This window comes from Phenylobacterium sp. RIFCSPHIGHO2_01_FULL_69_31, from assembly GCF_001824475.1.
In the GTDB taxonomy this organism is placed as follows: domain Bacteria; phylum Pseudomonadota; class Alphaproteobacteria; order Caulobacterales; family Caulobacteraceae; genus Phenylobacterium.
In genome coordinates, this window is the sequence record NZ_MHXN01000006.1 from 138,026 (window position 1) to 193,171 (window position 55,146).

The 55,146-nt window shown below is 70.0% G+C and carries 57 protein-coding genes and 3 pseudogenes; 30 read left to right on the forward strand and 30 right to left on the reverse strand.

Translation table 11 applies throughout. The features are described 5' to 3' along the window. The first annotated feature begins 522 nt into the window (after positions 1-522). Positions 523-753, forward strand: a complete 231-nt coding sequence (locus A2790_RS03475; RefSeq protein ID WP_293387624.1) for a hypothetical protein — start codon at positions 523-525, stop codon at positions 751-753. 183 nt (positions 754-936) lie between these two features. Here A2790_RS03475 and A2790_RS03480 read toward each other — a convergent pair whose 3' ends face one another. The 3 genes from A2790_RS03480 to A2790_RS03490 form a co-directional block, all read right to left on the reverse strand. Next, complete coding sequence (locus tag A2790_RS03480) at positions 937-1,467, reverse strand: GNAT family N-acetyltransferase (RefSeq protein WP_293387626.1); 531 nt, start codon at positions 1,465-1,467, stop codon at positions 937-939. A gap of 62 nt (positions 1,468-1,529) precedes the next feature. After that, positions 1,530-3,152 (reverse strand): calcium-binding protein, encoded by a 1,623-nt coding sequence (locus tag A2790_RS03485; RefSeq protein WP_293387628.1) that lies wholly within the window; start codon positions 3,150-3,152, stop codon positions 1,530-1,532. 112 nt (positions 3,153-3,264) lie between these two features. Then, on the reverse strand, positions 3,265-4,560 hold the full coding sequence (locus A2790_RS03490; protein WP_293387630.1) for a calcium-binding protein: 1,296 nt from the start codon (positions 4,558-4,560) through the stop codon (positions 3,265-3,267). Positions 4,561-4,702: 142 nt separating this feature from the next. On the opposite strand from A2790_RS03490, the gene A2790_RS03495 reads away from it, so the two are divergent. From A2790_RS03495 to A2790_RS03505, 3 genes are all read left to right on the forward strand, one after another. Then, positions 4,703-5,410 carry a TVP38/TMEM64 family protein gene (locus A2790_RS03495; RefSeq protein ID WP_293387632.1) on the forward strand — a complete coding sequence of 236 codons (708 nt, stop codon included), beginning with the start codon at positions 4,703-4,705 and terminating at the stop codon, positions 5,408-5,410. A 243-nt stretch (positions 5,411-5,653) separates the two neighbouring features. Continuing rightward, entirely contained in the window at positions 5,654-7,234 is a 1,581-nt protein-coding gene (locus A2790_RS03500; protein ID WP_068875078.1) for a 2-isopropylmalate synthase, read from the forward strand. 151 nt (positions 7,235-7,385) lie between these two features. Continuing rightward, positions 7,386-8,267, forward strand: coding sequence for an EamA family transporter (locus tag A2790_RS03505; RefSeq protein ID WP_293387635.1), 882 nt, complete (start codon positions 7,386-7,388; stop codon positions 8,265-8,267). Here the strand turns inward: A2790_RS03505 and A2790_RS03510 are convergent. Then, on the reverse strand, positions 8,264-8,482 hold the full coding sequence (locus A2790_RS03510; RefSeq protein WP_293387725.1) for an alkylphosphonate utilization protein: 219 nt from the start codon (positions 8,480-8,482) through the stop codon (positions 8,264-8,266). The two genes, A2790_RS03505 and A2790_RS03510, sit on opposite strands and share 4 nt — an antisense overlap. A gap of 205 nt (positions 8,483-8,687) precedes the next feature. On the opposite strand from A2790_RS03510, the gene modA reads away from it, so the two are divergent. From modA to rodA, 7 genes and pseudogenes are all read left to right on the forward strand, one after another. After that, positions 8,688-9,434, forward strand: a complete 747-nt coding sequence (modA, locus tag A2790_RS03515; RefSeq protein ID WP_293387637.1) for a molybdate ABC transporter substrate-binding protein — start codon at positions 8,688-8,690, stop codon at positions 9,432-9,434. A 5-nt stretch (positions 9,435-9,439) separates the two neighbouring features. Beyond that, on the forward strand, positions 9,440-10,114 hold the full coding sequence (modB, locus tag A2790_RS03520) for a molybdate ABC transporter permease subunit (RefSeq protein WP_293387727.1): 675 nt from the start codon (positions 9,440-9,442) through the stop codon (positions 10,112-10,114). Positions 10,115-10,362: 248 nt separating this feature from the next. Next, on the forward strand, positions 10,363-11,406 hold the full coding sequence (locus tag A2790_RS03525; protein ID WP_012522835.1) for a rod shape-determining protein: 1,044 nt from the start codon (positions 10,363-10,365) through the stop codon (positions 11,404-11,406). 33 nt (positions 11,407-11,439) lie between these two features. Continuing rightward, positions 11,440-12,516, forward strand: a pseudogene (mreC, locus tag A2790_RS03530) (rod shape-determining protein MreC); the annotation flags it as partial. Between the two features lie 176 nt (positions 12,517-12,692). Next, positions 12,693-13,205, forward strand: coding sequence for a hypothetical protein (locus A2790_RS03535; protein WP_293387639.1), 513 nt, complete (start codon positions 12,693-12,695; stop codon positions 13,203-13,205). Between the two features lie 74 nt (positions 13,206-13,279). Beyond that, a complete protein-coding gene (mrdA, locus tag A2790_RS03540) occupies positions 13,280-15,238 on the forward strand; it encodes a penicillin-binding protein 2 (RefSeq protein ID WP_293387641.1) in 1,959 nt (652 codons plus the stop codon). Continuing rightward, positions 15,235-16,389, forward strand: coding sequence for a rod shape-determining protein RodA (gene rodA / locus A2790_RS03545; RefSeq protein ID WP_293387642.1), 1,155 nt, complete (start codon positions 15,235-15,237; stop codon positions 16,387-16,389). Before mrdA ends, rodA begins: the two co-directional genes overlap by 4 nt. A gap of 13 nt (positions 16,390-16,402) precedes the next feature. Here the strand turns inward: rodA and A2790_RS03550 are convergent, their stop codons facing one another. The 3 genes from A2790_RS03550 to A2790_RS03560 are packed head-to-tail and all read right to left on the reverse strand — an operon-like array spanning position 16,403 to position 18,791. Beyond that, positions 16,403-16,786, reverse strand: coding sequence for a nuclear transport factor 2 family protein (locus A2790_RS03550; protein WP_293387644.1), 384 nt, complete (start codon positions 16,784-16,786; stop codon positions 16,403-16,405). Positions 16,787-16,800: 14 nt separating this feature from the next. Then, positions 16,801-17,793: a prolyl aminopeptidase gene (gene pip / locus A2790_RS03555; protein ID WP_293387646.1), complete on the reverse strand. Its 993-nt coding sequence runs from the start codon at positions 17,791-17,793 to the stop codon at positions 16,801-16,803. 8 nt (positions 17,794-17,801) lie between these two features. Then, complete coding sequence (locus A2790_RS03560) at positions 17,802-18,791, reverse strand: alpha/beta hydrolase (RefSeq protein WP_293387648.1); 990 nt, start codon at positions 18,789-18,791, stop codon at positions 17,802-17,804. 84 nt (positions 18,792-18,875) lie between these two features. Between A2790_RS03560 and A2790_RS03565 the strand changes: the two genes are divergently transcribed. Continuing rightward, positions 18,876-20,087 (forward strand): multidrug effflux MFS transporter, encoded by a 1,212-nt coding sequence (locus A2790_RS03565; RefSeq protein WP_293387650.1) that lies wholly within the window; start codon positions 18,876-18,878, stop codon positions 20,085-20,087. A 15-nt stretch (positions 20,088-20,102) separates the two neighbouring features. Here A2790_RS03565 and A2790_RS03570 read toward each other — a convergent pair whose 3' ends face one another. From A2790_RS03570 to A2790_RS03585, 4 genes and pseudogenes are all read right to left on the reverse strand, one after another. Further along, positions 20,103-20,477: a DUF423 domain-containing protein gene (locus A2790_RS03570; protein ID WP_293387652.1), complete on the reverse strand. Its 375-nt coding sequence runs from the start codon at positions 20,475-20,477 to the stop codon at positions 20,103-20,105. Between the two features lie 22 nt (positions 20,478-20,499). Further along, positions 20,500-21,924, reverse strand: coding sequence for an amidase family protein (locus A2790_RS03575; RefSeq protein ID WP_293387729.1), 1,425 nt, complete (start codon positions 21,922-21,924; stop codon positions 20,500-20,502). Then, positions 21,924-22,655, reverse strand: a complete 732-nt coding sequence (locus tag A2790_RS03580) for an aminotransferase class III-fold pyridoxal phosphate-dependent enzyme (protein ID WP_293387731.1) — start codon at positions 22,653-22,655, stop codon at positions 21,924-21,926. The genes A2790_RS03575 and A2790_RS03580 overlap by 1 nt, the downstream gene beginning before the upstream one ends. A gap of 160 nt (positions 22,656-22,815) precedes the next feature. Then, positions 22,816-23,202 (reverse strand): annotated as a pseudogene (locus tag A2790_RS03585) (aminotransferase class III-fold pyridoxal phosphate-dependent enzyme); the annotation flags it as partial. A 90-nt stretch (positions 23,203-23,292) separates the two neighbouring features. Here A2790_RS03585 and A2790_RS03590 point away from each other — a divergent pair. From A2790_RS03590 to A2790_RS03600, 3 genes are all read left to right on the forward strand, one after another. Further along, positions 23,293-24,456 carry an MFS transporter gene (locus tag A2790_RS03590; protein WP_293387654.1) on the forward strand — a complete coding sequence of 388 codons (1,164 nt, stop codon included), beginning with the start codon at positions 23,293-23,295 and terminating at the stop codon, positions 24,454-24,456. 10 nt (positions 24,457-24,466) lie between these two features. After that, complete coding sequence (locus A2790_RS03595) at positions 24,467-25,225, forward strand: N-acyl homoserine lactonase family protein (RefSeq protein ID WP_293387655.1); 759 nt, start codon at positions 24,467-24,469, stop codon at positions 25,223-25,225. A 78-nt stretch (positions 25,226-25,303) separates the two neighbouring features. Beyond that, entirely contained in the window at positions 25,304-26,323 is a 1,020-nt protein-coding gene (locus tag A2790_RS03600) for an NAD(P)-dependent alcohol dehydrogenase (RefSeq protein ID WP_293387657.1), read from the forward strand. 85 nt (positions 26,324-26,408) lie between these two features. On the opposite strand, the gene A2790_RS03605 is transcribed toward A2790_RS03600, so the two are convergent. From A2790_RS03605 to A2790_RS03615, 3 genes are read right to left on the reverse strand one after another with little or no spacing between them, the layout of a single operon-like run. Then, a complete protein-coding gene (locus A2790_RS03605; RefSeq protein ID WP_293387659.1) occupies positions 26,409-27,209 on the reverse strand; it encodes a class III extradiol ring-cleavage dioxygenase in 801 nt (266 codons plus the stop codon). Positions 27,210-27,235: 26 nt separating this feature from the next. Further along, positions 27,236-27,811: an NAD(P)H-dependent oxidoreductase gene (locus A2790_RS03610; protein ID WP_293387661.1), complete on the reverse strand. Its 576-nt coding sequence runs from the start codon at positions 27,809-27,811 to the stop codon at positions 27,236-27,238. A 37-nt stretch (positions 27,812-27,848) separates the two neighbouring features. Continuing rightward, on the reverse strand, positions 27,849-28,268 hold the full coding sequence (locus A2790_RS03615) for a DoxX family protein (RefSeq protein ID WP_293387663.1): 420 nt from the start codon (positions 28,266-28,268) through the stop codon (positions 27,849-27,851). 127 nt (positions 28,269-28,395) lie between these two features. On the opposite strand from A2790_RS03615, the gene A2790_RS03620 reads away from it, so the two are divergent. After that, positions 28,396-29,331, forward strand: a complete 936-nt coding sequence (locus tag A2790_RS03620) for a LysR family transcriptional regulator (RefSeq protein WP_293387665.1) — start codon at positions 28,396-28,398, stop codon at positions 29,329-29,331. Between the two features lie 12 nt (positions 29,332-29,343). On the opposite strand, the gene A2790_RS03625 is transcribed toward A2790_RS03620, so the two are convergent. The 6 genes from A2790_RS03625 to A2790_RS03650 form a co-directional block, all read right to left on the reverse strand. Then, the gene (locus tag A2790_RS03625) at positions 29,344-29,925 is read right to left on the reverse strand and encodes an SRPBCC domain-containing protein (RefSeq protein ID WP_293387667.1); all 582 of its coding nucleotides are present in this window, start codon (positions 29,923-29,925) and stop codon (positions 29,344-29,346) included. Next, positions 29,922-30,272, reverse strand: a complete 351-nt coding sequence (locus A2790_RS03630) for a metalloregulator ArsR/SmtB family transcription factor (protein ID WP_293387669.1) — start codon at positions 30,270-30,272, stop codon at positions 29,922-29,924. Before A2790_RS03630 ends, A2790_RS03625 begins: the two co-directional genes overlap by 4 nt. 108 nt (positions 30,273-30,380) lie before the next feature. Continuing rightward, on the reverse strand, positions 30,381-31,211 hold the full coding sequence (locus A2790_RS03635; protein WP_293387671.1) for a DUF6644 family protein: 831 nt from the start codon (positions 31,209-31,211) through the stop codon (positions 30,381-30,383). Then, positions 31,208-31,822 carry a DUF6644 family protein gene (locus A2790_RS03640; RefSeq protein ID WP_293387673.1) on the reverse strand — a complete coding sequence of 205 codons (615 nt, stop codon included), beginning with the start codon at positions 31,820-31,822 and terminating at the stop codon, positions 31,208-31,210. The genes A2790_RS03635 and A2790_RS03640 overlap by 4 nt, the downstream gene beginning before the upstream one ends. Positions 31,823-31,960: 138 nt before the next feature. Next, positions 31,961-32,482: a CinA family protein gene (locus A2790_RS03645; RefSeq protein ID WP_293387675.1), complete on the reverse strand. Its 522-nt coding sequence runs from the start codon at positions 32,480-32,482 to the stop codon at positions 31,961-31,963. 7 nt (positions 32,483-32,489) lie between these two features. Further along, a complete protein-coding gene (locus tag A2790_RS03650) occupies positions 32,490-33,008 on the reverse strand; it encodes a hemerythrin domain-containing protein (protein ID WP_293387677.1) in 519 nt (172 codons plus the stop codon). Between the two features lie 96 nt (positions 33,009-33,104). Between A2790_RS03650 and A2790_RS03655 the strand changes: the two genes are divergently transcribed. After that, positions 33,105-34,121 (forward strand): FAD-dependent oxidoreductase, encoded by a 1,017-nt coding sequence (locus A2790_RS03655; protein ID WP_293387679.1) that lies wholly within the window; start codon positions 33,105-33,107, stop codon positions 34,119-34,121. A gap of 2 nt (positions 34,122-34,123) precedes the next feature. Continuing rightward, complete coding sequence (locus A2790_RS03660) at positions 34,124-35,293, forward strand: acyl-CoA dehydrogenase family protein (protein ID WP_293387681.1); 1,170 nt, start codon at positions 34,124-34,126, stop codon at positions 35,291-35,293. Between the two features lie 18 nt (positions 35,294-35,311). On the opposite strand, the gene A2790_RS03665 is transcribed toward A2790_RS03660, so the two are convergent. After that, the gene (locus tag A2790_RS03665; RefSeq protein ID WP_293387683.1) at positions 35,312-35,998 is read right to left on the reverse strand and encodes a TonB family protein; all 687 of its coding nucleotides are present in this window, start codon (positions 35,996-35,998) and stop codon (positions 35,312-35,314) included. Between the two features lie 114 nt (positions 35,999-36,112). Between A2790_RS03665 and A2790_RS03670 the strand changes: the two genes are divergently transcribed. Next, positions 36,113-36,964 carry a transglycosylase SLT domain-containing protein gene (locus A2790_RS03670; protein ID WP_293387685.1) on the forward strand — a complete coding sequence of 284 codons (852 nt, stop codon included), beginning with the start codon at positions 36,113-36,115 and terminating at the stop codon, positions 36,962-36,964. A gap of 8 nt (positions 36,965-36,972) precedes the next feature. Here the strand turns inward: A2790_RS03670 and A2790_RS03675 are convergent, their stop codons facing one another. The 4 genes from A2790_RS03675 to A2790_RS03690 all read right to left on the reverse strand — a co-directional run bounded on the left by A2790_RS03675 (position 36,973) and on the right by A2790_RS03690 (position 41,838). Beyond that, positions 36,973-37,365, reverse strand: a complete 393-nt coding sequence (locus A2790_RS03675; protein WP_293387687.1) for a response regulator — start codon at positions 37,363-37,365, stop codon at positions 36,973-36,975. After that, positions 37,362-38,762 (reverse strand): HWE histidine kinase domain-containing protein, encoded by a 1,401-nt coding sequence (locus A2790_RS03680; RefSeq protein WP_293387689.1) that lies wholly within the window; start codon positions 38,760-38,762, stop codon positions 37,362-37,364. The genes A2790_RS03675 and A2790_RS03680 overlap by 4 nt, the downstream gene beginning before the upstream one ends. A 69-nt stretch (positions 38,763-38,831) precedes the next feature. Next, the gene (locus A2790_RS03685) at positions 38,832-40,028 is read right to left on the reverse strand and encodes a CaiB/BaiF CoA-transferase family protein (protein ID WP_293387691.1); all 1,197 of its coding nucleotides are present in this window, start codon (positions 40,026-40,028) and stop codon (positions 38,832-38,834) included. 49 nt (positions 40,029-40,077) lie between these two features. Continuing rightward, positions 40,078-41,838 (reverse strand): hybrid sensor histidine kinase/response regulator, encoded by a 1,761-nt coding sequence (locus A2790_RS03690; protein WP_363080324.1) that lies wholly within the window; start codon positions 41,836-41,838, stop codon positions 40,078-40,080. 172 nt (positions 41,839-42,010) lie between these two features. Between A2790_RS03690 and A2790_RS03695 the strand changes: the two genes are divergently transcribed. Both A2790_RS03695 and A2790_RS03700 read left to right on the forward strand, forming a co-directional pair. Beyond that, entirely contained in the window at positions 42,011-43,171 is a 1,161-nt protein-coding gene (locus A2790_RS03695) for a DUF2336 domain-containing protein (protein WP_293387693.1), read from the forward strand. Between the two features lie 55 nt (positions 43,172-43,226). After that, on the forward strand, positions 43,227-44,030 hold the full coding sequence (locus A2790_RS03700; protein WP_293387695.1) for an NUDIX domain-containing protein: 804 nt from the start codon (positions 43,227-43,229) through the stop codon (positions 44,028-44,030). Between the two features lie 7 nt (positions 44,031-44,037). Here the strand turns inward: A2790_RS03700 and A2790_RS03705 are convergent, their stop codons facing one another. The 3 genes from A2790_RS03705 to A2790_RS03715 form a co-directional block, all read right to left on the reverse strand. Next, positions 44,038-44,523 carry an Hpt domain-containing protein gene (locus tag A2790_RS03705; RefSeq protein WP_293387697.1) on the reverse strand — a complete coding sequence of 162 codons (486 nt, stop codon included), beginning with the start codon at positions 44,521-44,523 and terminating at the stop codon, positions 44,038-44,040. Positions 44,524-44,593: 70 nt separating this feature from the next. Beyond that, a complete protein-coding gene (locus A2790_RS03710) occupies positions 44,594-45,370 on the reverse strand; it encodes an NAD kinase (protein WP_293387699.1) in 777 nt (258 codons plus the stop codon). A gap of 50 nt (positions 45,371-45,420) precedes the next feature. Continuing rightward, complete coding sequence (locus tag A2790_RS03715; protein ID WP_293387701.1) at positions 45,421-46,533, reverse strand: DUF2336 domain-containing protein; 1,113 nt, start codon at positions 46,531-46,533, stop codon at positions 45,421-45,423. Positions 46,534-46,651: 118 nt separating this feature from the next. Between A2790_RS03715 and glpK the strand changes: the two genes are divergently transcribed. From glpK to A2790_RS03740, 5 genes are all read left to right on the forward strand, one after another. Then, positions 46,652-48,148, forward strand: coding sequence for a glycerol kinase GlpK (gene glpK / locus A2790_RS03720; RefSeq protein WP_293387703.1), 1,497 nt, complete (start codon positions 46,652-46,654; stop codon positions 48,146-48,148). Between the two features lie 547 nt (positions 48,149-48,695). Beyond that, a complete protein-coding gene (locus tag A2790_RS03725; protein WP_293387705.1) occupies positions 48,696-49,205 on the forward strand; it encodes a hypothetical protein in 510 nt (169 codons plus the stop codon). A gap of 9 nt (positions 49,206-49,214) precedes the next feature. Beyond that, positions 49,215-49,883: a hypothetical protein gene (locus A2790_RS03730; RefSeq protein WP_293387707.1), complete on the forward strand. Its 669-nt coding sequence runs from the start codon at positions 49,215-49,217 to the stop codon at positions 49,881-49,883. A 15-nt stretch (positions 49,884-49,898) separates the two neighbouring features. Next, entirely contained in the window at positions 49,899-50,207 is a 309-nt protein-coding gene (locus A2790_RS03735) for a hypothetical protein (RefSeq protein WP_293387709.1), read from the forward strand. An 84-nt stretch (positions 50,208-50,291) separates the two neighbouring features. Continuing rightward, positions 50,292-50,981 carry a TetR/AcrR family transcriptional regulator gene (locus tag A2790_RS03740; RefSeq protein ID WP_293387711.1) on the forward strand — a complete coding sequence of 230 codons (690 nt, stop codon included), beginning with the start codon at positions 50,292-50,294 and terminating at the stop codon, positions 50,979-50,981. Between the two features lie 32 nt (positions 50,982-51,013). On the opposite strand, the gene A2790_RS03745 is transcribed toward A2790_RS03740, so the two are convergent. Next, on the reverse strand, positions 51,014-51,508 hold the full coding sequence (locus A2790_RS03745) for a fasciclin domain-containing protein (RefSeq protein ID WP_293387713.1): 495 nt from the start codon (positions 51,506-51,508) through the stop codon (positions 51,014-51,016). A 237-nt stretch (positions 51,509-51,745) separates the two neighbouring features. Between A2790_RS03745 and A2790_RS03750 the strand changes: the two genes are divergently transcribed. After that, entirely contained in the window at positions 51,746-52,327 is a 582-nt protein-coding gene (locus tag A2790_RS03750; protein ID WP_293387715.1) for a DUF305 domain-containing protein, read from the forward strand. Positions 52,328-52,428: 101 nt separating this feature from the next. Further along, complete coding sequence (locus A2790_RS03755) at positions 52,429-52,818, forward strand: limonene-1,2-epoxide hydrolase family protein (protein ID WP_293387717.1); 390 nt, start codon at positions 52,429-52,431, stop codon at positions 52,816-52,818. 13 nt (positions 52,819-52,831) lie between these two features. On the opposite strand, the gene selD is transcribed toward A2790_RS03755, so the two are convergent. Continuing rightward, complete coding sequence (selD, locus tag A2790_RS03760) at positions 52,832-53,875, reverse strand: selenide, water dikinase SelD (RefSeq protein ID WP_293387719.1); 1,044 nt, start codon at positions 53,873-53,875, stop codon at positions 52,832-52,834. A gap of 38 nt (positions 53,876-53,913) precedes the next feature. Between selD and mnmH the strand changes: the two genes are divergently transcribed. Continuing rightward, on the forward strand, positions 53,914-54,969 hold the full coding sequence (mnmH, locus tag A2790_RS03765) for a tRNA 2-selenouridine(34) synthase MnmH (protein WP_293387721.1): 1,056 nt from the start codon (positions 53,914-53,916) through the stop codon (positions 54,967-54,969). 56 nt (positions 54,970-55,025) lie between these two features. Further along, a pseudogene (locus A2790_RS03770) lies at positions 55,026-55,146 on the forward strand (class II aldolase); the annotation flags it as partial.

The following is a 55,146-nucleotide window of genomic DNA, read 5'->3' on the forward strand; positions in this document are numbered from 1 at the left end:
GCTTCGCAAGGGAGGTAAAAGTCTCCAGCGGGTCGAGCGCAGTCGTCGACCCGGCGGCCATAAGCGGACGTCGCCACCGCCCGAGAAGGGGGCACGGGCGTTCGCTTTCCCCTGACCGTCCATACATGACGGAAGTGCAGGCAGGCCGGGTTCCGCCGCGCTCCGCTCTAGGTCCGCCGAGGAACGGCGCGATTCCGAGAGGAACGCTCCTCCGCAAGCGCCGGCCAGCGGCCTGCCCGTGCGCAGGCGGCGACGCTAGGGCGCGGCGCCGCTTGCCGGAGCCCTTGCGGTGCAATCGAGGCCTGCCCTGGCGGTGTTGCTCGCTTGGCACCGTCCCTCATGGAGGCGGGTCAAGACCGTGACGACGGTGGTCACCGCTACGATCGCCAGCGCGACGATCGCAATGAGCTGACTCCGGTCCACATCGCTCTCCCACACCCCACGCAATTGTGCGGGGTGTCGCCTAGAGGATGCAATGGGGACGCCCGGGCCGTATCCGCGGAGTTCGCGCCGACGCGAACGGTGCGGTTTCTGGCCGTCTTCTCTGGTTTTGCCCGGTTTGAAGGACAACCGGCGACGCGGGTACTGGTGGTTCAGGAACTGAAGGACTGGCGGCCCGGTGTCGTCGAGTGTTTCGGTCAGTTCCGCAGCGAGACGCTTTTCGTCCGGGACGGGGCGATCCTCGGCCTGGAACGCGCCGGGTTCACGCACCGGCGGCTGGAGCTTGGCGGCTGGACCTTCTTCGCGCCTTGATCCCGCCGCTTGAGCCCGTCGCGCGAACACGCGGCCCCTCGGGCCGTGCGCCGGCTCTCCGAGTTCCATTCCAACGTGGACGCCCAGGCGTGGCGGACCCGTGAAAGTCTCGCCCCTAGTCGCAGATCACGCCTGCTCGCCCGCAGGCTGAATGGCGGGAGCCCGAGGTCCGCACCGCCCGGCTCACGATCCTCCGAGGATCGCCGTGATCGGCCGGCTCATCCACCGCGCCTCCGGGCCGTAGGTGGCGAGCTTGGCGGCGAGGGGCGGGGGCGCTGTAGCTTCGCGGAAGCCCAAGGCGCTCCAGTAGGGGGCGGCGCCCTCGACGGCGATCAGTTCGGTGCGGGTGAGGCCGTCGCGGGCGGCCTCGTCGAAGGCGCGCTGGACGAGTTTGCGGCCGATCCCGAGGCCGCGGCCGGCGGGCGAGACGGCGAGGTCCTGGATGTAGAGCACCTGGCTGGGCGCGTCGGTTACGACGGCGCCCAGGGGCGGCGGCGCCTGGGCCGGCCAGCCGTGGGCGATGAGGTAGGCGACCAGCTCGCCGTCTCGTGTGGCGGCCTGGCTGTACGCGGCCGCAAGGCGAAGGCGGCTGGCGAACATGGGTTCGCCTTCCTGCAGCGCCGGGTGGTAGGCCGCAGCTTCGATCCGGAGCATCGCGGGGACGTCCGAGAGGGCCAGCGGGCGGATCGAAATGGCGGCCGTTTCGTCGGTCATATCCGTGCTGTCCCGGCCGTGCGGTCCTCCTGCACGTCGTGCCGGGGATGCGCCGCCGAAGGCTAGACGAAGTTGTCGATCGAGATGTCGGCGAGGGAGCGGCCGACCAGGAGGAGCGGCTCGGCCGCGAAGCCGCTGATGTTGAACGAAGAGAACAGCACCACGTCGGCGCCGACCTGGACGGCCACGACGGCGTTGGCGCCAAGATATTCGTTCTGGCTGAAGGCGGTCGCGAGGTCGGGGGCCGTTCGCTCGCTGTATTGCATCGCCGCGCGGGAGATCCTCTCGACCTCGATACGGTCGCTGGTGGTCCAGTCGAGAATCCGGTCGATCTGGCCCGCAAGCCGTTGCGAGGCGAAGCTTTCGAATTCGAAGGTGTCGGAGCCGCTGCCGCCGATCATGACGTCGAGGCCGGCCCGGGGACTGATCCGGTCGTCCCCGGCGCCGCCGTCCAGCGTGTCGGAGCCCTGGCCGGCAAGACCGTCATTGCCGTTCTCGCCGCGCAGAAGGCTGCGGCTGCCGGACTGTGTCAGCATGAAATCGTCGCCGTCGCCGCCGTTGGCGGTGACCGCGCCCGTGCCCAGTTGCAGGTTGTCGGCGCCGGCGCCGCCCTCGACCAGCTTGTCCCCGGCCCGGTCGGCATAGATGGTGTCGTTTCCAGCGCCTCCTCGGATGGTCTCGCTGCTGTCGGAGAAGGTGATGATGTCGTCGTCGCCGTCGCCGCCGTCGATCGTATGCCGCCCCTGTTCGGCGCGGATGACATCGTTCCCAGCATCGCCAGCCAGCAGGACGTTGGAGGCGCTGGTCGAGAGGCTGTCGTCGCCCTCGCCGCCATGCATCTCGTCGCCGGCGCCTGCAATGAGGGTGTCGCGGCCCGCGTCGCCGAAGCCCAGGTCCGTCGCTGCGCCCCCGCCCGCGATGAAGTCGTCGCCGTCGTCGCCATGGATCTGGGACAGGCCGAATGTCGCCTGGGACAGCACGCGGTCGTTGCCGGCGCCGGCCGAAATGAGCGTGGAGACGTTGGCGGAGTCGGCGGTCGTGATGGTGTCGGCGCCGTCCTCGCCGAATACGTCGCCGCCGCCCCGGACGGTGATGACGTCGTCGCCGAGGTTGCCGTTCAGGAAGTCGCTGGCGCCGGCGTCGCCGTCGATCGTGTCGGCGCCCTGGCCGCCGAGGAGGGTGTCGCGCCCTGCGCCGCCCAGCACGGCGTCGTCCCCCTTGTTTCCCTGGGCGAAGTTCGCGCCGGCGCCGGTCAAGATCCGGTCGTTGTCCTGGCCGCCGTAGATGGCGTCGGCGCCGGCCCCGCCGGACAAGGTGTCGGTCCCCATGTTGCCCTGGAGCAGGTCATCGCCGCCGCCGGTGTCGATGGAGTCGTCGCCAGCGCCCGCATAGGCCGCGTCGTGCGTCGTGCTGTCCGCCGCCAAGGCGAACGTGTTGGCCTGGCTGTCTCCGATGAAGAGGCGGGAGCCGTCCGCCAGCGTCAGCCTGCCGCCGAGGCTGACCGCGGTCAGCGCGGGCCCGAAGACCACCGACCGTTCGCCGAAGACGAGCGTGATGGTGGCGTTGTCGGCGGCATAGAGGACGGTGGCGAGACGGGCTGGGCCGCCCGCCAGCGTCAGGGTGTCGCTCGCCGCGATCGCCAGCGCCTGCTCCGCCGTGATCGTCTCGAATGCGTAGGTCGCCACAAGATCCCCCAAGAAGCGCGCCTGCGTCGCACGCTGGGGGACGCTGACAGAACAAACTCTACCGTGACGCTATCGCGAGCCGCGCCTGGTTGCCACCCGCCGGCGCGCGGGTTCAGACGAAGTTGTCGGCCGAGATGTCGGCGAGGGAGCGGCCGACCAGCATGGTGATGCTGTGGATCGCCGCGCCCGCGCTGGCGTCCCCGAACACGATCACGTCCTGGCCCACCTGGATCGCCATGGCCTCGGTCTGGCCTGCGCCGATCTCCGCCTGGGCCGTGGAGAGCGCGGCAGCGAAGTCGGCCGCCGTGCCCTCGGCGAACGCCGTCCCGATGTCGGTGCGGAGCTGGATGCGGTCGGCGGACGTCCAGTCGCCGATGCGGTCGGCGGCGGCAAGGGTGAGCGAAGAGGTGGCGCCGTCCTGAATGAACGTGTCGGCGCCACTGCCGCCGTTCAGGCTGTCGGCGCCGGTCCCGCCGCGGATGCGATCGTCGGCGTCGCTCGCCTGAATGGTGTCGTTACCGGCGCCGCCGTCGATGGTGGCGCTGTACAGGACCGGGCTGCCGAGGTTGCGGATGATTTGAATCACGTCCGCGCCGTCGCCGCCGTCGAGCTGACTGCGGGTGCTCGTGTGAGCCCTGAGCGTGTCGTTTCCGCCGTCTCCCCACGCGGAGTACAGGGCTGAGCTCGATGTTCCCATCTGAATGGTGTCGTCGCCATCGCCGCCCCAAGCGGTCGTGTCGACGACCCCGGAGAGGGAGATGAAGTCGTTCCCGCCTTCGCCGAGCAGTTGGCCGCCGCCCGTGATCTGGTCGTCACCCAAATTGCCATTGATGAAGTCGGGCGTGTCGCCGTTCCCGTAGATCAGGTCGTTCCCCTGTCCGCCGAGCAGGGTGTCCCCGGCCGCGTCGCCCTGGATCGTATCGTTGCCCTTGTTGCCCTGCATGAACTGACCCTTGATCGGGTCGGCCCCCCCTCCGATGAGCGAGAGGTGGTCGTTGCCCTGGCCGCCGTACATCGTGTTGGCGGCGAGAGACCAGGCGCTTATCCGGTCGTCCCCTTGGTTGCCCTGGATGAACCATTCGCCCTTGCTGCCCGTCAGGGTGTCGGCGCCATCGCCGCCGTACATGGCCCCGGTGGAAATGCCCGTGCCAGCGTTCCGAGTGTCGGCATCGGCTCTGCCGACGAACAGCTTTGATCCGTCGGGGAACTGGAGCCGACTGACGGTCGACGGGAAGTAGGAGCCGAACACGACAGTCTGCGCGCCGATCGTGACGGAGAAGGTCCCGTCCTGGAGGTAGAGGACCGTGGTGGTCTTGGCGGAGCTGCCGGTGGGGAGCGTGACGCTGTCCGCACTGCCGAACGCCAGCGCCTGAGCCGGCGTAATGTCAGCGAAAGTATAGGTCGCCATCTAATCCCCCAAACGTGCCTGCGTCGCACGCTAGGGACGCTGACAAAACAAACTCCACCGTGGCGATAACCCGAGAGCGCTCGCCGCGCTAGCCCGTCCTTGCCTTGACCCCGCCGCGCGAACACGCGACCCCTCGGGCCGGATGCGCCGGCTCTTCGACTTCCTCTCCAACATGGACGCCCAGGCGTGGCGGACGCTGCTGGTCTCGTTCGTGCTGTTCGGCGGGGTGGGGGTGGTGTTCTTCTTCGGCGCCCAGCTTCTGGGGGTCGACAGCGAGCGGACGCTGGAGGGCTGGCTGGGGGCGGCGCGGGGGCCGTGGTCGCTGCCGGTGGCGGTGGCGGCGTTCGCGGCCCTGGCCTTCGTGGGCACGCCGCAGATCGTGCTGATCGCGGCCGCCGTGGTGGCGTTCGGGCCCCAGGCGGGGGCGGTCTATAGCTGGATCGGGACCATGGTCTCGGCGCTGGTGGGATTCTACCTGGGCCGGGCGGCGGGGGCGCAGACCCTGGCGCGGTTCTCCGGCGAGGGCGTGCAGCGGTTCATGCGGCTGGTGGGGGAGAACGGCTTCCTGGCCAGCCTGATCGTGCGGCTGGTGCCGTCGGCGCCGTTCATCGTCGTCAACATGGCGGCCGGCGTGACGCCGATGCGGGCGCTGCATTTCGTCGCCGGAACCGGCGTCGGGATCGTGCCGAAGATCGTGCTCACGGCCTATGCCGGCGCCTCGATCGTGGAGATCATGCGCGGGGAGATCGCCGGCAACTGGCTGACGATCGCCGCTGTGGCGGCCCTGTGGCTGGCCATCGGCTGGTTCGCGCGGCGCTGGCTGCAGCGGCGGGGCGGGAACGAGGGGTGAGGGCGCGCCGGCAAGTTCTTGCCGAACGGGCGGCGTAAAGCCGCGCTCCGCGCAAGATGCTTGCCCCGGAGCGGCCGTTTCTGTAGATGCAGCGCCATGCGCACGCGGACGGGCAGCCTGCTTCTTCTCTCGCTGGGGCTTAGCCGCCCCTGGGCGCCTCTCTAGGCACGCGCATCTTCGCGGCCGGGCGACCAGGGGCTCGATCCTCCGTCCCCAGAACGAAACACCGCGAAGAGACCGAACATGACCAACCCCACCCCCGCGAACGCCGACACGTCGGGCCGCGACCGCATCATCGTTTTCGACACCACCATGCGCGACGGCGAGCAGTCGCCCGGCGCCTCCATGTCTCATGACGAGAAGCTGGAGCTGGCCAAGATCCTCGAAGACATGAAGGTCGACGTGATCGAGGCGGGCTTCCCGATCGCCTCGAACGGCGACTTCGAGGCCGTCCGCGCCATCTCCGAGATCGTGACCGAGAGCGTGGTCTGCGGCCTGGCCCGCGCCGGCATGGCCGACATCGAGCGCTGCGCCGAGGCGATCCGGAAGGCCAAGCGCGGCCGGATCCACACCTTCCTGTCCACCAGCCCCAGCCACCGCGACCACATCCTGCACGCCAGCCAGGAAGACATCCTGGAGATGATCACCAAGTCGGTGACCCATGCGCGCAATCTGTGCGGCGACGTGGAATGGTCGGCCCAGGACGCCACGCGCACCGAGCAGGACTTCCTGCGCCGCTGCGTCGACGCCGCCATCAAGGCGGGCGCCACGACGATCAACCTGCCGGACACGGTCGGCTACAGCTATCCCAGCGAATACGCCGAGATGTTCCGCGACATCATCCAGAACGTGGAGAACGCCGACCGGGCGATCTTCTCCACCCACTGCCACAACGACCTGGGCCTCGCGGTCGCCAACAGCCTGGCCGGCGTACAGGGCGGCGCGCGGCAGGTGGAGGTGGCGGTCAACGGCATCGGCGAGCGGGCCGGCAACGCGGCGCTGGAAGAGATCGTCATGGCCCTGCGGGTCCGCGGCGACACGCTGCCCTATTTCACGGGCATCGAGACCCAGCACATCACCCGGGCCAGCCGCTACGTCTCGGCGATCACCGGCTTCCCGGTGCAGTTCAACAAGGCCATCGTCGGCAAGAACGCCTTCGCCCACGAGAGCGGCATCCACCAGGACGGGATGCTGAAGGACCGCGGCACCTACGAGATCATGCAGCCCGAGGACGTGGGGCAGGGTTCCTCGAACCTCGTCATGGGCAAGCACTCCGGCCGCCACGCCTTCCGCGAGAAGCTGAAGGACCTGGGCTACGAGCTGGGCCAGAACGCGCTGAACGAGGCGTTCCAGCGGTTCAAGGACCTAGCCGACAAGAAGAAGCACGTCTTCGACGACGACATCATCGCCCTGGTGGACGACGCCCTGGCCAGCAGCGCCGACAAGGTCCAGGTGAAGCACCTGCGGGTGATCGCCGGCACCGAGGGGCCGCAGGAGGCCTTCCTGACGGTGACCATCGACGGCGTCGAGAAGAGCGCCAACGCCACCGGCGACGGGCCGGTGGACGCGGTGTTCAACGCCATCCATGCGGTGGTGCCGCACGACGCCATCCTGCGCCTGTTCCAGGTGCATGCGGTGACCGAGGGCACGGACGCCCAGGCGCAGGTCTCGGTCCGGCTCGAGGACGACGGCCGCATCGCCACCGGCTCGGCCGCGGACACGGACACCCTGACCGCCTCGGCCAAGGCCTATGTGAACGCGCTCAACAACCTCTTCGCCCGCAAGGAGAAGAGCGCGCCGGGCAAGGTCGCCAGCGGGTTCTGAAGCTCCGAGACCCTCGTCATGGCCGGGCCTGTCCCGGCCATCCAGAAACACCTGATCGTCGCGACGTCGCGCGGGCCGAGCGTCCGCATGGGTCCCGGCTCGGCTTGCGCGGCTTCGCCGCTCCGTTGGCCGGGATGACGGATTTTACGGAATGCTCTGGATCTTCCTGACCCTGGCGGCGGCGCCGCTGCAGGTGGCGCGCAACGCCATGCAGCGCGGCCTCGTCGAGGAGGCGGGCCCGTGGGGCGCGACCCTGGTGCGGTTCCTGTTCGGCCTGCCGTTCTCGATCGGCATCTTCGCCCTGGCCTACGCCCTGACGCCGACGGCCTCGCCGCACTGGACCTCGACGTTCTGGGTGGGGGCGATCAGCGGCGCCATCGCCCAGGTCGCCGCCACGGCCGCGCTGCTGATGGCCATGAGCCGGTCCGGGTTCGCGGTGGCCACCATGCTGCAGCAGTCGTCGCTGCCGTTCGCGGCGCTGTTGGGCTGGCTGCTGCTGGGGGACGACCTCAGCGCCGCCGTGTGGACCGGGGTCGGCGTGGCGACGGTGGGGCTGGTGGTGTTGTCGTGGCCCAGGGCGGGGCAGGGGCGGGCGGACCTGGCCGGCGCCCTGCTGGGCCTGGCCGCGGGGGCGGCGTTCGCCGTGGCGTTCAACGGTTTCCGGGAGGCAGGCCGCGCGCTGGACCCGGCGCACCCGCTGGTCTCGGCGACCGCCGCGGTGGTGGTGGCCCAGGCCATGCAGTCGCTGGTGCTGACGGCGATCCTGGCGGTGACCCGGCCGCAGGCGCTGCGGGCGGTGACCCTGGCCTGGCGCTCGTCGCTCGCGGCGGGGTTCTTCGGCTCGGCGGCCTCGGCCTGCTGGTTCGGCGCCCTGGCCCTGGCGCCCGCCGCGCCGGTGCGCGCCGTGGGGCTGATCGAAGGGCCGATCGCGGCCGCCGTCGGGCGCAAGCTGTTCCGCGAGAAGCTGCGCCTGCGCCAGTGGGTGGGCGGTGGGCTGACCGCGGTCGGCCTGCTGCTCTGTATCCTCGGCTAGTTCTTCTTCACGAACTCGGCGCGCAGGACGAGGCCCTTGATGGTCTCGTGGCGGCAGTCGATCTCCTGCGGGTCGCCCGTGAGGCGGATCGAACGGATCACCGTGCCGCGCTTCAGCGTCTGGCCGCCGGCGCCCTTGACCTTGAGGTCCTTGACGAGGGTGACGGTGTCGCCGTCGGCCAGCAGGTTGCCCACCGCGTCGCGCACCTCGACCACGCCAGCCGCCTTGGCGCGCTCGGCCGCCTCGGCCGCGCTGATCCACTCGCCGCTGGCCTCGTCGAACACGAAATCGTCGCTGCCGCTCATGCCTTGGTCCCCCTTCAGGTGGCGCAGCCCTTAGAGCCTACGATCGGTTTCCGCCAGACGTCGCCGCGGCGTCCAGCACGGGTTCACGCCGTCATATCGTCCAGCTACACAACGAATGATGCGCCTTGCGGCACTCCTTTCCCTTGTCCTGGCGCTGATGGCGCCGGCCGCGGCGTTCGCCGGCGAGGTCAAGGTGGCGGTGGCGGCGAACTTCGCCGAGCCGGCCAAGGCGATCGCCGCCCGGTTCAAGGCCCGCACCGGCCATGACGCCGCGCTGAGCTTCGGGTCTTCGGGCCAGTTCTACGCCCAGATCGCCAACGGCGCGCCGTTCGAGGTGCTGCTGTCGGCGGATCGCGAGCGCCCCGAAAAGGCCGAGGCCGAGGGGCTGGCTGTGGCGGGAAGCCGCTCCACCTACGCCGTGGGCCGGCTGGTCCTCTATTCCAGGACGCCCGGGCTGGTGGATGGGCGCGGCGCGGTGCTGAAGGGCGGACGTTTCGACAAGATCGCCATCGCCGACCCGCGGACCGCGCCCTATGGCGTGGCGGCGGTCGAGACCATGCGGAAGCTCGGAGTGTACGGCGCGCTGGCGCCGAGGCTGGTGCAGGGGACCTCGATCACCCAGGCCTATCAGTTCGTGGACACCGGGGCGGCGGAGTTGGGGTTCGTGGCGCTGTCGCAGGTGGCGCGGGCGAAGGGCGGCTCGCGCTGGCTGGTCCCGGCCGCCAGCCACACGCCCATCGAGCAGCAGGCTGTGCTGCTGAAGGCTGGGGCAGGCAACGCTGCGGCGCGGGCCTTCGTGGGCTTCCTGAAGGGGCCCGAGGCCCGGGCGATCATCCGCAGCTACGGCTACGAAGCGCCTTGAGCGGCCTGGCCGACATCGTCTGGCTGACCCTGCGGCTGGCCGGGGTCACGACCCTGATCCTGCTGGTGCTGTCCACGCCGCTTGCCTGGTGGCTGGCGCGCAGCCGCGGCTGGAAGGCGGAGGTGGCTGGGGCGGTGGTGGCGCTGCCGTTGGTGCTGCCGCCCACGGTGCTGGGCTTCTATCTGCTGATCGCGCTGGGACCCAACAGCCCGCTGATGGCGCCGCTGCAGGCGCTGGGCGTGCGGACCCTGGCTTTCACCTTCGAAGGGCTCGTGATCGGCTCGGTGATCTACTCCCTGCCGTTCGCGGTCCAGCCGCTGCGCAACGCGTTCCAGGCGGTGGGCGAGGACAATCTGGACGCCGCAGCGATGCTGGGCGCCAGCGGGTGGCAGACGTTCTTCCGCATCGCCCTGCCGCTGTCGGTCCCGGGCTATGTGGTCGCCGCGATCCTGACCTTCGCCCATACGATCGGGGAGTTCGGGGTGGTGCTGATGATCGGCGGCGGAATCCCCGGGACCACCAACGTGCTTTCGATCGAGATCTACAAGGCGGTGGAGACGCTGGAGTGGGGCCGGGCGCACGCCATGGCGGCCCTGCTGGCGGTCTTCGGGTTCGCGGTGGTGTTGACCCTTTTGCGCCTCGAACGGCGCGTCTCCGCGCCGCTGCTCAACGAGCGGTAGATCGCGATTTTGGCGGCTGCGCCGGGAATCAGGCGATTCCGCGGCGATACGCCTCGGGGTTTTCGCGCGCGACGCGAAAGCGCATACGTCTCATTAAGCCTTGAAATGGCTAATTCGGCAGGGCAGAGGGACGTCAAAGCCCGCCAGACAAAGCGTAGCGACTCGACGCATCCTTCGCGTGTCGGTCGGTGCGCCTTTGGCACCCTCTGTCGGCTAGCGTCTTCCGCCCCTTTCCCTCAGGGCCTTGCATGATCTCTTCGCTCTTCGGCGCCATCTCGAACGATATCGCCATCGACCTCGGCACTGCCAACACCCTCATCTACATGAAGGGCAAGGGCATCGTGCTCAACGAGCCCTCGGTGGTCGCGCTCCGCAACGTGGGCGGCCGCAAGGTCGTGCATGCCGTCGGCATCGAGGCCAAGCAGATGCTGGGCCGTACGCCGGGCCACATGGAGGCGATCCGCCCCATGCGCGACGGGGTCATCGCCGACTTCGAAGTCGCCGAGGAGATGATCAAGTACTTCATCCGCAAGGTTCACAACCGCAAGGGCTTCGTGAACCCCAAGGTGATCGTGTGCGTGCCGTCGGGCGCCACCGCGGTGGAACGCCGCGCCATCAACGATTCCTGCTTGAACGCCGGCGGCCGCCGGGTGGGCCTGATCGACGAGCCCATGGCCGCGGCGATCGGCGCCGGCCTGCCGATCCACGAGCCCACCGGCTCGATGGTGGTCGACATCGGCGGCGGCACCACCGAGGTCGCCGTCCTCTCGCTCTCGGGCATCGTCTATTCGCGTTCGGTCCGCGTCGGCGGCGACAAGATGGACGAGGCGATCATCAGCTACATGCGCCGCAACCATAACCTCCTGATCGGCGAGACCACGGCCGAGCGGATCAAGAAGGAGATCGGCACGGCCCGCGCGCCGGCCGACGGCGAGGGCCTGTCCATCGAGGTCAAGGGCCGCGACCTGATGCAGGGCGTGCCGCGGGAAGTGCGGATTTCCGAGAAGCAGGCCTCCGACGCCCTGTCGGAGCCGGTCGGCCAGATCGTCGACGCGGTGAAGATGGCGCTGGAAGCCACGCCGCCGGAACTGGCGTCCGACATCGCCGACAAGGGCATCATGCTCACGGGCGGCGGCGCGCTGCTCCGCGGCCTGGACGCCGAGATCCGCGACCACACCGGCCTGCCGGTCACCGTGGCCGACGATCCGCTGTCGTGCGTGGCCCTGGGCTGCGGCAAGGTGCTCGAGCATCCCAAGTGGATGAAGGGCGTCCTGGAATCCACGCTGGCGTAGGAACGCGCCGAAGGGCGGTAGGGGCGAACCTCCATGTCCTTGAGGGACAACCCGCTCGGCGAACTGAGGGTCCCGCTGACCTGGACGGCGGGCATCGTGTTCATCGTGGTGCTGATCGCGTCGGTCGCGATCCTGCTCAGCGAGCGCCGCGAGGCGTTCGACACCGACGCCTATGGCAACCCCCGCACCCTGTCCGACAAGGTCATGGCCCCGGTAGGCGATGCGCTGTCCACGCCCGGCCGGCTGACCGGCGAGGGGGTGGAGGGCATCCGCGGCTATTTCTTCGCCGTGTCGGAGAACCGCCGCCTGCGCGCCGAGCTGGAAAACATGCGCCAGTGGCGTGACGTGGCCATCGCGCTTCGCGACACCAACGAGCGCTACCGGACGGTGCTGGGGCTGAAGACCGATCCGCCGATCCCGATGGCGACGGCGCGGATCGTCACCGACTCCCGCGGACCCTTCGCCCATTCGCGCCTGGCCAACGCCGGCAGCGAAAAGGGGATCAAGCCCGGCAATCCGGTGATGAGCGAGAACGGCCTGGTGGGCCGCATCGTGGGCGTGACCGAGGGCGTCAGCCGGGTGCTTCTGCTCACCGACGCAGCCTCGCGCACCCCGGTGATGATCGACCGCACCAATGCGCGGGCCATCCTGACCGGCGACGGCGGGCCGAACCCCAAGCTGGAATACCTGCGCGGCCAGGAGCCGGTGAAGACCGGCGACCGCATCCTGACCTCGGGCGACGGCGGCGTGTTCCCGCGCGGCCTGCCGGTGGGCGTGGCGGTGAAGGGCCTGGATGGGCGCTGGCGCGTGGTGCTGGCGTCGGACAAGGCGCCGGTCGACCTCGTGCGGATCCTGCTGTTCGAGGACTTCACCCAGGTGGCCGACACCCGGAAGCTGGAGCAGACGGTCACGCCTCCGCCCACGCCCGGCGCCTCGACGTTGCCGCCGCCTGCGCCGGAGGCCGCCGCTGCGGCCGCGCCTGCGCCTCCGTCTGCGCCCGCCGCCGGCGGAACGAGCGCCGCGCCTGCAACGCCGGCGCCGAAGACCACGCCGCCGGCCCAGCCGGCCGCCAAGACGGCCACGCCCCAACCGAAGACGGCCACGCCCCAACCCAAGACGGCCACGCCGCCGGCGAAGGCCGCCGCGACCCCGGCGCCCAAGGCCGCAGCGCCTCAAACCGCAGCGCCCAAGACCGCCACGACCCCGGCGCCCAAGGCTCCGGCCCCCAAGGCTCCGGCCCCCAAGGCGCCCGCGCCGAAGACATCGCAGCCGACGGGGACCCCGCCGTGAGCGGCGGCGCACGTCCGCTCGCGCCCTGGCGCTGGCTGGGCGTGCCCATGCTCTGGGTGATGGCGGCGAGCTTCGTGTTCGCCATGCCCCTGCGGTTCTGGGGCCTCGCGCTGCCCGAGCCGGTGTTCGCGCTGCCGGTCGTCTTCGCCTGGGCGGTGATCCGCCCCTCGATGCTCGCCCCCGTGGGGGTGATGCTGATGGGGATCTACCTGGACTTCCTGTGGGGGAGCCCCACCGGCTTCTGGGCCGTCTGCCTGCTGCTGCCCTACGGCATCGTCCTGGGCGCACGCAGCATCCTGGCAGGGCAAAGCCAGGTGATGATGTGGATCTGGTATGGCCTGGCCACGGTGCTGGCGCTAGGCGCCGGCTACCTCTTCACGATGCTCGACACGCAGAACGCGCCGAATGCCGCATCGGTGGGTTGGCAATTTCTCGCTACGGTCGTTCTCTATCCCTTCGCCGACCGGCTCATCGATCGCTTCGAGGATGCCGACGTGAGGTTCCGCTAGGCCATGACCCTACTTCGCCAAGGCTTCGCAGGGTTGAACCCGATCCTCCGTAGCTCCGAGAGGAGCGTAGGAGGATGACGCAGCCGGCCATCTTCTTCGCCGAGGTCAACGAGCGGCAGGGCGTGTTCCACCGGCGCGCCATCCTGCTCGGCGGTTTCGCGGGCCTGGGCATCACGGCCCTGGGCGCGCGTCTGGCCTACCTGCAGCTCTTCGAGACCCAGCGTTTCGAGAAGCTGGCCACCTCGAACCAGTTCAACTTCAAGCTGGCGCCGGCGCCGCGGGGCGTCATCGTCGATCGCAACGGCGCGGTGCTGGCGGCCAACCGCCCGAACTTCCGGCTGATGGTGGCGCGCGACAAGGGCCTGGACACCGAGGCCACGCTCAAGACCCTGGCGAACTTCGTGCCCCTGGACGAGGCGCGGCAGCGTCGGCTGCTGCGCGACATCAACACCGCCCCCAAGCGCGCGCCGGTCTCGGTGATGGAGGACATGAGCTGGGAGCAGTTCTCGGCCATCAACGTCCGCGCTCCCGAACTGCCCGGCGTGAGCGCCGACGTGGGCGAGGTGCGGGTCTATCCGCACGGCGGCGCCTTCGCCCACGTGATCGGCTACGTGGCCAAGGTGAACAAGGAAGATATCGACAAGACGCCCAACCCCGACCCGATCATGCTCCACCCGGGCTTCCGCATCGGCAAGCAGGGGGTGGAGAAGGCCCTCGACGCCGAGCTGCGCGGGCGGCCCGGCGCGCACAAGGTCGAGGTCGACGCCAACGGTCGCGAGGTGCGCCACGACCAGGACGGCGACATCCCGGCGGTGCCCGGCCAGGAGGTGCAGCTCACCCTGGACGTCGACATCCAGAACCGGGCGCTGGAGGTGTTCGGCGAGGAGAGCGGCGGGGCGGTGATGATGGACTGCCGCACCGGCGACATCCTCTGCATGACCTCCGCGCCGTCGTTCGACGCCAACCGCTTCGTGCGGGGCCTGACAGGGGCGGAGTATCGCGCCCTGGCCGGCTATGAGCGCAAGCCGCTCTTGGACAAGTGCCTGTCGGGTCTCTATCCGCCCGGCTCGACGTTCAAGACCATGACGGCGCTGGCGATCCTGATGGCTGGGATCAGCCCGGAGGAGCGGGTCGGGTGCGGCGGCGGCATGCAGTTCGGCGGCCGCTTCTTCCACTGCCACAAGCGCGGTGGGCACGGCTCGCAGAACCTGAACGACGCCATCAAGAACTCCTGCGACACCTATTTCTATTCCATGTCGCTGCGCGTGGGGCCGGACCGCATCGCCCAGGCGGCGCGCGCCTTCGGCCTGGGCCAGACCTTCGACATCGGCATCCCCGGCCAGAAGAAGGGCACCGTCCCCGATCCGGCCTGGAAGAAGCGCTACTTCTCGAAGAACGAGGCGCAGCAGCCGTGGTGGCCCGGCGAGAACCTCTCGTACGCCATCGGCCAGGGCTATCTGCAGGTGAACTGTCTGCAGCTTGCGGTGATGACCGCGCGGCTCGCCAACACGGACTACAAGGCGCTGAACCCGCGGCTCATCAAGTCGGTGGGGGGCAAGGAATGGCCACGCGGGTCCGACGTGCCCGACCTGCCGTTCCCGCGGGAATATATCGATCGGGTGCGGGCCGGGATGGCCGCGGTGACCGAGGCGGGCGGCACCGCGTTCCGGGCGAGCCAGCTCGGCCTGGGCGACATCCTGATGGCGGGCAAGACCGGCACGGCGCAGGTCCGCAACTACGACAGCGGCGGCTCGCGGGGTAAGGGCGGCGCCTGGGGCCTGCGCGACCACGGCCTGTTCGTGGCCTTCGCGCCCCTCGACGTCCCACGCTATGCCCTGGCGGTCATCGTCCAGCACGGGATGGGCGGATCGACGGCGGCCGCGCCGCGCGCGCGGGAAATCATGCGCACGGCCCTGCTCAAGGATCCTGAACTGATCTCGCGCATCCAGAAGCCACTACCCATGCCGGAGATCGTGCCCGATCTCGAACTCGACACCGTCCCGGCGGTTTCGACGACGCAGGCCGCCGAATGACCGTCTCCGCCCTTACCCGTCCCGGCGAACGCGACCGCCTCATCGTCAAGCTGTCCGAGCTGGACTGGGTGTTCATCCTGGTGCTGTGCCTGATCGCGGGCGCGGGCAGCCTGATGTTGTTCTCGATCGCGGGCTCGTCCTGGTCGCCATGGGCCGCCGCCCACCTCAGCCGCTTCGGCATCTGCCTGGTGATGATGATCGCCCTGGCGATGATCGATATCCGCGTGTGGTTCGCCCTGGCCTATCCGGTCTATGGCCTGGGGCTGCTGCTGCTGGTGGCGGTCGAGGCGGTGGGCGACGTGCGCCTGGGCGCCCAGAGATGGCTGTCCATCGGCGGGTTCAGCTTCCAGCCCTCCGAGGTGATGAAGCTGGGGATCGTGCTGGCGCTCGCGCGGCTCTATCACGGCGTCTCGGCCGAGCGGGCGCGGCTGTCGTGGTGGCTGCTGGTGCCGGCGGCGATGATCGGGGCGCCGGTGCTGCTGGTGGCGCACCAGCCGGACCTGGGCACGGCGATGCTGATCGCCCTGACCGGCGGGGCCATCGTGATGCTGGCCGGCCTGTCGTGGAAGGTCATCGGTGTCGCGCTGGCCGCGTTCCTGGCGGTGATCCCGCCGTTCGTGATGTTCGGGATGCACGACTACCAGCGCCAGCGGGTGCTGACGTTCCTGGATCCCGAGAGCGACCCTTCCGGCTCCGGCTATCACATCCTGCAGTCGATGATCGCCCTGGGCTCGGGCGGGCTCCTGGGCAAGGGCTACGGCCTGGGCTCGCAGAGCCAGCTCAACTTCCTGCCCGAGAAGCAGACGGACTTCATCTTCGCCACCCTGGCCGAGGAGTTCGGCTTCGTGGGATGCGTGTCGGTGCTGGTGCTCTATGCTGCGGTGATCTTCATGGCTCTGCGGACCTCGTACCTCAGCCACAGCCATTTCGGCCGGCTGGCGGCGGCGGGGGTCACGGCGACCTTCACCCTCTACGTCCTGATCAACGGCGCCATGGTGATGGGTTTGGCGCCGGTGGTGGGCGTGCCGATGCCGATGCTGAGCTACGGCGGCACCGTGATGCTGACGGTGATGATCGGCTTTGGCCTGGTGCAGTCGGTCCGCGTCCACCGCTATGCCGAGGTGACCAGCGGCAAGGGCAGCTTCGTCTGAGGCGCGCGGCGGCTCAGAAGGGTTCGAAGCAGTCGTAGTTGCGCTGTCGCCGGATCTTGTCGCCCTCGAACTCGAAGAAGACGCCGAAGCGCGCCTTCATGGCGTCGCCGGGCTTCAGCGAGCGGAGCGGCACGGCCAGGACGCCACGCCACAACACCTCGCAGGCCAGCCGGTCGCCGTCCTCGATGAGGTTGACGATCTCGTAGGTCTCGGAGGTCAGCACGTGCCGGCCGCGCGCGTTGGCTTCGCGCAGTTCGGTCATGGTACGGCGGGCGCCGGCGGGGACCAGGGCGTTGGGGAACTCCTCCTGCACCGCATCCTCGGTGAAGAAGGCGAGGCTGTCCGCCCGGTTCTCGATGGCCTTGAGGTAGGCGCGGACGATGTCGGCGCGGCTCATGGGACGGTGGCCGCCTACAGCTTCAGCGCCTGGTCCGTCGCCCGGACCAGCGCATCGACGATGCCGGGTTCGGTCGAGGCGTGGCCCGCGTCCCAGACCACCTCGAACCGCGCGTTCGGCCAGGCGGATTTGAGGCGCCAGGCGCTTTCCATGGGGGTCACCACGTCGAAGCGGCCCTGGACGATCCAGCCGGGGATGTCCTTCAGCCGGGCCGCGTTCTGGACTAGCCAGTCGGGGCTGTCGAAGAAGCCGCCATTGACGAAGAAGTGGCACTCGATCCGGGCGAAGGCGATGGCGAAGTCGATCTCGTTGAACTTCGAGGGCCGCGCCTCGGGGCCGCGGATCGAGATGGTGTCGCCTTCCCACTGGCTCCAGGCGGCGGCCGCCTCGGCCTGGACGCGGCGGTCGGGGCTGGTCAGGCGCTTGTGGTAGGCGGCCATCATGTCGCCGCGCTCGGCCGGCGGGATCGGCGCGCAGAACCGGGCCCAGGCATCGGGGAACATCATCGAGGCGCCGTCCTGGTAGAACCAGCGCAGCTCGCGCTCGGTCACCAGGAAGATGCCGCGCAGGACCAGGCTCTCGACCCGGTCGGGGTGCTTGATCGCGTAGGCCAGCGCCAGGGTGGAGCCCCAGGAACCGCCGAACACGCACCACTTCTCGACGCCCAGGTGCTCGCGCAGCCGCTCGATGTCCTCGATCAGCGACCAGGTGGTGTTGTCGTCCAGGCTGGCGTTGGGGCGGCTCTTGCCGCAGCCGCGCTGGTCGAACAGCGCCATCCGCCACTTCGCCGGGTCGAAGAACCGACGCATGGTCGGGTTGATCGCCCCGCCCGGGCCGCCGTGCAGGATGACGCACGGCTTGCCCTTCGGATTGCCGCACTCCTCGTAGAAGATCTCGTGCGGGCCCCCGGTCGAAAGCCAGCCGCTGGCGTACGGCTCGTTGTCGGGAAACAGGCCGCGGCGATGGTCGTGCGCGCCGACGGCGGGGGCCGGGGTGTTTCTTTCCATGCGCCCTTCTACTTCGGGAAACGCCTGTCCAGCCAGTCCAGCATAAGACGGTTCACTTCCTCCGGTTTCTCCTGCTGTGTCCAGTGGCCCGATCCGCGCACCATGTGGGTCTCCAGGTCGCCGATGAAGGCGGGCATGGGCTCGGCCATCGCCGGCGACAGGACGGCGTCCAGCTCGGCGGTGATCATCAGGCAGGGCAGGCCGTCGATCCGGGTTGGAAGGCTTTCCGACCGCTCCCAGTTGCGCGTGAAGTTCCGGTACCAGCTCACCGGCCCGAAGAAGCCGCCCTCGCGGAAGGCGTCGGCGAAGACATCGAGCTCGTCGGGCGTCAGCAGCTGCTCCGGGCCTGTCTGGCCGTCCCAGCCCCGGAGCAGGTCGCGGAAGGCGAAGGTGGAGCCGCCACCGCCTTCGCTGGACAGGCCCGCGCCGGCGGCCGGACCGGCGGGCTTGCGCATGAAGAAGCGCATCGTCTTGGCGGTGTCGGCGCCGAGCACGGCCTCGGGCTCGTCGGGGTTCTGGAACCAGACGATGTACATGTCCGGCCCGAAGCGGTTGCGCATGATGGCGATGGGGTCCGCCGGGGCGCGCGGCAGGAAGGGCGTGTTGAGGCCGATGACGCCGGCCACGCGGCCCGGGTGCATCAGCGGCATCTGCCAGACGACGATGCCGCCCCAGTCGTGGCCGACGAAGATCGCCTTCTCGATGCCCAGGTGGTCCAGGAGGCCGACGAGGTCGCCCGTCAGGTGCTCCAGGTCGTAGTCGGCGACGCCGCCCGGCTTCGACGACAGGCCATAGCCGCGCTGGTCCGGCGCGATCACCCAGCGGCCGGCGTCGCCGAAGGCCTTGATCTGATGGCGCCAGGAGAAGGCGAGCTCGGGGAAGCCGTGGCAGAGGACGATCGGCACGCCCTCGCGGGGGCCGGCCTCGTAGTGGGCGATCTCGACGCCATTTACCGACGCGCGCTTCACGGGCGGCATCATGGATTCCAGCGCCGACATCTCGTCCTCCCATCCGTTTGGCGGCGAGCATGGCCGCAATTGGGGTTTCCCTGAACCCCTCTTGGCCAGTAGGGCATAGGCGCCGTGACGTCCGCCAACGCCCCCCACACGCCGCCCGCCCGCACGCCCTGGGGTCTGGTGATCCTCCTGGGATCGCTGACCGCCATGGGGCCCCTGGCCATCGACATGTACCTGCCCAGCCTGCCGGCCATCGGGGCGGCGCTGAAGGCTGAACCCTCGCAGACCCAGGCGACGGTGGCCGCCTTCCTGGCCGGCATGGCGATCGGCCAGCTGATCTATGGTCCGGCCTCGGACCGGCTTGGGCGGCGAGGGCCGATCCTGTTCGGCGTGGCGGTCTTCATCCTGGCCTCCATCGGCTGCGCCATGGCCCAGACGGTGGACCAACTGCTGCTCGGCCGCTTCGTGCAGGCGCTGGGCGCCTGCGCGGGCGGGGTGGTCGTGCGTGCCGTGGTCCGCGACCAGTTCGATCACACCGACACCGCGCGGATCCTCAGCCTGATGATGCTGATCATGGGCCTCGCGCCGATCTTGGCGCCGATGCTGGGCGGGGTGCTGCTGGGGCTGGGCGACTGGTCGTGGAACTTCTGGTTCATGGCCGCGACCGGCGTTGCGATCGGGACCGCCGCCTTCCTGCGCTTGAAGGAGTCGCGGTCCGAGGCGACGGCGCTGCAGGCCAGCCGGGAGAACCCGCTGCAGTCCTATCTGGCGGTGCTGCGCCAGCGGCGGCTGGTGGGCTATGCCCTGTGCGGGGCGCTGAACGGCGCGACGCTCTTCACTTACATCTCGGCCTCGCCCGAGCTGATGATGGGGACCTACGGGATTCCCGTGGCGGTGTTCCCGTTCGTCTTCGGCCTCAACGCCTTCGCCGTGATCGGCTCCAGCCAGCTCAATCGCCTCGCCCTGCGCCGGGCCACCACCGATGCGGTGCTCGCGCGGGCGAGCAACGTGGCGATGGCGGTCGGCGCGCTCCTGGCGCTGGCGGCGGTGACAGGGATCGGCGGGATGTGGACGGTGCTGCCGCTGCTGTTCCTGCTGCTGGGCACCTACGGCTTCATGCAGGGGAACACCACCGCCGGCGCGCTCAGCGTGGACCCGCTGCGATCGGGGGCGACCTCGGCCCTGCTGGGCGCCGCCTCGTTCGCCGCGGGCGCCCTGGCCGCCAGCCTGGCTGGCGTGTTGCACGACGGCACCGCCCGGCCGGTGGCGCTGGTGATGCTGGCGGCCCTGATCGGGTCGGCGGTGTCGCTGCGGACGCTGGCGCTGCCGCGGGACTAGACCCGGCGACGCGGCCTAACGGTCGATGTCCCGGGCGGACCAGGCCAGCACGCCCCAGCCGATCAGGAAGAGGACGCCGCCGATCGGGGTGATCGCCCCGAACCAGCGCGGCGCGCCCAGGGCCATGGCGTAGAGGCTCCCCGAGAAGATCACCACGCCGGACAGGAAGAACGCCGGCGCCAGGCGCGCGCGGCGGGCGCCGATCTCCATGAAGATGGCGCAAGCAAAGGTGGCCAGGGTGTGCATGAAGCCGTAGGCCGACCCGGTGCGCAGCCACTCCTGCGCCTTTGGATCGCTGACCCCATGCGCCCCGAACGCGCCCATGGCCACGGCGACGAAGCCGCCGAGCGCGGCGAGGGTCATCCAGGTCCGCCGTGTCCAGAACGCCATCGCACCGCCCCTCAGCCGAGGGTCATCCCCATACAGCAGGCCGGCGGTCTTTCCAGGGGGCTTCCTTCTCGAGCTGGGCGGCCAGGCGGAAGAGGGTGGCTTCGTCGGCGTAGCGGCCGGTGAACATCATCCCGATGGGCAGGCCGTTCGCGTCCATCTCCAGCGGCAGGCTCATGGACGGCTGGCCCGAGTAGTTGAACGGCGGGGTGAAGGGGAAGGTGCGGCCCTGCCGGCGGTTCACTTCCTTCGGCTCCAGGTTCACCGGGTCGATGAAGCCGATCTCCGGCACCGGCGTGCCCAGCACGGGCGTCAGGTAGACGTCCACATCCTCGAAGAAGGCCAGGGTCTGCCGGTTCAGCATGCGGGTTTCCTGCAACGAGCGCATGGCGTCGGCGCCAGTCTGGCGGCGGCCGGCCTTCAGCGTCGCCCAGGTGAGGGGCTCCAGCTCGTGCTCCTCGGGCTCGCGGCCCACCTGGGCGATCAGACGGTCCATGCCGGCGGCGAAGTTGCCGGCCGCGGCGGGACCGCGAGAGGCGTAGAGGGCGCGGTAGTCGATGCCGAGGCCCTTCTCGACCACCTCGTGGCCGAGAGCCTTCAGCAGGGCGGCGGTGCGCTCAAGGGCGGCCTGGATCTCCGGGTCGATCGGCCGGCCGGAGGGCGTCTCGGACGACCAGGCGATGCGCAGCCGGCCGGGGCTGCGGGTGATCTCCTCGACGTAGGGGCGTTCCTTGGCCGGCGCGGGATAGGCCTGGTAGGGATCGGCGTAGCCGGTGGCGTCCAGCATGGCGGCGCTGTCGCGGACCGTGCGCGTGACCACGTGGTCCACCACATTGCCGAGGGCGTAGTCGAAGCCGTCGGGCAGGTTCGGGTTGCGGTCGCGGGTGACCTTCAGGCCCACCAGGCCGCAGCAGGCGGCGGGGATGCGGATCGAGCCTAGGCCGTCGGAGGCATGGGCCAGCGGCACGATGCCGGCCGCCACGGCGGACGCCGCGCCGCCGGACGAGCCGCCCGAGATGTGGTTCGGGTTCCAGGGGTTGCGGCAGGCGCCCAGGTGCTGGCCCTCGGTCGTACCGGTGATGCCGTATTCCGGCGTGTTGGTCTTGCCCAGCGGCACGACGCCGGCCGCCCGGTAGCGGGCGGTGAGGCCGCCGTCCTCGTCATCGACGATGTGGGCGGCGAAGCGGCTGCCGAAGCTGCGCGGCCAACCGGCCACCGGCATGCCCAGGTCCTTGATCAGGAACGGCACGCCGCGGAACGGGCCATCGGGCAGGGGCCCGGCCGCGCGCCGGCGGGCGTCGTCATAGCCCTTGTAGACCACGGCGTTGAGGGTCGGGTTGTGCGTCTCGATCCGCTGGATCGCCGCCTCGACCAGTTCGCCGGGCGTCACCTGTCCGGTGGCCACCAGCTCGGTCAGGCCCAGGCCGTCGTACTCGGAATAGTCGTCCATCAGCGGGCTCCGGCGGAGAGGAAGGCGAGTTTCTCGACAGGCGACAGGTCGCGGACCTGTTTCTTCAGCGCGGCGAACGCGCCCTCGGCGGCGTCGAGGGTCTGGGCGATGTCGGCCGGCGTCATGGCCGCGCAGAGGAACATGTTGTGCCAGGGGTGCACGTAGACGCCGCGGTTCAGCATCTCGGACGACCAGCAGAAGCCTTTGCGCAGGTCCGGATCGTCGTCGAACAGGAACAGGGGCATGACGCCCGGGCCGGTCTGGCGGAAGCCGAAGCCCGCGGCCTCGGCGCGCTCGGCCAGCCCGGCGCGCAGGGTCTGTCCGAGGTCGGTGATGCGCTCCAGATAGTCGGTCTCGCGGATCAGCCGCAGGGTCTCCAGGGCCGCCGCCATGGTGGCCGCCTGGAACCAGAAGGAGCCCGTCACATAGATGGAGGCCGCGGCGGCGCGGGCCTTGTCGTTTCCCAGCATCACCGAGAGCGGATGGCCGTTGGCCAGGCACTTGCCCCAGGTGGAGAGGTCCGGCTGCACGCCGATGCGGCTCCACGAGCAGTCGCGCGACAGGCGGAAGCCGGCGCGGACCTCGTCCACGATCAGCAGGGCGCCGGTCCGGTCGCACAACTCGCGGGCGCGGCGGGCGTAGGCGGGGTCGGGATCGACCTGGTCGATGAAGGCGTCGTGCTTGAACGGCGCGGCGAAGACGGCGGCGAGGTCGTCGCCCGCCTTGGCCACGGCGGCCCTCCAGGCTGGCGACGTCATTGTAGTCGCAGAAGACCTGGTGCGCCCGGTCGCTGTCGATGACGCCCGCCGGCCGCGGCGTGCACCAGGGGATGGCGCCGTGGTAGGCGCCCTTGGCCCGGATCACCACACGGCGCTTGGTGTGCGCCCGCGCCGTGGTGAGCGCCATGGTGGTCGCGTCCGTGCCGTTCTTGCAGAAGATCGCCCAGTCGGCATGGCTGACCATGACCGTGAGGGCCTCGGCCAGCTCGACCATCAGGCCGGTGGGGCCGGTGAGGGTGTCGCCCCGCTCGAGCTGGCGCACGTAGGCCGCGTCGATCTCGGGATGGGCATAGCCGAACAGGTTGGGCCCGTAGGCGCACATGTAGTCGAGGTAGCGCGCCCCGTCGGCGTCCCAAATGTGCGCACCTTCGCCGCGCTCGAAGAACTGGGGATAGTCGTCGGGCAGCAGGCCGACCGACTGGTGGCCGTACATCCCGCCCGGGATGACCGCTGCGGCGCGCTCCCGAAGCTCGCGGTCGCGGCTGTTGCTCCGGCTCATGGCGCGCCTCCCTTATCGTTGTTCAGGAACAATACGCGCCGGGCGGCCGCTGTCGACCGTTGCGAAGGCGACTCCGTATAAGCGTGGCCCATGTCGCTGCCCGTCCGCCTCGGCCTCTTTTACTCGGCGATCTTCGTCGGGACGGGCGCATCGTCACCCTACATGCCGGTGTGGTTCGCCCACCACGGGCTGTCGGGCGCGCAGATCGGGCTGATTCTGTCGCTGCCGATGCTGGCGCGGGCGTTCACGGCGCCGCTGCTGGCGGTCTGGGCGGACAGCTTCAAGCTGCGGCGGACGGCGCTGAGCTTCCTCAGCCTCGGGGTCGCCGCCGCCTATGCCCTGATGGCGCTGCCGCTGGGGTTCGGCGGGTGGATGGTGGTCTGGTTCGCCGCCTCGTCCGCGTTCTCGACCATCTCGCCGCTCACCGACGTGATCGTCCTGAACCGCGCGCGCCGCGACGGCTTCAACTACGGCTGGCCCCGCGGCATCGGGTCGGTCGCCTTCATCGTCGCCAACGTGGTGATGGGGGCGGTGCTGACCTGGGGCTCGCCGGACCTGGTCCTGGTGTGGATCACGGGGGCGGTGTCGATCACCGCGCTCGCCGCTCGGTTCCTGCTGCCGCCCGATCCGGTGCACGAGGAAGGGCACGTCGCGCGGGCGTCAGACCGGTTCGCCGGCATCGGCGCGTTGCTGCGCGATCCCGGGTTCATGACGGCCGTGATCGCCGCCGGGCTGATCCAGTCCGCCCACGCCTTCTACTACAGCTTCTCCACTCTGGTCTGGAAGCAGCAGGGCATCCTCGAGAGCCTGACCGGCGTGCTGTGGGGCGTGGGCGTGGCCGCCGAGGTGCTGTTCATGTGGTTCATGGAGCCGTGGCGGCGGCGGATCGGGCCGCGCAACCTGCTGGTCCTGGGCGGCGCGGCGGCGATGGTGCGCTGGACGGTCCTGGCGTTCGCGCCGCCGCTCTGGATGATCTTCCCGCTGCAGATCCTGCACGTCCTGACCTATGCGGCGACGTTCCTCGCCTCGCTGCAGCTCGTGGAGCGGCTCTCGACGCCGCAGAACGCGTCCGCGGCCCAGGCGCTGAACTCGGCGCTGTCCAGCGGCATGCTGATGGGCCTGGCGACCATGGCCTCGGGTCCGCTGTTCGACAGCTTCGGCGCCCAGGGCTATTTCCTGATGACCGCCATGTGCGCGGCCGGCCTGATCGGGGCCGTCCGCCTGTACGGCGTGCGCAAGCTGGACCCCGCCTGAGGAGACGGCCATGACCTTTCGCCTGTTCGGCTGCGTCTGCGGCCAGTTCCACAGTCCCGGCGCCGGGATGGGCATGGCCGGAGAGCGGGTGAGCGTGCCGATCCCGTTCTATGTGCTGGAGCACCCCGACGGGGTCGCCCTGTTCGACTGTGGCCTGCCGACGGCCATGTGCGACCGCTCGGAAAGCTACCTGAAGGCGCTGCAGACCCAGGACCTGGATGTCACCCTGACGCCCGAGGAGACGCTGACGTCGCACCTGCAGCGGCTCGACATCGATCCGGCCAAGGTGCGGTTCGCGGTGCTCTCCCACCTGCACTTCGACCATGCCGGGGGCCTTCGGGAGCTGCCGAACGCCACCGTGGTGGTCCAGCGGCGCGAGTGGGAGGCCGGCTTCGACCGCGAGGCCTCCCAGCACTATGGCTTGCGCAAGCGCTACTTCGACCTGGGCCACGCGGTGGAGCTGGTCGACGGCGAGCACGACCTGTTCGGCGACGGCTCGGCGGTCTGTATCCCGAGCTTCGGGCACACGCCGGGGCACCAGTCGCTGAGGGTGCGCAGCCGGCAGGGCGACCACATCCTGGTGGGCGACGCCTGCTATCACTGTGGGGTGGTGGAGAGCCGGCAGTTTCCGGAATACTCCGACCAGGTCGCCATGAACCGGGCGCTGGACGCCCTCTTGGCGCTGCGCGAGGAACGGACGGTGATGGTGTTCGGCCACGACCCCGACCAATGGGGCGCGCGACCCGTCCTGCCCGGAACCCGCGCCTGACGTAACGGCGGCTGACGTGGCGACACGGTTGCGGCGCGGAGCCGCCCCTTCATGATGCCTCCAACTGGAGGAGATGAGATGCGCGCGCTGAACGTCACCGCCCCCTGGGGGCCGGACGCGATCAAGGTGGTGGAGGTCCCCGACCCCACGCCGGGCCACGGCCAGGTTCTGGTGCGGATGAAGGCCTGTTCGCTGAACTACCGCGACTTCCTGATGATCAACGGCATGTATGGCCGGGCCGCCGCGAGCGCGACGGACATCATCACTCCGTTCTCGGACGGCTGCGGCTACGTCGAGGCGGTCGGGCCGGGCGTGACGCGGTTCAAGGCGGGCGACCGTGTCTCGACGCTGTTCTTCCAGAACTGGGTGTCCGGCCCGCCGACGCTGGAGAAGCTGATGAGCGCCCTGGGCTTTCCGATCCCGGGCGCGGGGGCGGAGCTGCAGGTGTTCAGCCAGGAGGGTCTGTCGAAGGTCCCGGATTTCCTGACGGACCACGAAGTGGCGACCCTGCCGTGCGCGGCGCTGACGGCCTGGCGGGGCGTCTTCCAGGACGCGCGGCTGGAGCCCGGCGACACGGTGGTACTGCAGGGGACGGGCGGCGTCTCGGTTTTCGGCCTGCAGTTCGCCAAGGCGGCGGGCTATCGCACCCTCATCACCTCCTCGTCCGACGCCAAGCTGGAGCGGGCCAAGGCGCTGGGCGCCGACCATGTGGTGAACTACCGGACCACGCCCGAATGGTCCAAGGCGGTCCGCGCGGCCACCGGCGGCAAGGGCGCCGACTTCATCATGGAGGTGGGCGGCGGCGGCACGATCCAGGAGAGCATGAAGGCGATCAAGGTCGGCGGCCATATCGCCATCATCGGCATCGTGGCCGGCGCGGGCGAGCCGTTCAACCCGGCGGCGCTGATCGGCAACTCGGCCAAGCTGCAGGGCCTGTCGGTGGGCTCGCGCGACATGTTCGAGGCCATGTGCCGGGCCATCGAGCTGCACCAGATCCGGCCGGTCGTCGACAAGGTCTATCCCTGGACCGAGGCGAAGGCGGCGATCGGGGCCATGGCCTCGGGGGAGCACTTCGGGAAGATCGTTCTGGCGTTCTGACGGCGAGATCCGGAGATCCTCTGCGGCGGGTGTGTGCGCGCCGTGGGGGAGAACGAGGATCTCCGGTCCCTCTCGCTGGAGACAGTCAGGCGGCTCGGCCGAACTCCACGGCCGAGACCACCACATCCATGACCGTGTCGCGAAAGGCGACGACGGCCGGTTCGCCCGGGGCGGCGCCGGCGGCCACCATCAGGGGCAGAAGGTGTTCCTCGCGCGGGTGGGCTTCGCGGCCATGCGGCGCGGAGTCCCAGCGGGCGAGGGCCGCCTCGCGGCCGGTCGGGTCGGTCACGGCCGCTTCGAGCCATCGGTCGAACGCCGCCGAGCGTTCGGTGAAGGCGGGCGAGAAGCCGCGCATGTTGTGCCAGCTCATGCCCGAGCCCACGATCAGCACGCCTTCATCCCGCAGGGGGCTGAGGGCCCGGCCCGCGGCCAGGTGGGCCTTGGGGTCAAGGTCCGCCTTGAGCGAGAGCTGGACGACGGGGATGTCGGCGTCGGGCGTGACCAGCTTCAGCGGCACGAAGACGCCGTGGTCCCAGCCGTGGCCGGCGTCCTCGGCCGAGGCGATGCCCGCCTCGCCGAGGAGCCGGCGGACCCGATGCGCCAGGGTGGGGGACCCCGGCGCGTCGAAGGTCAGCTGGTAGGTGTGCGGTGGGAAGCCGTAGTAGTCGTAGTCGAGGGCGGGGCGCTCCGCCGTGCCGGCGGTGAAGACCTCGGCCTCCCAGTGGCCCGAGACCACCAGGATGGCCTTGGGGCGTTCCGGCAGGCTCGGGATGAGGCCTTGCAGGTAGGCCGCGGTCCGGTCCCAGGTGTCGGCTGGGCCCCGACCCCACTCCATGAAGAAGCAGGGGCCCGCGCCGTGGGGGAGGAAGACGGTGGGCAGGGTCATGGCTCGATACCTGGGACCTTCCGGGGTCAGGCCGCCTTCGCGGCCGGGGCTTCGCCGATGATCTTCTCGACCCAGGCGGCGAACTGGACGCCGTAGGACTTGAGGAACTCGGCCGTGCCCTCGTTGATCAGCTCGCCGGCGTCGTCGAACAGCCCGAAGGCGTTGCCCACATAGGCTTCCTGGCTAAGCAGGGGGACGTTGAGGAACACGAGCGACTGGCGCAGGTGGTGGTTCGCGCCGAACCCGCCGATGGCGCCGGGCGAGACGCTGATCACCGCGCCGGGCTTGCCGTTCCAGACGCTGGAGCCATAGGGGCGAGAGCCAACGTCGATGGCGTTCTTCAGCACGCCGGGGACCGAGCGGTTGTACTCGGGCGTGACGAAGAGGACGGCGTCGGCCGCGGCGATCTGCTCGCGGAACCGCACCCACTGGGCCGGCGGGTCGGATTCCAGGTCCTGGTCGAAGTGCGGCAGGTCGCCGATCTCGACGATATTGAACTTCAGGTTCGGGGCCAGGGCGGCGAAGGCCTTGGCCAGCTTGCGGCTGACGCTGTCCTTGCGGAGCGAGCCGACGACGACGGCGACGTTGCGGACTTGGGTCATGACAGTTTTCCTTTGCGAGAGGGGAGGTTGTCGGGGTTCAGGCGTGCGCCAGGCGCTGCCGGGCGGCGCGTAGGCCGTCCAGGCTGTAGGCGCCGGCGCCGGTCGTGCTGAGCAGCAGGAAGATGAAGGTGAACAGGATCGCCGGCTCACCGCCGTTCAGGACCGGGTAGAAGCTCGAAGGCGCGTGGAACATGAAGTAGGCCACCGCCATCTGGCCCGAGGCGACGAAGGCGGCCGGGCGGGTGAAGAGGCCCAGCACGACGAGGGCGCCGGTGACGACCTCGATGACCGCGCCGATGCCGAAGAGGCTGAGCAGGGGCTGCATGCCCGGCTGGGCGCCTTCCGGGAAGCCGGCCAGCTTGACCAGGCCATGGCCGATGAACAGCAGGCCGGTGACGACCCGGAGCGCGGTGATCGCCTGGGGGGTGAACCGGCTCGGCGAGAGGGATTGCGACATTTGAGGACCCTTCCTTGATCGGGTTCCGCCGGCCGTGGCCTCGGAATGACGGGAAGATGGGCCAGGGCCCTGCTGTTGATAATCCGGCCAGTTTGAAGGACTGTCTGTCCAAACGGGAAACAATCGCATGGACCGACTGGACGAGATTCGCGCCTTCGCCGCGGTGGCCGACGCCCGCAGCTTCACCCAGGGCGCGCGCAAGCTGGATGTCTCCGGGGCGCAGATTTCCAAGCTGGTGGCCCGGCTGGAGAACCGGCTGGGCGCGCGCCTGCTCAACCGCACAACCCGGGACGTCTCACTCACCGATACCGGCCAAGCCTACCTGGAACGCGCCCGCGACCTCCTGGAAAGCTTCGACGCGTTGGAGAGCTCGGTCCGGGACCAGAGCGGCCCGTCCGGCAATCTGAAGGTCTCGGCGCCGGTCTCTTTCGGCAAGAACCAGCTGACGCCCGCGCTGCTGGAGTTCGCCTCAGGGTGCCTGGCCGTATCCCTGGACGTGACGTTCTCGGACCGGATGGTGAACCTGGTGGAAGAGGGCTTCGACGTGGCGGTGCGGATCGGCCACCTGACCGACTCCTCGCTGGTGGCCCGCCGCTTGGCGGCCGTGCGGATGATCACCTGCGCCTCGCCCGACTATCTTGCCGGCGCCGGAACCCCGTGGACGCTGGAGGACATGGCGGCGCATGAGGCCGTGCTGGATACCAACGCCCGCGATCCCACGCTCTGGCGCTTCGGGCGCAAGGGCGAGGCGCAGGAGGTGCGGGTGCACGGCCGCCTGCGGTTCAACGGCGCCGAGGCCTGCGTGGAGGCGGCCGTGAAGGGCTTCGGCATCATCCGCACCCCGGCCTTCGCCGCCGCCGAGGAAATGCGCGCCGGCCGCCTCGTGCCGCTGCTCTGCAATTTCGAGCCGGAGGAAATCCACGTGCACGCGGTCTACCCGCACGCGCGGCACCTGGCGGCCAAGGTGCGCGCCTTCGTGGACTTCCTCGCCCAGCGGTACGCGGGCGAGCCGGAGTGGCACCAGGGCTGGGGCGACCGGCACCCCTCGCCAGAGCCGGCCTGACGCAGTCCGCGGCTAGGCGACCGGCTTCAGGCGCCAGGCGTCTGCGTTCAGCGGCCAGTTCTCGATCCGGGAGATCCGGGGCGTCATGAAGCCCATGACGGAGGACAAGGCCATAACCATCTCGCCGGAGAAGAGCGGCCTGCCCGTCTCGACCACGCGTTTGAGATTGTTCACGATGAAAGGGCCACTAGCGACCATCTTCCCGACCTTCGTGCCCGGCAGGGCCTCGGAGATGAGCGTGAACTCGGTGCCGCCAGGTACTTCCTTGAGTTCGTACGTCGTGCGGCCGGGCTGCTCGCCTTCGATCTGCGTGAAATAGATCGTGTGGACGTAGCGGTGGGGTGGCGTGAATTCCAGCACTTCGCCGACCACGATGGCGTTCCGCCGGTCCTTCGAGACCATCCGCATGGGACGGCCTTCGGCCAGCCCGCCCGGACCGGCGTCGCAGATCGCGCCGAAGAAGAAGGGCAGGACGGTGTCCGTCTTCACCAAGGTGTTCCAGACCGTCTCGATCGGCGCGTTGATGGTCACGCGCCAGTATTGCCGCGGGCCGTAAGGGCTGATGGCGGGATCGGAGGCGCCGGATTGCGTCATTGCGGTCCTTTCGTTGTTTTTGCGGCCGCTTCGGCCAGGGCCTTGATGTCGATGAGGCGGCGCCCCCAGTGGGCGGAGTACGCATCGGTCCAGCGGTCGTGGATCATCTGGATGGGCGCCGAGTTCAGGTAGAGGCGGCGGGACCGACCGTCCTTTTCGCTGAGGACGAGCCCGGCCTTCTCCAGCACAGCCAGGTGGTTCATCACCGCAATCCGCGTGACGTCGAACGCGGCGGCCAGTTCGCCGACCGCCAGCCCAGGCTTCGCCATCACAAGATCGAGGATCCGGCGGCGATGCTCGTGCGCGAGGGCGTGGAAGACCGCGTCCATCTCGTCATTGGTAATCATGTAATTACATGATTACATAATGGCCGGCCTGTCAAGTTTGCAGTGGCGCGCACGAAAAAGCGCCGCCCCCTCGGGCGGCGCTCAACGTGGCTCGCTACGTCGATTGGCCTACGCGAACGCGATCCAGCGCCCGGCGGCGGCCGTCGTCACCCAGACCAGGATGGCGGCGTAGGCGAGGGCCTTCACCGCCGGCCCGCCGCCTTCGGAGCCGCGGCCCGAACGGACGATCTGGATGGCGGCGATGGCCAGGATCCAGGCCAGGTAGACCACGATCAGCACCTTGTTGGCGGGATCTAAGCGCGCGTAGTCGTCCGGCTTGTAGATCGCATGGTGCAAGGCGAACTGGGTCGCGATGAGGCCGAGAAGGCCGACGAGGTACACGATCCGCGTCACGCCCTTCGTCACGAACAGGACGATCAGGGCGGCGGCGATGATGACGTGCCAAAGCCCGGGGTTCGCCAGCTTGGCGACGGCGAACACCCCGAGCGCGACGCCGAACAGCCCAAGCCCGATGGCCGCGGCGAGGCTAGCGCCCCGGCTGAGCCGGCCCTCGGCCTTCGCAGCCGGCAGACTGACGCCGTAGGTCAGGAACAGGGCGGCCGCCAGGCCCAGCATCTTCGCGGTGAAGGCTTCGGACGTGTAGAGGCGCTCGGGGTTCGACGTGCCGATCAGCACGCCAGTCGCGATCACGCCGATCACGCCGACGTTCAGCCAGGGCAGCACCCCGCGGCGGACCACGGACGGGCTTTCGTCGGTGAGGCCCGAGCCGATCAGGCGCAGGTTCAGGAGGATACTGGCGCCGCCGAGCAGAGCCAGCGACAGGATGTGCAGCACCTCCCATTGCGCGAAGTACGGCTTGATCTGTGCGCCGGGGAAGGTGTCGTCGAGCTGGGCGACCCATGGGGCGATCGCCGGGAAGAAGTCCTGCGGGCTGATCACTGGGCCATCTCCGTCAGGTCGATCGCGCCGCGTTCCGAGACGGCGCATTCCTGGGCGACGTTGGCCCAGTGCGGGAGAGGCTTGCCGCACTCATACCAGTCGTAGGCGATGAAGCGCCCGAACATGATCACTGCGACCCACGAGGCGATCGAGACGGCCGCTGACAGGCGCGCCTTGCCGGGCGGCTTGGGGGCCGTGTCCCACGCCGCGCGGTCCTTCTGCACCCGGTAGTGGAAGATGAAGATGTTGATCACCGCCACGGCGAGGAAGATCAGCTTCAGGCGGAACCAGAGATTATGGTAATAAAGCAATGGCTTGGCGTAGAAGAGTGCGACGCCGGTCACGATCATCAGGGCAAAGCCGAAGACGGTCAGGGGCAGCACGCGGTCGCTGATCACCGACACCGGCGTCGTCTTGAAGCCGACGCCCAGGAGGCGCAGGTCGACCAGGAAGATGGTGCCGGCGAACAGCATCAGCGAGAGGACGTGGGTGCCTTCGAGCAGGCCCCAGACGTTCAGCGTGCTGGCGAGGGCCTCGCTCCAGGACGGATCGTATTCGCCCGGGCCTTTCCCCACCTGGGTGGCCAGCCAGACCAGGAAGTCGCGTATCACCTAGTTTCCCCCGATAGCATACCGGCTTTTCTATCTCTGCCGGCGTGCGCCTCAATTGCGCATTTGCATCGGCGTCGCAATACGCCGTCGCTGGACGGGGACGCTAGGACCGGGCGGGGAACCCGGCAATACGGACGCTCAGGCCGCCTTGGCCAGGTCGCCCAATCCGTCGCGCAGCATCTTGAGCCCGACCCGCAGGGCCGCCAGCCGGACGGCTGCTCGGCCAATGTCGCCGAAGCGCTCGAGCCGGTGGCATGTGGGACCATCGCGGCTGGCGCACGCGAAGTGCACGAGACCGGCGGGGGCGCCCGGGCCGGCCTCGGAGAAGCCCGTCACGGAGACGGCGAGATCGGCGCGGGATGCGGCGACGGCGCCCTCTGCCATCGCACGGGCGCACGCTTCGGACACCGCGCCATCGGCCGTCAGCACCTCGCGCGACACGCCCAGCACCTCGTGCTTGGCGTCGTCGGAATAGGTGACGAAGCCACGCTCGAAAGCGTGGCTCTTGCCGGGGATGTCGGTCAGGAGCGAGGCGAGCAGGCCGCCGGTGCAGCTCTCCGCCGTGGCCAGCATCAGGTCACGGTCGCAGGCGGCCTGCAGCACCTCCTGGGCGAGGCGCTCGACGTCGTCCGGAATGGCCGGGTCGAGAGCTTCGGCCACGGTGTCCTCAGCGGGCCTTGCCGGCCAGTTCGATCTTGCGGGCCTTGAGCTGCTCGCCGATGGCCTTCAGGTCCATGTCGGACTCGCGGCACTCGGGGAAGTACTCGGTCTCTTCCTCCTCGACGTGGTGCTCGATCATCTCCTGTAACACCTTCACCTTGGCGTCGTAGTACGGATCGGACGGCGCCATGGCGTCGAGCTGGGCGATCAGGTCCTTGGCCGAGGCGTGCTCGACCTCGGCTTCGTTGACCATCTCGGCGTCGTCCACGAACTCGCGGGAAGCGGGATAGAAGACCTCCTCCTCGATCTGGGTGTGGACCTTCAGCTCCATGCTGATCTGCTGGAAGATCGCCTGTTTCTTGGTCTCGTCCTTCTTGGCCTTCTCGTACTGCTTGAAGAGGTCTTCCACCTTGCGGTGGTCGGCCATCAGCAGGCTGACGGCGTCGTCCGGACGGGCCGAGGCGCGGCCGGACTTGGTGACGCCTGAGGACGCGGACTTGGAGGTGGAGGTTTGGGCGGTGGCCATGAGGCTCTCCGTGGGGCTGGTTCGGCCCAATGAACCCTCCATCGCAGCACAGGTTCCGGGGCTTGCTTTTCTTGTGGGCAGCGGCTGGTTAGGCGCATGACGAACGCGCCTCGAGTCACCGTCGCCGGAGCCGGCGTGCTGGGCCTGACGACGGCGCTGGCGCTGGCGGATGCGGGCTGCGCGGTGACGGTGGCCGACCCCGGCGGGCCGAACGCCTCCAGCATTGCCGCGGGCATGATCGCCCCGGTGTTCGAGGCGGCGCTGGACGAGGGCGCGCGGCCGCATCTCGAGCTCTTGATGGCGTCGCGCGACCTGTGGCCGGGGCTGGCGCAACGGGCGGGCGTCGCCCTGGATCGGTCCGGCGCCTTGGCGGTGGGCGAGGAGCCCTGGCTGGAGAAGGTCGCGGCGGCGTTCGGCGCCCTCCAGTTGCACGCCACCGAGATCGGCGGCGACACGGCCCGCGGCCTGTGCCCGGGGCTGTCCGAGACCTTCGATAAGGCGCTGCTGACCCGCGAGGACTGGCGGGTGGATGCGCCGACCGCGATGGGGGCGCTCGCCGCCGCCGCCGCCGCCGCAGGGGTCCGCTTCGAACGCCGGATCGTGCGCGAGCGGGGCGAGGCCGACGTGCTGGTGATCGCCACCGGAGTCGCGGCGGAACTCGCCGAACTCGGGCCGGAGCTTGCCCGGCTGTCCCCCATCAAGGGGCACATCGTCCGCGTGGCGGCGGAGGTGGCCGGGGCGACCGTGCGGGGCGAGGGGATCTACGCTGCGCCGGGCGCCGGCATGGCGTTCGGGGCGACGATGGAGCCCGGCCGTTCGGACGTGGCGGTGGAGGACGACAAGGCCGCGCCGCTGCTGGCGGCCGGCTTCAGGCTCTTTCCCGCGCTCCGCGGCGCGCCGATCCAGATGGCCGCCGGCGTGCGGGCGGCGACGCCGGACGGGCTGCCGATGGTTGGCCCCGGACGCGCGCCCGGCGTGATGCTGGCCGTGGGGTCTCGCCGGAACGGCTGGCTGCTCGCGCCCCTGGTGGCGCAGACGATCGCGGCTTGCGTGACGGGACGTGATCCCGGTTCGTTTGCGGCGCGGCTGGATCCGGCGCGCTTTCGGGGGTGACGATGAGCGGGTTCTGGTTCTCCGACGAGCAGCAGGCGATCCGCGACGCGGTGGTCCGGCTCTGCGAGCGGTTCGACGCCGCCTACTGGCGCCGCACCGACGAGACCGGGGAGTTCCCGGAGGCCTTCGTGGCGGCGATGGTCGAGGCGGGCTGGCTGGGCGCGGCGATGCCCGCCGATCTGGGCGGCTCGGGCCTGGGCCTCACCGAGGCGGCGATCGTCATGCAGGCAGTGGCGGAAAGCGGTGCGGGCTTCTCGGGCGCCAGCGCCATGCACCTCAACATCTTCGGGCCCATGCCGGTGGTGAAGTTCGGGTCGGATGAGCAGAAGCGGAAGCACATTCCGCGGCTGATCGCGGGCCAAGACCGGATGTGCTTCGCGGTGACTGAGCCCGACGCAGGGCTCGACACCACCAGCCTTTCGACCCGGGCGGTCCGCACCAACGACGGCTACGTGATCCGCGGCCGCAAGATGTGGACCACCAACGCCCAGCGGGCGAACAAGGTGCTGATCATCGCCCGCACCACGCCCAAGGAAGAGGTGCGGCGGCCCACCGAGGGGCTGTCGCTATTCTACACCGATTTCGACCGCAGCCGGATCTCGGCCACGCCCATCCCGAAGATGGGGCGCAAGGCGGTGGAATCGAACGCCGTCTTCATCGACGACCTGCACGTGCCGGCGGAGGACTTGGTCGGCGAAGAGGGGCGCGGCTTTCACTATCTGCTGGAGGGGCTGAACCCGGAGCGGGTGTTGATTGGCGCCGAGGCGGTGGGGCTGGGCCGGGCGGCGCTGAAGCGGGCGGCGGCCTATGCCAAGGAACGCATCGTCTTCGGCCGGCCCATCGGCCAAAACCAGGGCGTCGCCCACCCGCTGGCCAAGGCCTGGGCCGACCTGGAGGCCGCCAACCTGATGGCCTTCAAGGCGGCCGCCCTGTTCGACGCCGGCCGGGACTGCGGCGCGGAGGCCAACGCGGCCAAGTACCTCGGCGGCGAGGCGGGGTTCCAGGCCTGCGAGGCGTCGGTGCTGGCGCACGGCGGCATGGGCTATGCCAAGGAGTTCGATGTGGAGCGCTACTTCCGCGAGTCCATGATCGCGCGGATCGCGCCGGTCAGCCGCGAGATGATCCTGAACTACATCGCCGAACGGGTGCTGGGCCTGCCGAAGAGCTATTAGGCAGGCCCAGGATCGCGCCTAGCTAGGCAGGCGGAAGACGATCGGGATCGAGACCTGGGCGCCGCCGACGGGGCGGCCGTCGACGGTCTGAGGGCTCATCCGGAAGTACCTCGCGAGCTTCAGCGCCGCCGAGCCGAAGCCCATGTCGGCCGGCGTCTCCGAGGCGACGCGGCAGGCGGAGACGGCGCCGGCGTCGGTCACTTGGCATGAGATGACGGCGCGGCCTTCGACCTCCATCCGCACCGCGCGGTCCGGGTAGAACCGCGCCATGTCCGCGCTGTCCGGCTTGCGCAGCCAGGTCGGGTTGCGGATCACCGGATCGACCGTCGGCGGGGCGACCGGCGTGGGCGGATCGACCGCCGTCGGCCCTGGGGTCGGCGCCGGCTCGATGACGGGCGCCAGCGGCGTCGGCGCGACGGGGATCGGCGCGCTGGTGATCACCGGCGGGCGCGGCGAGACGACGCGCTTCGGCGGCGTCTCCGGTGGCGGAGGCGGGGGCTTCTTCGGCAAGGGGCCGATGTCGACGACGATCGGGGGCCCATCTTCCACCGGCTGCGGCTTGGGCGGCGCGAACTGCATCATGGCGAGATAGGCCGCGACGAGCGCATGGAGGCCGAGGGAGCCGGCGACGACCAGGCTGGTGGTGCGCGACATGCGCCGCCGGGGCGCGACGAAATCGAAGGGGGTGGGCTGGCGGATGACCATCGCTTGCTCCGTGGTGAATTACAGGCGTAGTCGATGCGTCAATTACAGCGGTAATATGGCGGGACGCCCGCCGATTGCGGCGGCATTCTGAACAGGGTTAGCCGGGTGTTAACCATGATCGGCGACCACTGGCGCATGGCCGTCCAGGGAATCCGGGGCATCGTCGAAGCCGCGATCCAGCGCGCCTCCCAGGCGACGGGGGTCGATTTCGGATTCCTGATGAAGACCGCGGGCCGCGAGAGCAGCTTCAACCCGCGCGCCCGGGCGTCGACTTCCTCGGCCGCCGGCCTCTTCCAGTTCGTCGACCAGACCTGGCTGTCCACGCTGAAGCAGCATGGTTCCAAGCACGGTTATGCCCGCTATGCCGACCTGATCACCAAGGGGTCGGACGGCCGCTATCGCGTCGCCGATGGCGAGGCGCGGCGGGCGGTCATGGACCTCAAGCTAGACCCTCACGCCGCTTCCCTGATGGCCGGCGAGATGACCGCGGACCACGCCGCCTACCTCAAGGGACGGGTGGGCCGCGCGCCGACCTCGGGCGAGCTCTATGTCGCGCACTTCCTGGGCCCGTCCGGCTCGGCCAAGCTCATCCGGGCGGCGGAAAGCCAGCCAGGGGCGACCGCAGCCTCGCTGTTTCCCGACGCCGCGCGCGCGAACAAGGCGATCTTCTATCGCGACGGCCGCCCCGCCACGGTGGGCGAGGTCTATGCGAACCTGACCCGCAGCGGCGGCGGAAGCGTCCAGACGGTCGACCGGCCGGCGCCGGCCGCCGACCCGGTGGACGGAGGCTTCATCCAGTACGCCTCGACCCGCCGCGCGGCGCGGGAGCGCGAACAAGACGCCCTGGTGGCGATGATCCTGCGCGGCGCGCAGCCCGCCGATCAGGCCGGGGTCGGCAGCCGGCTGACGGGTTCGCTGTTCACCAGCGAGATGCTCAAGGTCCTCTCGGACAGCCGCGACAGCTAGTCCGGCCGCTAGCCCTGCGCGAGCGCGGCCGCCTCCACGAGGGCGCGCGCCACATCCCGCCCGAAGCTGGACGGCTTGAACGGCTTCTGGATGATGGGGTGCGCAGCGTAGGGTGTATCCAGGCCGTGGCGGCCGTAGCCGGTCACGAAGACGAACGGCACGCCGCGGCGGCGCAGCGTGTCCGCCACCGGATAGACGGGCTCGCTGCCGAGATTGACGTCCAGCAGGGCGCCGTCCAGCTCCGCCTCCGAGGCCAGCGCCAGGCCGGCGGCAAGATGCGAGGCGGGGCCTACGACCACGCAGCCGGCCTCGCTCAGAAGATCCTCGATCATCATCGCCAGCAGGGGCTCGTCCTCGACGACGAGGATGCGGCGGCCCGACAGGGATGGGGACGCGGTCATGCTTCACCGGCCAGCAACGGGAAATCCATCACGCACGTCACGCCCTCCGGGCCGAACTCGAGCTTCGCCGATCCCCGAAGGCCGCCGGCGAGGCTGCGCTCGATCAGCCGGGTGCCGAAACCCCGGCGTGCGGGCGGCGTGACCGGCGGCCCGCCCCGCTCCCGCCAGGTCAGCCGCAGCCACGTCTCGGCCCCCTCGCGGTGCTTTTCCCATGCGACGTGGACCGTACCCGTCCCCGCCAGAGCCCCGAACTTGGCGGCGTTGGTGGCCAGTTCGCCCAGGGCCATGCCGAGGGTGACGGCGCGGTTCGGGCCGAGCGTCATCGCGGGGCCCTCCAGCGTGTAGGGCGGCCGCGCCCCGTGATCGTAGGGCGAGAGCTGTTCGGCCACGATGTCGGCCACGCTGGCGCCGGCCCAGTCGTTGCGGGTGAGCACGTCGTGACTCTGCGACAGGGCGATCAGCCGGGCCTCCAGCGCCTCGGAAAACGCGGCCGGGTCGCCCGTGGACTTGAAGGTGTGGTGGGCGATCGACTGGACGCTGGCCAGGGTGTTCTTCACTCGATGGTTCAGCTCCCGGATCAGCAGAGTCTGGCGCTCCTGCGTCTCCTTGCGGAAGGTCAGATCGCGGACGACGCTGCAGATCAGGTCGTCGCCATCGCCCGGCAGGACGCTGAGGTTGGTCTCGACGGGAAACTCGGTCCCATCCCGGCGAAGGCCGAACAGGTCCGCGCCGTCGCCCATGCGCCTCGGCCCCTGGGCCCCGTCGAAATCGGCGACCCGCGCGCCGTGGAAGTCATGAAACCGGTGCGGCATGAGCCGCGTCAGGGGCTGACCGAGGAGTTCGGGACGCCCGTACCGGAAGAGTCGCTCCGCCTCGGCGTTGACCAGCACGATGCGCTGGTTCCGGTCGGCGATGATCATGGCGTCGGGCGCGGCTTCGACCACGTCGCGGAACCGCGCCTCGCTCCGGCTGAGGCTCGCGTTCAGTTCGCCGACGCGGGCGAGCGCCGTCCTGGAACCCGAATAGGCCGCGAGGAGTCCGGAGATGGCCGCCACATCCATGATCGCCACCGGCACGAAGAGGAACAGGGCGCTGGCGTTGTAGCCGGGCAGGTTCGCCGCGCCGACCACGAACCAGGATGCGGCGGCGGACAGGGCCACCGACAGCAGGCCGGGCGCGGTTCCGGCCAGCAAGGTGGCGATCAGCACCGCGGGGAAGAAGGTGATGAACTGGGCGCTCGAGATCCAGGGATTCAGCCACACGCGGGCGAGGGTGGCGAGCGCGACGGCGAGAACGGTGACGCCGTAGCGCGCCACCAGGCTGCCGGGCCAGCCCAGGCGGCCGTCCAGTAGTCCGTCCAGGGACAGTACGAACATGAGGCGGCGCGACCAGGACATGGGTCTCAGTCGGGTGCGCGCGAGGGAGCAGCCTTGACCTGGATCAACGTTATCCGTTCCGCAGCCGATTCACGCCGCTGCGCCGTCGGCGAACATGGCCTCGATTTCCGAGGCGCCGTAGCCCAGTTCCGCCAGCACCTCGCGCGTGTGCTCGCCCAGCCGCGGCGCGGGCGGCCGCCGGTCGGCGTCGGCGCCGGGGAAGCGGGCGGGCGCGGCGGGCGAGCGATAGGTCCCGCCCTGGCCGTCCTCGATCTCCACGAAGGCGCCGGCGGCGGCGATCTGCGGATCGGTGGCGACTTCGGCGGGCGTCTGCATCGGAGCCCAGACCAGGTCGGCTGCATCGAGCCGGCGGGCGATCTCGTCGAAGGGCAGGGCGGCGAACCCCTTGTCCAGTTCGGCGGCGAGCGCCGCAGCGTTCTGGCGGCGCGCCTTGCCGGTGGCGAACCGCTCGTCGGCGACCAGGTCGGGCCGGCCCGCCGCCTCGGCGAACTGTTCCCACCCGCCGCTGGAGCCGCGCGGATTGTGCACGAACCAGCGGCCTTCGGCGCTCTGGTAGTAGTTGGCGATGGCGTTGATCGGATTGCCGCGGGGCCGGCCCGACGCGACGCGTCCGAACTTGAGCTGGACGGCCATGTCCGAGCCCATGAGATAGACGCCGGACGCCAGCAGCGAGGTCTGGACCAGCCGTCCCTGGCCTGTCCGCTCGCGCTCGTAGAGCGCCGCAAGGATCGCCGCGACCGTGGCGAGCGATGTCGTGTGGTCGCCCACCCCGGAGGTCCGCAGGAAGGGCTCGGCCCCCTTGGGCGCGGTCATGTAGCCGATGCCGGATCGGGCCCAGAAGGCCGTGACGTCGAAGCCCGGCAGGTGGGCGTCCGGTCCCTCGAGCCCATAGCCGGTGATCACCGCATAGACCAGGCGCGGGTTGGCCTTGCGCAGGGTCTCGTCGTCGAGTCCGTTCCGCTTCAGCGACACTGGCCGCACGTTGGTGAGAAAGACGTCCGCATCGGCGGCCAGCCTGGCCAGCGCGTCGCGCCCCGCCGGCTTGGAGATATCCAGGACCACGCCCCGCTTGCCCCGGTTGTCGAGGTCGAAGGTCGGGTTCGAGCCGAGATCGTTGGCCAGGTCCTGGAAGACGTGCCGCATGTTGTCGCCGCCCGGGCGCTCGACCTTGATGACCGAGGCGCCCCAGTCGGCCAGGATGCCCGCGGCGCCGGGACCGGCGATGTAGGCGGAGAAATCGACGACCTTTAGACCTTCGAGCAGCACGCGACCCTCCAATGTTGAGGGCACCGTAGCGGAGGTGACGGTGCGGCGCCTACGCCACCCGGGCGCGATCGTTGGCGGGGGCGCTGGCCGCGAGGGCCGTGGCGATGGCCCGGGCCGCCGCGGGGAGGGCCACCGGCCGACGGAGCAGGGCGTCGGCGCCGGCCGCCAGGGCGGCTTCGGACTCGTCGGGATCGCCTGCGGTGAGGGCGATGACGGGGGTGCGCGCGGCCGCGCCCGCCAGGCCCCGCAGCGCCACGATGGTGGCGGGATCGTCGGCGACGACCAGGTCCAGGTCGCAGATGCGGGCGAGCCCAACCGCGCGGGTCCCGTCGGCGGCATGGACGACCTGGTGGCCGAGCTGTTCGAGGCTGGCGCGGAGCATGGCGGCGGCGTGCGCGTCGGTCTCGACGGTCAGGACTCGCAGCCGGCGGCCCGGATTCTCCGGCGCCGGCGGGGGAGCGGCCTCGGCGACCAGCCGACGCGCGGCGGGATCGAAAGGCAGCTCCAGCGTGAAACAGCTTCCGACCCCCGGCGCGCTCTCGGCGCGCAGGTCGCCGCCCATCAGCCGGGCGAGCTGCGCGGCCAGCGGCAGGCCCAGGCCAGCGCCCGAGCTGCCCGCGCTGGTGCGCGCCACGCGCTCGAAAGGGCGGAGCGCGGTCGCAAGCTCATCGCTCGTAAGGCCGGGGCCGGTGTCGGCCACGGCGGCGAAGATGCGGCGCTCGCTCACCGACAGGCGGACCTCCACGCGGCCGCGCAGGGTGAACTTCACCGCGTTGCCGATCAGGGCGGCCAGCACCTGCCGGGCGCGGGCGGGATCGGCGATGGCGCAGCCCTTCGACTGGGCCAGGGGCTCGTCGACATGCACCGCCAGTTCCAGCCCCTTGGCCGCGGCGGCCGGGCGGTTCAGCAGGATCAGGTCATGGGCGAGGGCGGCCAGGTCGATGGGCTTGGGCTCGACGGTCAGGCGGCCGGCCTCGGCGCTCTCGGCGTCGACGGTGGTCTCCAGGACCGCCAGGAGATCGTTGACCGCATCCAGCGCCGCGACGACCTGCTGGCGCGAGGGGGCCGCGCGCCCGCGGCCCGCGGCCGAGCCCAGGACGTGGGCCACGCCGGTTAGGCCGTTGCGGATCTCGTCCGAGAGTGTCGAGACCAGGTCGGACTTGGAGCGCGCCAGCCGCCGGGCGGCCTCGGCCTGTTCGGCCCGCTCGGCGATCAGGACCTCACGCTCGGCCGCCATGGCGAACTGGGTTCGCAGGATGCGGTTGACCAGCAGGGCGAGGGCGAGGGCGATGGCCGTGGCGGCCAGGGCGACGCGGGGCATGTGCGGCCCTTCGGCGCCCGCAAACAGTCCCAGCAGCGGCGGGGCCAGGGCGACGGGCGCAACCACCAGCAGGCTGGGGAGCCAGGGCGTCGCAAAGACGATGCAGACCATGCCCGCGCCCAGGGTGAGGAGCATGAGCAGCTCGCGCACGGGCCCCGCGAAATGGGCGAACAGGGCGATCTGGGCGATGGCCAGGGCCCAGGTGAAACTGCAGGCCAGATGCACACGGCCACGCCTGCGTACATCGGCCGCGGCCGGCTTCTTCAGCCAGTCCATCACGCCGTAGAACACGCCCCAGCTGATGGCGAAGGCGACCAGGCAGGCGCCCATCCAGGGCGCATTGGGCGCATGGCTGCCGACCCACGCGAAGATGGGCAGGCCGACGCCAAACGCGAGCAGGGCGTAGGGGAGGAGCGCGGTCTGCGCCTGCATGCCCTGGGCGTCCGCGGTCAGGCCGAGGTCGGGAGCGACGTGCGGAATCGAGGCCACGGGCAGGTCCCTTCGCGTGCGAGGCGACAGGGTCGGGCGCCAGCCGTTCGCGGCCGGTTACGCGAGATCCTTAATCCACAGATTCGATTGGCAACCTATCGTTAAGCTTCACAGCGCAAATCTCGAATCGCGGGACTCCGAAGCTGCTTCGGACGGGGGATAAGAGACGGGGATGGCGACCACGCGGTCAGCGCTGACGGATGAGGATATCCGTACGCTGGTGAAGGGCGCGACGCCGGACGAACGCGCCCTCGCGGCGCGCAAGCTCTGCCGCACGATGGATCGCGTGCCGCTTTCGGACGACGACCGGGCCCTGGCCGCCGACATCCTGCGGGTCATGGCCGCCGACGCCGCCGAACTGGTGCGCAAGGCCATCGCCGAGACGCTGAAGGCCTCTCCGGTCGTGCCGCGCGACGTGGCGGTAAAGCTGTCGCGGGACGTGGAGAGCGTCTGCCTGCCCATGCTGGCGTTCTCGCCGGCCTTCACCGACGCCGACCTGGCCGAGATCGTCCGCCTGGGCGGACCCGTCCGCCAGACCGCCATCGCCAAGCGTCCGCAGCTTTCGCGGAAGGTGACCGACAGCCTGGCCGAGCACGGGGGCGAGCGCGCCGTGGCCACGGCCTGCGCCAACCCCGGCGCCGACTTCGGCGAGAGCGGCCTGCAGCGCGTCGTCGACCGCTTCCAAGTCTCTGAGCGGGTGCTGGCGGCGGTGGCCTATCGCAACGTCCTGCCGCTCTCGGTGACCGAGCGGCTGATCTCCCTCGTCAGCGAGAAGGTGCGCGACCACCTGATCGTCAACCACGCGGTGACAGCCGAGACGGCGCTGGAGATCGTCACCGGCGCAGCCGAACGCGCCACGGTCGACCTCGTGGACCAGGCGGGCAAGACGGCCGACGTTCGCGGGCTGGTCACCCATCTCAACGCCGAGGGGCGGCTGACCGCCTCGCTGCTGCTGCGCGCCCTGGCCAACGGCCACATGACCTTCTTCGAGTGGGGCGTGGCGGAACTGGCCGGGGTGCCGCATCACCGGACCTGGCTGATGATCCACGACGCCGGGCCGCTGGGCCTGCGCGCCATCTACGAGCGGGCCGGACTGCCGGCGCGGCTGTTCCCGGCGTTCCGGGCGGCGGTCGACACCTTCCACTCGATGGAGTTCGACGGCGGCGCGCGGGATCAGGAGCGGTTCCAGGAGCGCATGCTGCAGCGGTTCATGACCCAGCCGGAGCAGGCCTCGCGGGAAGACGTGGACTATCTGCTGTCGCGCATGGACCGGAAGGAGGCCGCGCCCGGGCCCGTTGCCGCGCCGCAGGAAGACGTCGTGCTGATCGCCTAGCGGCTGCCGCTGGGGCAATCTTGCGCGCCCCGAACCCGCGGCCCAAGCTGGCCCCATGAGTGAAACCCCCGCCCGGGAACCGGCCGAAGCCAAGCCGTCGGCCACCATCCTGCTGCTCCGCGACGCGCCGGAGTTCCAGGTCCTGATGGTCAAGCGCCATCACCAGATCGATTTCGCCTCCGGGGCCCTGGTGTTTCCCGGCGGGAAGTCGCACCCGGGGGACGAGGATCCGGCCTGGGCCGAGCATTGCATCGGCTGGGACGCCTTCGACGCCGAGCAGCGGGGCCTGCGCATCGCCGCGATCCGCGAGGCCTACGAGGAGGCCGGCATCCTGATCGCCGAGGGGCTGGACGGCTCCGACTTCGCGGAGGTCTGCGACCCCGAGGTGAGATCGGCCGTCGACCATGGCAAGACGCCGTTCATCGACGTGGTGCGCGAACTGGGCGTGCGGCTGCGGCTGGACGCCCTGACCATCTTCGCCCGCTGGATCACGCCCGTCATGATGCCCAAGCGGTTCGACACCTGGTTCTACGCCGTCCGCGCGCCGGCCGACCAGGTGGCGGCGGCCGACGGGCGCGAGGCGGTGGATGCGGAGTGGATCGCGCCGGCGGAGATCCTGCGGCTGGCGGACGCCGGCGAGCGGACGGTGATCTTCCCGACGCGGATGAACGTGCAGCTGCTGGCGGAGGCGTCGAGCGCGGAGGACTGCGTCGCGCGCGCCAGCGCCAGGACGCTGGTGACCGTGCTGCCGAAGGTGGAGATGCGGGACGACGGACGCTATCTGGTCCTGCCGCCGGACGCTGGCTACGGCGAGGTCGCCGAGCCGATGGACCGGGTCGCGCTGGCGATGAAGGTCTAGCCGGGGCTCAGGCGCCGAAGGCGCTGATGCGGCTTTCGAGTTCCTGGACCAGAATCTTCCCGACCGGATGTTCCTCGGTCTTGATGTCGTCGCGGGCGGCGGCCTTGATGGCGTCGATGTGCGCGTCGATCAGCGCGACCGGGGCCTGCAGGCGCTTGGCCTTGTCGTCGATCAGCCGGCAGAGCAGGCCGGCGATGCGGGTGATCAGCGGGAAGCCGTAAGTGGCGCCCAGGCCCTTCAGGTCGTGGGCGCGCAGGTAGAGGCTTTCCATGTTCTCGGGGTTGGCGCCTTCTGTCCGCACGGTCTGGCGGGCGCCTTCGAGCTTGGTGATCTCGTCGTTCAGCCACTGGGTGAAATTGCCGGAAAGGCTCTTCAGGGCGGCTTCGGCCTTGGCGATCGCAGCCGGATCGATGGCGCCCAGCCGTCCGCCGCCCACCTTCAGCCGAAGGGCGCTGGGGGCCTGGATCATCTGGCCGGACTTGGGTTCGCTCACGTGACTCTCCCGAACGATCGCCCGGCGAGGATAGGGCGGACCCGTTAATGAGCGGTGTCGGCTTGGCTGTTCAGACCGAGAATTGCTCCGCCAAAACACGCTCTTCGAGGCTTCGGCCGGCGTCGAACAGCATGACCAGCGACACGTCGCGATCCTCGGCGATGTAGACCTCGATGACGTTGGGCGCCTCGAAGTTGTCGGCCACGGCGCTGACCGGCCGCTTGGCGGCCTCCAGCACCTCCAGGCGCAGGCGGGCGGTGTGGGACAACAGGGCGCCCCGCCAGCGGCGGGGGCGAAAGGCGCTGATCGGCGTCAGCGCCAGGATCTTGGCGTCCAGGGGGATGATCGGCCCGTGGGCCGAGAGGTTGTAGGCGGTGGACCCCATCGGCGTGGAGATCAGGGCTCCGTCGCAGATCAGCTCGGACAGCCGCACCTTGCCGTCCACCGAGATGCGCAGCTTGGCCGCTTGGCGCGTGGTGCGCAGCAGGCTGACCTCGTTGAAGGCGAGGGCCTCGTGCGTCTTGCCGTCCACGTCCACCGCCTGCATGCGCAGCGGATGGATTTCGGCATGCTCGGCGGCGTTGATGCGGCCCAACAGGTCGTCTTCCGAGAATTCGTTCATCAGGAAGCCGACCGAACCGCGGTTCATGCCGTAGATCGGCTTGCTGGAATGCATCAGGTCGTGGACGGTCTCGAGCATGAAGCCGTCGCCGCCCAGGGCCACGATCACCTGCGCCTCTTCGAGGCCTGCGTCGCCGTAGCGGGCGATCAGCCGCTCCCGCGATTCCTGGGCCTCCGGCCGGTTGCTGGCGACGAAGGTGAGGCGGGTGACGAACGACTTTTTCATCGGCCGCTAGAGACGCTGAAGCTCTCGCCGCTGTCAAACAACGGTTCGAGTCAGGCGTGTGACAGCGCCCGGGCGGCCTGGCGGAAGGCCGCGCCGGCCACCTCGGCCGACACCGGGGCGAAGGCCACCGAGGCCTTGCGCGCGCCCTCGGCCCCGCCGCCCGGGCGACCGTTGTTGAGCTTGCGCGTCATGTCCAGAATGTCGGGGAAGACGCTGCGGTCGATGCCCACGGCGGCGCAGGCGAGAGCCAGCAGCTCGGGCCGGTCGGAATCGATGGTGGCCTGCACATGATTGGCGTCGAAGCGGCCGAGGACGGCCAGGGCGCCCGAGAACAGGCCGAGCCGCCCCTCGCGCAGCGCGCGGATGAGGTAGCCGGGGCGAAGCTGGCCCGCCGAATGCAGCTTGTCGATCAGCCGCTGCTCCATGGCTTCGCGCTCGCCCTCCCGGGCGGTGCGTGGCAGGGCGTCGTTGGACACGCCGTGCTGCGCCTCGCTCATCGAGGCGGCCAGCGCCTCGTCCAGCACGGTGACGTCCAGGCGGAAGCGCTCGGCCAGGCCCTGGCGCAGCGCCAGGCCGACCCAGAGGTAGAGGCGCTTGGCCAACTGGCCGGTGAGCTTGGGATGCTGCGAGAGCGGGGTGCGCAGCGCCGCGATCTGGCGCGAGGCCTCGACCAGTTCTTCCATGTCCGCCGGCGACAACTCGGCGGTGGGATTACCGGCCAGGGCGGTCAGGACGGCGGGCTCCGCCTGCTGCAGGATCGCCGAGACCACGGCGCCCGACAGGCGCGGCCGGCGGGCGACCTCGATCTGGTGCTCGATGGTGGCCTCGACCAGTAGGCGCACGAGGTCGAGGTCCTTGAGCACCGGGCTCTGGGAGATGATCGGGCGGGCGATCTCGATGTCGTCCAGCGCCAGGACGTTGACCAGGGCGTTCGGCGCCCAGTCGGCGGCGGCCAGTTTCTGGGACAGGCGGTGGCGGATCTCGCGCTCGGCCTCGACCACGAGGCTCATGAAGATCGAGGAGAGCAGGGCCTGGATGCCGGTGCTTTTCATCGCCTCGCCGGCGAAGGGGGAATCGCACAGGTCCGCGATCGCCAGGAGCAGGCGTTCACGGTCCGCCGGCTGGCGGCTCTTTGCGAGATCGAGCAGGCTTTCGCTGCTCATCGCGAGGCTCAAGCGCCGGTCTCCCATTTCTACAGTACGAACTCGGCTATATCCGACTCTGCGCTTGCCGAGTGAAGACATGCTTAAGCCTTAACGCGGGCGGGGAGGAAACGCAGCCATGGACCAACCGCTGATCCTTGCCCTGGACCAGGGCACAACCTCGACGCGCGCGATCCTCTTCGCCGCCGACGGCCAGCCGCTGGCCGAGGCCGGCGCGCCGCTGCAGCAGCACTATCCCCAAGACGGCTGGGTCGAGCACGACGCCGAGGAGATCTTCGAGGCGTCGGTGCGCGTGCTGAAGGCGGCGGTGGAGAAGGCGGGCCGGACCCTGGCCGAAGTCGCCGCCATCGGGATCACCAACCAGCGCGAGACCCTGGTGGTCTGGGAGAAGGCCACCGGCCGGCCCATCCACAAGGCCATCGTCTGGCAGGACCGCCGCACCGAAGCCATGTGCGTGCGCCTGCGCGACGCGGGTCACGAGCGGCGGGTGACCGAGATCACCGGCCTGCTGCTGGACCCCTATTTCTCCGGGACCAAGCTGGCCTGGCTCCTGGGCCACGTGGCGGGAGCGCGGGAAGCGGCGGCGGCCGGCGAGCTGCTGGCCGGGACCATCGACGCCTGGGTGATCTGGAAGCTGACCGGCGGCAAGGTCCACGCCACCGACGCCACCAACGCCTCGCGCACCTTGCTCTATGACATCCGCGCCGGCCGATGGTCGACCGAGATGGGTGGGATGCTGGGGGTTCCGCTGGACCTGCTTCCCGAGGTGCGCGACTGCGCGGGCGCCTTCGGCGAAACGGACGCGGAAATCCTGGGCCGGGCGATCCCGATCCGCGGCGTGGCCGGCGACCAGCAGGCGGCGCTGATGGGGCAGGGCTGCATCCGGCCGGGCGAGATGAAAGCCACCTATGGCACCGGCTGCTTCATGCTGATCAACACCGGTGAGGCGGCGCCCGTCTCCGGCGCGCGGCTGCTCACCACCGTGGCGGCCCGGGTGGCGGGGCGGACCACCTATGCGCTGGAGGGCGCGATCTTCATCGCCGGGGCGGCGATCCAGTGGCTGGGCGAGGGCCTGGGGATCGAGGGCGGGCCGCGGGCGGCCGAGGCGCTGGCCATGGGCGCGCGCGACGACCTGCCCGTGGTGCTGGTGCCGGCCTTCACGGGGCTGGGCGCGCCGTGGTGGGACGCCAACGCCCGCGGGGCCATCTTCGGTCTGACCCGAGACGCCGGCAGGCCCGAGATCGCGCGGGCCGCCTTCGACGCCTGCGCCCTGCAGACCCGCGACCTGATCGAGGCCATGCGGGCCGACGCGCCCCAGGCCTTCAAGGGCCAGGTGGAGCTGCGGATCGACGGGGGGATGTCGCGGAGCCCTTGGTTCAGCCAGCGGCTGGCCGACCTGACCGGCATCGGCGTCTGCCGGGCGACCTACCAGGAGACCACGGCCCTGGGCGCGGCCCTGTTCGCCGGCCTGGGCGCGGGGATCTATCGCGACATGGATGAGGCCGCCGCCGCCCGGCCGGCCACCGAATCCTACCGGCCACTCATGGCGCCGGACCCCCGCGAGCGCGCCTACGCCCGCTGGCTGGATGCGGTGAACCGGGTGGGGACGATCTAGGCTCGCGGGCCACAGGCGCTGTCGTCGGGAACCGCGGGAAACGCGGAATGGCGCAGACGGCGACGCGGGTGCGGCCCTTCTGCGATTGCTGCCTCGTCTGCGGCCGAATCCGCTTCGGCGCGGCGCGCCGGGGGCTTGCTAAGGCTAAGCTCTGGCTGCCGCATACGGGAGCGCAGATCTCGTGGAAGCAGTGGCGATATTCGCGGTCGTGGTTTCAGTAGGAAGCGCGAGGCCCGAATAGGAAGACGGGCGACTACTTCGCGTCGACTGCCAAGGCGTCAGCAGACGCCCTTCGAGCGCTGTTGGCTTGGTGCGAGCTTGCACGCACCGCGGATTGACAAATTTTCCGAGCGGGCGCTCTACTTTCACGCATCGGACGAGTTCAGCTTTGAATTCGCGACGGTGGCCGGGGCAGCGTTCGTCATCGTCCCGAGCACGTCCTGTGTAGCTCGCTATGAAATTCGACGTCGCGCGACTGCGCGCGAAGGTCTGTGTGCAACGCACTCAGAAGGAGATTTCCTATGGCGCAGACCGATCGAGGGTCGTCATGACCACGCTCAACGTCGAAGCCCTCAGATCCGCCGAGCTGCAGCGGGCCTTCCTCACCTGGGAGATCGCGCCGGGCGATCTGGCCGTCTACATCGCGCAGGAGGCCCGCCGCGCGATCGAGGACGCCAAAGGGGACCGGCATCGTGCGATCGATCTCGGCCTCAGACGCATGCAGCGCGGTCATCTGCTTACCGACGCCGACGTGAAGCGCCTGGAGCAGGTGAGCCTCGTCGTGTTCCAGGTGGAAGTCGGAAAGCAGTCGCCCGAGAAGGGCTCGGCGATCCTCAAGGGACTCCATCGTGAGGCCCTGGACGACCCGGAGGCGAGCGACATGGGCTCCACGATGATCGGCGCGAGCTATTCGGCCCGGAACAGCACCGTCGCCCCCGCGGCGGGCTTGTTCGGCATGCTCATCGGCGCGCTGCTCACCGGCGGGTCCGGCGGAATGCTGATCGGCGGCCTGGTCGGCTGGACCGTCGGCAAGGTCTGCGGCGACGAAGAGGACTGAGGTACGCGCATGGCGATTCTCCGGCTTCACGCGATCACGTGCCTCGGCCAGGCGGAGACCTTCACCGACGAGCTTTACGTGACGTTCAACGGGACGAAGCGGTCGCTGCCGAACATGACGCGCGGCGAGACCAAGCCGCTCAACGATGAGTTCTCGTTCGAAGGCGAGCGACAGCTGAGCCTGTTCGAGAACGACGGCGATCATTGGTACGACCGGGACGACTTTATCGGCCGGCACACGATCGGCGACTCACCGGCCGATCGGACCCTTGAGTTCACGGGTAGCGGAAACGCTCTGGGCGCGCGCTACACGCTGAGCGTCAGCGTCGACCCTCCACCGCAGTCGGCCGTTCTTCGTCTCAGATCGATCACCTGCAACCAGCAGGCCGAGACGTTCACGGATGAGCTGTACGTGACCTTCAACGGGACGAAGCGGTCGCTTCCCAACATGACGCAAGGCCAGACCCGCGACCTCGATGACGAGTTCCTGTTCAGCGGAGCACGAGAGCTGAGCCTGTTCGAGAACGACGGCGACCACTGGTACGACCGCGACGACTTCATCGCCAAACACACGATCACCACGACCCCTGCCGAGACGACCCTCGACTTCATCGCGTCCGGCGGCAACGCGCGGAACGCGAACTACTCGCTGAGCCTGAGCGTCACGCCGAGACCATAGAAAGGGTGGGTGATCATGCCGGTCCGAGAGAAATTCGTCCGTTCCGGAGACTGGCGCACGCTGGAGACATTCTGGAATGTCACCACGACAGCGTGGTTCCAGAAGCCCGCGGGCGCAGAGGTGAAGATCCGCTACTCGGGCTGGTGGTTCGGCGCCGATCGGCAACGCCAGCGCCTCGACGGCAGCACCGTGAAGCGGCTGGTCATCAGTCGCTGGTCGCTCTTCACGGCGCGCCTCCAGATCCGGGTGACGAACGATACGGCGGTCATCTACGTCGTCGAAGCCGGCAACGTCGCCAACATGCCGCCTGGAATCTCCTTCTGATCCGCGCGGCGGCTCGACCGGCCTCAAGCGAAGTGGACCGGGCGGTGGCGAGCCGGTAAGCCGAGTGCCGAAGAGGTTGGCCACTTGTCGAGACCGAAGGGCGCGCGCGACGGGGATTATGACGACAAGCGCAGCGTGCTGCTGCGCCGGATCACCGCCCGGCTCATGCGGCGCGAGACGGCGCGGCCGAGCTTCCGCCAGCTCGCGGAGGCCGGCGACGTCTCGGTTCCCACCCTGCGCCACTACTTCGGCGACCGGCCGACGCTGATGGCGGCGATCCTGGAGACGTATCTGGAAGCGGGACGGCGGGGGCTGGAGGCGGTCGCGGAGCCCACGGGGAATCTGGAGACCTCGATCCGCGACTATTGCGCGGCCCTGCTGACGGCCATGCGCGCGCCGCGGGAGGCGCGGCTCGGCGACGTCTTCGCGGTCAGCATTGCCGAGGGACTGCTGGACGCCGAGATCGGGCCGTCGACCCTTCGCTACATCGTCGATCCGTCGGTGGACGTTCTGCGCAGGCGCCTCGATGCCCATGTGGCGCGCGGCGAGATGATCGCCACCGACACGCGGGCGGCGGCGCTGTTCCTGATTTCGCCGCTGCTGCTGGCGATCCTGCACCAGGATCACCTGGGCGGCCGCGACACCAGCCCGGTGGACCTGCCCGCGGCCTTCGACAGCATCTGCGCGGCCTTCCTGCGCGCGTACGCCGCGCCGGAGCAACTCCGGCGCGGCGTCGCCGTGGGCGGCTCGGACCGTCGGGGCTTGGGAGACTAAGCGCCGGTCCGTGGGCTGGGCCGCCTGAGGCTCTACTTCGGGAGCAGGACCGTATCGACCACGTGGATGACCCCGTTGGCGGCCCCGACGTCGGCGGTGACGACCTTGGCGCCGTTCACCGTCACGCCACCGCCGGTGGCGTCGACCTTGACGGTGCGCCCTTCTACGGTCTTGGCGTCGGTGACCTTGCCGGCCAGCGCCGAGGACGGGACCTTGCCTGGGACCACGTGGTAGGTCAGGACCGAAACTAGCTGAGCCTTGTTCTCGGGCTTGAGGAGCGTGTCGACCGTGCCGGCCGGGAGCTTGGCGAAGGCCGCGTCCGTCGGCGCGAAGACCGTGAACGGTCCCGGGCCCTTCAGCGTGCCGACCAGGCCGGCGGCGTTCAGCGCCGCGGCCAGGGTCTTGAACTGACCCGCCGCCACCGCCGTGTCGACGATATCGGCCTTCGCCGCGCCCTGGGCGAAGGCAGGGGAGGCGACGGCGACCGCGCAGGCGGAGGCGAGGCCAAGCAGGGTTCTGGACAGCATGTGCGTTCCTCTTCGTTTCTATATATCGAGTGAGATATAGAATTACAGGAGCGCGCTTCAAGGGCTGTTCAGGGTCGGGTGATCACATCCGGCGCGACTGAACAGTCTTGTGGCCGAAGGGTGTGTCTAGGTTTGACGCCAAGCCCCCGTCCGGACCGCCTGGCACGCCCATGACGCCGCGGGGCTGAACCTGACCTAGCCTCGGGTGTTTACGCCCACGAAGAGGCGCGAAGCACCATGGACCATCAGCAGCCGATGAGCATGGGTTGGGTTCGTTTTGGGGCGATGATCGCCGTCTCGACGACGATCATGTTCTTCCTGATGTATCAGCTCGTCTACAGCGCCGACCACGCGCTGTTCAGCCTCACCCGCCTGGTCTCGGCGCTGGTGATGGCCTGCGTCATGAGCGCGGTGATGCTGGCCTTCATGTGGAAGATGTATCGCCCCACCGCCGCGAAGATCGCCGTGCTTGCGGCGGCGGTCGTCGGCGGGGTCGTGCTGCTCGCGGTCAACCGCAGCCAAGCGCTGATCGGCGACGTGAACTTCATGAAAGCGATGATCCCGCACCACTCGATCGCCATCAACAACGCTCGCAAGGCCGACCTCCGCGATCCGCGCGTTCGCTACCTCGCCGACAGGATCACGCGCGACCAGGTGAAGGAGATCGCGGAGATGAAGCTGCTGATCGACGACCTCGAAAGGCGAGGACGGCGCGCCGACGAACCGTTGCCGGCGGGACCGGCCTCGCTGACGACTGAGGGCGCGCGTGAAGCCAGGGCGCTCGTCGAGGGCCGGCTGCTGGCGGAAGAACCCCTCTAGCCGCGGCAGGCGCGTCGGCCTTGGGCGGGGGCATTACCTCACAAGTAATGTTCCTGCGGTCGGGGGCGGGAGAGGATGGCGTCCGTTCAAAGGAGCTTCCGATGTCCGTCTCGTCGACCTCAGCCTTGGAGATCGCCCGCGCCTTCATGAAGGACATGGAGCACCTCGACTACGACGCCGCCCTGAAACATGTGGCGGCGGATTGCGAGTACACCAACCCACCGCCGATCGGGACCGTGAGGGGACCGGAGGGAATCCGTGCGGTCCTCGAGCCCTTCTTCGCGCCGACGCTGGAGAACGAATTCAAGATCCTGCGGGAAGCCTCCGACGGTGAGCGCGTGTTCCTGGAGCGCCTGGATCGGCACCGCCTGGCGGACAAGTGGGTCGAGTTGCCCGTCACCGGCGTTCTCGAGGTGCGCGGCGGGCGCATCACGTATTGGCGTGACTATTTCGACGGCCAGACCATCCTGAGTCAGTGGCCCAGCGCCTGAGCGCCGCCCGGCCTTAGACCACCCGCACCCCCGGCGCTCCCGCCACGAGCCGCCCGACCACCGCGGCGCGGTCGAAGCCGCGCGCCCGGGCCAGCGCCAGGACCGCGTCGGCGGCCTCCGGGGCGGCGGCGATGAGGAGGCCGCCGCTGGTCTGCGGGTCGGTGAGGAGGTCGCGGCGCCAGGCGGGGAGGGCGCTGGCGAGATCGACGTCGGCCCCGTAGCTGTCCCAGTTGCGGGTGGAGGCGCCGGTGCGCACGCCGGCCTGGACGAAGGCCTCCACGCCCGCGAGGAGGTTCGGGGCGTCGGCGTCGATCTCGGCGGCGAGGCCGGCGCCGCGGGCCATCTCCAGGGCGTGGCCCAGGAGGCCGAAGCCGGTGACGTCGGTGACGGCGTGGACGCCGGCGATGTCGGGCAGCTCGCGCCCGAGGACGTTGAGCTGGGTGGTGCTGGCGATCATGGCCGCGTAGCCGGCCGCGTCCAGGCGCTCCTGCTTGAAGGCGGCGCTGAGCACGCCGACGCCGAGGGCCTTGGTGAGGATGAGGACGTCGCCGGGGCGGCCGCCGCGATTGGTGAGCACGCGATCCGGGTGGACGAGGCCCAGGGCCACGAGGCCGTAGATCGGCTCGACGCTGTCGATGGAGTGGCCGCCGGCCACCGGGATGCCGGCCGCCGCGCAGACCGAGGCGCCGCCGGCGAGGATCTTTCCGATCGTGTCCGGGCTGAGCTTGCCCACCGGCATGCCGACGATGGCGAGGGCGAGGATGGGGCTGGCCCCCATGGCGTAGACGTCGGAGAGGGCGTTGGTCGCGGCGATGCGGCCGAAGTCGAAGGGATCGTCCACCACCGGCATGAAGAAGTCGGTGGTCGCCACCAGGGCCTGGCGGTCGTTGAGCCGCCAGACGGCCGCGTCGTCCGAGGTCTCGGTCCCCACCATGAGGTCGGGGAAGGCGGCCGCGGCGGGCATGCGGGAGATGATGTCCTGCAGCACCGCCGGCGCCAGCTTGCAGCCGCAGCCGCCGCCGTGGGCGAGGGAGGTCAGTCGCAGGGCGTCGGGCATGGGGTCTCCCTTGGGGCGAAGCGCGCTATAGCACCGCGATGAGCCTCGAGGTCACGCAAGATGTTTCGCCGGCCGCCCTGGCGCGGTTCGACATGGTGATCGACGTGCGCAGCCCGGGGGAGTTCGCCGAGGACCATGTGCCGGGGGCGGTGAACCTGCCGGTGCTGTCGGACGCCGAGCGGGCGCAGGTGGGCACGGTCTATGTGCAGCAGTCGCGCTTCACGGCCCGGCGGCTGGGGGCGGCGCACGTGGCGCGCAACGTGGCCCACCACCTGGAGACGGCGCTGGCCGACCGGCCGGGCGGGTTCCGGCCGCTGGTCTATTGCTGGCGCGGCGGGATGCGTTCGAACGCCATGGCCACGATCCTGTCACAGGTGGGCTGGCGGACCACGGTGCTGGCCGGCGGCTACCGGACCTATCGCCGGGAGGTGGTAGCGCGGCTGTACGACGGGGACCTCGGCCTGAACTTCGTGCTGCTGGACGGGCAGACGGGGGCGGGCAAGACCGAGATCCTGGGGCGGCTGGCGGCGCGGGGCGTCCAGACCCTGGACCTGGAGGGGCTGGCCGCGCACCGGGGCTCGCTGTTCGGGGCGATCGCGGGCCGGGCCCAGCCGAGCCAGAAGCTGTTCGAGAGTCGGCTGTTGGGCGCGCTGGACGCCCTGGACCCGGCGCGCCCGGTGGTAGCGGAGGCGGAGTCCAGCAAGATCGGCGAGCGGATGATCCCGCCGGCGCTGTGGACGCGGCTGGCTGCGGCGCCGCGCATCGAGCTGAGCGCGGCGCGGGCAGACCGGGCGCGCTACCTCGTGTCGGCCTATGGCGACCTGATCGCCGACCGGGCGGCGATGGAGGCGGCGTTCGCGCGCCTGCCCATCCGGCCCAGCGTCGAGCGGCTGGCGGCCTGGCGGGGGATGATCGCATCCGGCGCCTTCGCGGATCTGGCCGAGGCGATCATGGGGCTGCACTACGACCCCGCCTACGATCGCGCGCGGCGAAAGCACGACCGTCCGCTGCTGGCCACGCTGGACGTCGTGCCGACCGACCCGACGAGCCAGGACGCGGCGGCGGCCGCGATCGCCCGACTCGCCGGCGCTTGACGCCCGCCCCCCACGGCGCGACTCTGAAGTGAACAATGATCACAGGGAGAAGGGCCATGGCTGACGGTTCGGTCGCGGGCGTCACGTCGCTGAAGGGCAAGGTCAGCGCCGAGGAGTGGCAGGCCCGGGTGGACCTGGCGGCGCTGTACCGCCTGGTGGCGATGCATGGGTGGGACG

Bases quoted from the DNA above. Each gene is read 5' to 3' on its own strand.
- A2790_RS03695 (WP_293387693.1), top strand. From the start codon at position 42,011: ATGGCGACCACGCGGTCAGCGCTGACGGATGAGGATATCCGTACGCTG.
- rodA (WP_293387642.1), top strand. From the start codon at position 15,235: ATGACCGTCTCCGCCCTTACCCGTCCCGGCGAACGCGACCGCCTCATC.
- A2790_RS03490 (WP_293387630.1), bottom strand. From the start codon at position 4,560: ATGGCGACCTATACTTTCGCTGACATTACGCCGGCTCAGGCGCTGGCG.
- A2790_RS03745 (WP_293387713.1), bottom strand. From the start codon at position 51,508: ATGCTGTCCAGAACCCTGCTTGGCCTCGCCTCCGCCTGCGCGGTCGCC.
- modA (WP_293387637.1), top strand. From the start codon at position 8,688: ATGATGCGCCTTGCGGCACTCCTTTCCCTTGTCCTGGCGCTGATGGCG.
- A2790_RS03730 (WP_293387707.1), top strand. From the start codon at position 49,215: ATGGCGATTCTCCGGCTTCACGCGATCACGTGCCTCGGCCAGGCGGAG.
- A2790_RS03655 (WP_293387679.1), top strand. From the start codon at position 33,105: ATGACGAACGCGCCTCGAGTCACCGTCGCCGGAGCCGGCGTGCTGGGC.
- A2790_RS03665 (WP_293387683.1), bottom strand. From the start codon at position 35,998: ATGGTCATCCGCCAGCCCACCCCCTTCGATTTCGTCGCGCCCCGGCGG.
- pip (WP_293387646.1), bottom strand. From the start codon at position 17,793: ATGGAAAGAAACACCCCGGCCCCCGCCGTCGGCGCGCACGACCATCGC.
- A2790_RS03575 (WP_293387729.1), bottom strand. From the start codon at position 21,924: ATGGACGACTATTCCGAGTACGACGGCCTGGGCCTGACCGAGCTGGTG.
- A2790_RS03495 (WP_293387632.1), top strand. From the start codon at position 4,703: ATGCGCCGGCTCTTCGACTTCCTCTCCAACATGGACGCCCAGGCGTGG.
- A2790_RS03675 (WP_293387687.1), bottom strand. From the start codon at position 37,365: ATGACCGCGTCCCCATCCCTGTCGGGCCGCCGCATCCTCGTCGTCGAG.
- A2790_RS03550 (WP_293387644.1), bottom strand. From the start codon at position 16,786: ATGAGCCGCGCCGACATCGTCCGCGCCTACCTCAAGGCCATCGAGAAC.
- A2790_RS03500 (WP_068875078.1), top strand. From the start codon at position 5,654: ATGACCAACCCCACCCCCGCGAACGCCGACACGTCGGGCCGCGACCGC.
- A2790_RS03700 (WP_293387695.1), top strand. From the start codon at position 43,227: ATGAGTGAAACCCCCGCCCGGGAACCGGCCGAAGCCAAGCCGTCGGCC.
- A2790_RS03480 (WP_293387626.1), bottom strand. From the start codon at position 1,467: ATGACCGACGAAACGGCCGCCATTTCGATCCGCCCGCTGGCCCTCTCG.
- selD (WP_293387719.1), bottom strand. From the start codon at position 53,875: ATGCCCGACGCCCTGCGACTGACCTCCCTCGCCCACGGCGGCGGCTGC.
- A2790_RS03620 (WP_293387665.1), top strand. From the start codon at position 28,396: ATGGACCGACTGGACGAGATTCGCGCCTTCGCCGCGGTGGCCGACGCC.
- A2790_RS03715 (WP_293387701.1), bottom strand. From the start codon at position 46,533: ATGAGCAGCGAAAGCCTGCTCGATCTCGCAAAGAGCCGCCAGCCGGCG.
- A2790_RS03570 (WP_293387652.1), bottom strand. From the start codon at position 20,477: ATGGCGTTCTGGACACGGCGGACCTGGATGACCCTCGCCGCGCTCGGC.
- mrdA (WP_293387641.1), top strand. From the start codon at position 13,280: ATGACGCAGCCGGCCATCTTCTTCGCCGAGGTCAACGAGCGGCAGGGC.
- A2790_RS03630 (WP_293387669.1), bottom strand. From the start codon at position 30,272: ATGATTACCAATGACGAGATGGACGCGGTCTTCCACGCCCTCGCGCAC.
- A2790_RS03650 (WP_293387677.1), bottom strand. From the start codon at position 33,008: ATGGCCACCGCCCAAACCTCCACCTCCAAGTCCGCGTCCTCAGGCGTC.
- A2790_RS03610 (WP_293387661.1), bottom strand. From the start codon at position 27,811: ATGACCCAAGTCCGCAACGTCGCCGTCGTCGTCGGCTCGCTCCGCAAG.
- A2790_RS03615 (WP_293387663.1), bottom strand. From the start codon at position 28,268: ATGTCGCAATCCCTCTCGCCGAGCCGGTTCACCCCCCAGGCGATCACC.
- A2790_RS03670 (WP_293387685.1), top strand. From the start codon at position 36,113: ATGATCGGCGACCACTGGCGCATGGCCGTCCAGGGAATCCGGGGCATC.
- A2790_RS03505 (WP_293387635.1), top strand. From the start codon at position 7,386: ATGCTCTGGATCTTCCTGACCCTGGCGGCGGCGCCGCTGCAGGTGGCG.
- mnmH (WP_293387721.1), top strand. From the start codon at position 53,914: ATGAGCCTCGAGGTCACGCAAGATGTTTCGCCGGCCGCCCTGGCGCGG.
- A2790_RS03680 (WP_293387689.1), bottom strand. From the start codon at position 38,762: ATGTCCTGGTCGCGCCGCCTCATGTTCGTACTGTCCCTGGACGGACTA.
- A2790_RS03725 (WP_293387705.1), top strand. From the start codon at position 48,696: ATGACCACGCTCAACGTCGAAGCCCTCAGATCCGCCGAGCTGCAGCGG.
- A2790_RS03595 (WP_293387655.1), top strand. From the start codon at position 24,467: ATGACCTTTCGCCTGTTCGGCTGCGTCTGCGGCCAGTTCCACAGTCCC.
- A2790_RS03625 (WP_293387667.1), bottom strand. From the start codon at position 29,925: ATGACGCAATCCGGCGCCTCCGATCCCGCCATCAGCCCTTACGGCCCG.
- A2790_RS03735 (WP_293387709.1), top strand. From the start codon at position 49,899: ATGCCGGTCCGAGAGAAATTCGTCCGTTCCGGAGACTGGCGCACGCTG.
- A2790_RS03560 (WP_293387648.1), bottom strand. From the start codon at position 18,791: ATGTCGGCGCTGGAATCCATGATGCCGCCCGTGAAGCGCGCGTCGGTA.
- A2790_RS03710 (WP_293387699.1), bottom strand. From the start codon at position 45,370: ATGAAAAAGTCGTTCGTCACCCGCCTCACCTTCGTCGCCAGCAACCGG.
- A2790_RS03600 (WP_293387657.1), top strand. From the start codon at position 25,304: ATGCGCGCGCTGAACGTCACCGCCCCCTGGGGGCCGGACGCGATCAAG.
- A2790_RS03525 (WP_012522835.1), top strand. From the start codon at position 10,363: ATGATCTCTTCGCTCTTCGGCGCCATCTCGAACGATATCGCCATCGAC.
- glpK (WP_293387703.1), top strand. From the start codon at position 46,652: ATGGACCAACCGCTGATCCTTGCCCTGGACCAGGGCACAACCTCGACG.
- A2790_RS03605 (WP_293387659.1), bottom strand. From the start codon at position 27,209: ATGACCCTGCCCACCGTCTTCCTCCCCCACGGCGCGGGCCCCTGCTTC.
- A2790_RS03755 (WP_293387717.1), top strand. From the start codon at position 52,429: ATGTCCGTCTCGTCGACCTCAGCCTTGGAGATCGCCCGCGCCTTCATG.
- A2790_RS03660 (WP_293387681.1), top strand. From the start codon at position 34,124: ATGAGCGGGTTCTGGTTCTCCGACGAGCAGCAGGCGATCCGCGACGCG.
- A2790_RS03750 (WP_293387715.1), top strand. From the start codon at position 51,746: ATGGACCATCAGCAGCCGATGAGCATGGGTTGGGTTCGTTTTGGGGCG.
- A2790_RS03590 (WP_293387654.1), top strand. From the start codon at position 23,293: ATGTCGCTGCCCGTCCGCCTCGGCCTCTTTTACTCGGCGATCTTCGTC.